Source organism: Pseudocolwellia antarctica, from assembly GCF_049933045.1.
GTDB lineage: Bacteria > Pseudomonadota > Gammaproteobacteria > Enterobacterales > Alteromonadaceae > Pseudocolwellia.
The window spans coordinates 1,845,483-1,903,153 of the sequence record NZ_CP187926.1 but is presented as its reverse complement, the minus strand read 5'-3'; the positions used below and the strand labels follow the sequence as shown (position 1 = coordinate 1,903,153).

The 57,671-nt window shown below is 36.6% G+C and carries 34 protein-coding genes (2 of these 34 cut by a window edge); 23 read left to right on the top strand and 11 right to left on the bottom strand.

Annotated features, from left to right (window positions below; translation table 11 throughout):
- The 4 genes from ACPUVN_RS08210 to ACPUVN_RS08195 all read right to left on the bottom strand — a co-directional run.
- Positions 1-66, bottom strand: the 5' end (the start) of a protein-coding gene (locus ACPUVN_RS08210; protein ID WP_426370422.1) for a hypothetical protein. The gene continues 153 nt to the left of window position 1, outside the view; only the first 66 of its 219 coding nucleotides appear in the window; the start codon lies at positions 64-66; its stop codon lies beyond the left edge, outside the window.
- Positions 67-124: 58 nt separating this feature from the next.
- Positions 125-1,705, bottom strand: a complete 1,581-nt coding sequence (locus ACPUVN_RS08205) for a sulfatase family protein (RefSeq protein WP_426370421.1) — start codon at positions 1,703-1,705, stop codon at positions 125-127.
- Positions 1,706-1,826: 121 nt separating this feature from the next.
- On the bottom strand, positions 1,827-3,593 hold the full coding sequence (locus tag ACPUVN_RS08200) for an Ig-like domain-containing protein (RefSeq protein ID WP_426370420.1): 1,767 nt from the start codon (positions 3,591-3,593) through the stop codon (positions 1,827-1,829).
- Positions 3,594-3,715: 122 nt separating this feature from the next.
- On the bottom strand, positions 3,716-7,285 hold the full coding sequence (locus ACPUVN_RS08195; RefSeq protein WP_426370419.1) for a TonB-dependent receptor: 3,570 nt from the start codon (positions 7,283-7,285) through the stop codon (positions 3,716-3,718).
- A gap of 415 nt (positions 7,286-7,700) precedes the next feature.
- Between ACPUVN_RS08195 and ACPUVN_RS08190 the strand changes: the two genes are divergently transcribed.
- Together ACPUVN_RS08190 and ACPUVN_RS08185 are read left to right on the top strand one after the other, a co-directional pair.
- A complete protein-coding gene (locus ACPUVN_RS08190; RefSeq protein WP_426370418.1) occupies positions 7,701-10,202 on the top strand; it encodes a glycoside hydrolase family 2 TIM barrel-domain containing protein in 2,502 nt (833 codons plus the stop codon).
- A 257-nt stretch (positions 10,203-10,459) separates the two neighbouring features.
- On the top strand, positions 10,460-11,806 hold the full coding sequence (locus ACPUVN_RS08185; protein WP_426370417.1) for an MFS transporter: 1,347 nt from the start codon (positions 10,460-10,462) through the stop codon (positions 11,804-11,806).
- 104 nt (positions 11,807-11,910) lie between these two features.
- Here ACPUVN_RS08185 and ACPUVN_RS08180 read toward each other — a convergent pair whose 3' ends face one another.
- Positions 11,911-12,912: a LacI family DNA-binding transcriptional regulator gene (locus ACPUVN_RS08180; protein ID WP_426370416.1), complete on the bottom strand. Its 1,002-nt coding sequence runs from the start codon at positions 12,910-12,912 to the stop codon at positions 11,911-11,913.
- Positions 12,913-13,015: 103 nt separating this feature from the next.
- Positions 13,016-13,918: a sialate O-acetylesterase gene (locus ACPUVN_RS08175; protein ID WP_426370415.1), complete on the bottom strand. Its 903-nt coding sequence runs from the start codon at positions 13,916-13,918 to the stop codon at positions 13,016-13,018.
- A gap of 385 nt (positions 13,919-14,303) precedes the next feature.
- On the opposite strand from ACPUVN_RS08175, the gene ACPUVN_RS08170 reads away from it, so the two are divergent.
- The 4 genes from ACPUVN_RS08170 (at position 14,304) to ACPUVN_RS08155 (ending at position 20,342) form a co-directional block, all read left to right on the top strand.
- Entirely contained in the window at positions 14,304-16,895 is a 2,592-nt protein-coding gene (locus ACPUVN_RS08170; protein WP_426370414.1) for a thrombospondin type 3 repeat-containing protein, read from the top strand.
- A 21-nt stretch (positions 16,896-16,916) separates the two neighbouring features.
- The gene (locus ACPUVN_RS08165) at positions 16,917-17,495 is read left to right on the top strand and encodes a hypothetical protein (protein WP_426370413.1); all 579 of its coding nucleotides are present in this window, start codon (positions 16,917-16,919) and stop codon (positions 17,493-17,495) included.
- A gap of 158 nt (positions 17,496-17,653) precedes the next feature.
- Positions 17,654-19,213, top strand: a complete 1,560-nt coding sequence (locus ACPUVN_RS08160; protein ID WP_426370412.1) for a thrombospondin type 3 repeat-containing protein — start codon at positions 17,654-17,656, stop codon at positions 19,211-19,213.
- Positions 19,214-19,325: 112 nt separating this feature from the next.
- Positions 19,326-20,342 carry an aldo/keto reductase gene (locus ACPUVN_RS08155; protein WP_426370411.1) on the top strand — a complete coding sequence of 339 codons (1,017 nt, stop codon included), beginning with the start codon at positions 19,326-19,328 and terminating at the stop codon, positions 20,340-20,342.
- A gap of 164 nt (positions 20,343-20,506) precedes the next feature.
- Here ACPUVN_RS08155 and ACPUVN_RS08150 read toward each other — a convergent pair whose 3' ends face one another.
- The 5 genes from ACPUVN_RS08150 to ACPUVN_RS08130 all read right to left on the bottom strand — a co-directional run bounded on the left by ACPUVN_RS08150 (position 20,507) and on the right by ACPUVN_RS08130 (position 31,811).
- Complete coding sequence (locus ACPUVN_RS08150) at positions 20,507-22,078, bottom strand: sulfatase family protein (RefSeq protein ID WP_426370410.1); 1,572 nt, start codon at positions 22,076-22,078, stop codon at positions 20,507-20,509.
- 12 nt (positions 22,079-22,090) lie between these two features.
- On the bottom strand, positions 22,091-26,221 hold the full coding sequence (locus ACPUVN_RS08145) for an Ig-like domain-containing protein (protein ID WP_426370409.1): 4,131 nt from the start codon (positions 26,219-26,221) through the stop codon (positions 22,091-22,093).
- A 24-nt stretch (positions 26,222-26,245) separates the two neighbouring features.
- Entirely contained in the window at positions 26,246-27,346 is a 1,101-nt protein-coding gene (locus ACPUVN_RS08140) for an alpha/beta hydrolase fold domain-containing protein (RefSeq protein ID WP_426357095.1), read from the bottom strand.
- Between the two features lie 23 nt (positions 27,347-27,369).
- The gene (locus tag ACPUVN_RS08135) at positions 27,370-28,866 is read right to left on the bottom strand and encodes a tryptophan halogenase family protein (RefSeq protein WP_426357096.1); all 1,497 of its coding nucleotides are present in this window, start codon (positions 28,864-28,866) and stop codon (positions 27,370-27,372) included.
- An 89-nt stretch (positions 28,867-28,955) separates the two neighbouring features.
- Entirely contained in the window at positions 28,956-31,811 is a 2,856-nt protein-coding gene (locus ACPUVN_RS08130) for a TonB-dependent receptor (RefSeq protein ID WP_081181144.1), read from the bottom strand.
- Positions 31,812-32,941: 1,130 nt separating this feature from the next.
- Here ACPUVN_RS08130 and ACPUVN_RS08125 point away from each other — a divergent pair.
- The 17 genes from ACPUVN_RS08125 to ACPUVN_RS08045 all read left to right on the top strand — a co-directional run.
- Positions 32,942-33,988: a UDP-glucose--hexose-1-phosphate uridylyltransferase gene (locus tag ACPUVN_RS08125; protein WP_426370408.1), complete on the top strand. Its 1,047-nt coding sequence runs from the start codon at positions 32,942-32,944 to the stop codon at positions 33,986-33,988.
- Positions 33,988-35,130 (top strand): galactokinase, encoded by a 1,143-nt coding sequence (gene galK, locus ACPUVN_RS08120; protein ID WP_426370407.1) that lies wholly within the window; start codon positions 33,988-33,990, stop codon positions 35,128-35,130. The genes ACPUVN_RS08125 and galK overlap by 1 nt, the downstream gene beginning before the upstream one ends.
- 55 nt (positions 35,131-35,185) lie before the next feature.
- Positions 35,186-36,760 (top strand): sodium/sugar symporter, encoded by a 1,575-nt coding sequence (locus ACPUVN_RS08115; RefSeq protein WP_081181147.1) that lies wholly within the window; start codon positions 35,186-35,188, stop codon positions 36,758-36,760.
- Positions 36,761-36,876: 116 nt separating this feature from the next.
- Positions 36,877-37,902, top strand: coding sequence for a UDP-glucose 4-epimerase GalE (gene galE / locus ACPUVN_RS08110; protein WP_426370406.1), 1,026 nt, complete (start codon positions 36,877-36,879; stop codon positions 37,900-37,902).
- 1 nt (position 37,903) lies between these two features.
- Positions 37,904-38,929: an aldose epimerase family protein gene (locus tag ACPUVN_RS08105; RefSeq protein WP_426370405.1), complete on the top strand. Its 1,026-nt coding sequence runs from the start codon at positions 37,904-37,906 to the stop codon at positions 38,927-38,929.
- A 216-nt stretch (positions 38,930-39,145) separates the two neighbouring features.
- Positions 39,146-40,957, top strand: a complete 1,812-nt coding sequence (locus ACPUVN_RS08100) for a right-handed parallel beta-helix repeat-containing protein (RefSeq protein WP_426370404.1) — start codon at positions 39,146-39,148, stop codon at positions 40,955-40,957.
- 34 nt (positions 40,958-40,991) lie between these two features.
- The gene (locus tag ACPUVN_RS08095) at positions 40,992-42,422 is read left to right on the top strand and encodes a sulfatase (protein ID WP_426370403.1); all 1,431 of its coding nucleotides are present in this window, start codon (positions 40,992-40,994) and stop codon (positions 42,420-42,422) included.
- A gap of 106 nt (positions 42,423-42,528) precedes the next feature.
- Entirely contained in the window at positions 42,529-44,454 is a 1,926-nt protein-coding gene (locus tag ACPUVN_RS08090; protein WP_426357102.1) for a sulfatase family protein, read from the top strand.
- Positions 44,455-44,628: 174 nt separating this feature from the next.
- A complete protein-coding gene (locus ACPUVN_RS08085) occupies positions 44,629-46,179 on the top strand; it encodes a sulfatase family protein (RefSeq protein WP_426357103.1) in 1,551 nt (516 codons plus the stop codon).
- Positions 46,180-46,282: 103 nt separating this feature from the next.
- Positions 46,283-47,467 carry an aldose epimerase family protein gene (locus ACPUVN_RS08080; RefSeq protein WP_426357104.1) on the top strand — a complete coding sequence of 395 codons (1,185 nt, stop codon included), beginning with the start codon at positions 46,283-46,285 and terminating at the stop codon, positions 47,465-47,467.
- Between the two features lie 61 nt (positions 47,468-47,528).
- The gene (locus ACPUVN_RS08075; RefSeq protein WP_426357105.1) at positions 47,529-49,001 is read left to right on the top strand and encodes a sulfatase family protein; all 1,473 of its coding nucleotides are present in this window, start codon (positions 47,529-47,531) and stop codon (positions 48,999-49,001) included.
- 92 nt (positions 49,002-49,093) lie between these two features.
- Complete coding sequence (locus ACPUVN_RS08070; RefSeq protein WP_426357106.1) at positions 49,094-50,920, top strand: right-handed parallel beta-helix repeat-containing protein; 1,827 nt, start codon at positions 49,094-49,096, stop codon at positions 50,918-50,920.
- Positions 50,921-50,991: 71 nt separating this feature from the next.
- Positions 50,992-53,553 carry a hypothetical protein gene (locus ACPUVN_RS08065; protein ID WP_426370402.1) on the top strand — a complete coding sequence of 854 codons (2,562 nt, stop codon included), beginning with the start codon at positions 50,992-50,994 and terminating at the stop codon, positions 53,551-53,553.
- An 88-nt stretch (positions 53,554-53,641) separates the two neighbouring features.
- Entirely contained in the window at positions 53,642-53,836 is a 195-nt protein-coding gene (locus ACPUVN_RS08060) for a hypothetical protein (RefSeq protein ID WP_426370401.1), read from the top strand.
- 380 nt (positions 53,837-54,216) lie between these two features.
- A complete protein-coding gene (locus ACPUVN_RS08055) occupies positions 54,217-55,602 on the top strand; it encodes a TolC family protein (RefSeq protein ID WP_426370400.1) in 1,386 nt (461 codons plus the stop codon).
- Positions 55,602-56,816, top strand: coding sequence for an efflux RND transporter periplasmic adaptor subunit (locus ACPUVN_RS08050; protein ID WP_426357109.1), 1,215 nt, complete (start codon positions 55,602-55,604; stop codon positions 56,814-56,816). Before ACPUVN_RS08055 ends, ACPUVN_RS08050 begins: the two co-directional genes overlap by 1 nt.
- A protein-coding gene (locus ACPUVN_RS08045) for an efflux RND transporter permease subunit (RefSeq protein ID WP_426357110.1) crosses the window boundary here: on the top strand, positions 56,806-57,671 show its 5' end (the start). 2,266 nt of this gene lie beyond the right edge of the window; only the first 866 of its 3,132 coding nucleotides appear in the window; it begins with the start codon at positions 56,806-56,808; the stop codon falls past the right edge of the window. Before ACPUVN_RS08050 ends, ACPUVN_RS08045 begins: the two co-directional genes overlap by 11 nt.

The following is a 57,671-nucleotide window of genomic DNA, read 5'->3' as shown; positions in this document are numbered from 1 at the left end:
TAAAGCGCTAGTCTTTACAAAACGCTTTAGTACATTACGCTGTAGTACATTTTTTTTAGTTTTCATTGTATATTCTTCCTTAAATCATCATAACCAAATTACTTGGTTATGATGGTTATGCTGCTTAAAGATCATTAACTCGGTTACTTTGGTTTTCAATATTTACCATCTTTTGTTCTAATCTGGCGACAATGTCAGGGTGTTTGTGAGCTATATTGCTTTGTTCACTAGGATCAATGTCTAAGTTGTATAGTTGAACACCTGTAGAGGTACCGCTGTTTATATTCTTTTTGGTTTTAATAAATTTAGGCACACGATTCGCTGGGCGAATGTATTTCCAGTTATTTTCTCTAATGGCTAAGGTAAAAGGGGTTTCTTCAATTAACACATCACGGGCTTCTTCGTTAGCGTTGAAAAAACCTTTAAGTTTTTTCTGACTATCAATAGCCTCATCGTTACCTAATTCAATATTGAGTAGTTGTGAAATAGAGGCATAAATATCAATTTGGCTAGTCAATGAATCACTTACGCCAGCTTTAACTTGCTTAGGATAATATAGAATTAAGGGCACGCGAGTACCGCCTTCAAAAGCACTATATTTTCCGCCATTGTATACACCATTCGCTTTATGGTCGCCAATGAGTTTGAGTGCATCATCATCATAACCGTCAGTTAACACCGCGCCGTTATCCGAGGTAAAAATAACCAGGGTGTTATCTAATAAATCGAGTGCTTTAAGGTGATTAACAACTTCACCTGTTATCCAGTCCATTTGCACAATGGCATCGCCACGTACACCCATTTTTGTTGCACCTTTAAATTTTTCATTGGGTACTCTTGGCACATGAATGTCGTGGAATGAGAAAAATAAGAAAAAAGGTTTTGTTTGGTTGTTGCTAATAAAGTTATTCGCTCTTTCTGTCAGCACTAATGGGAAATCTTCATCAACCCACTCAGCCGATTTACCGCCTTGCATCCAGCCTATTCTGCTAATACCGTTTATGATGCTTTTATCGTGTTGGCTATCGGCATTTTGGCGAAGTAGTTCTCTATTTTCGTAGCCGGTAGGGCGATTACCTATTTTTTCTTGGTAATTGACATAAAGGGGATCATCCTTCGATAAATTTAGTACCTGATGATTTTCTAAGTACACGGTCGGAACACGATCGCCTGTTGCGGGTAATAAAAAGCTGTAGTCAAAGCCTATTTCTAAAGGCCCAGGTAACACATCATTATTCCAATCAATATCTTTTTTTCCATCACCTAGCCCTAAATGCCATTTGCCAACAACCGCCGTTTGATAGCCATTATTTTTTAACATTTTGGGTAAAGTATCTTGTTCAGGAGAGATGACCATCGCAGCATCACCTTTTAATATTCTTACGTTTTTTCTAAAGGCATGTTCGCCTGTTAATAATGAGTATCTTGATGGTGTACACGTTGCTGACGATGAATGTGCATCAGTAAAACGAATACCGTTTGCAGCAAGCGCATCAACATTAGGGGTGTTTACCTGTGTAGCGCCATAGCTGCTTAAGTCACCCCAACCTAAATCATCAACATAAAAAATAACAATGTTAGGTTTAACCGTTGATTTTTGTTGATTATCTTGCACTACTTCTGCTGAACAAGCACAAAGAACGCTTAATGATATGGCTAGAATTGAGGATACTTTTACTTTGTTTAAGTTAGTTAAATTTGACATGAGAAATCATTCTTATTTAGCGAGATTTAAAAGAGAGTTCTAAAATAATGTGCTTTAAATAGAGAAGGATCTCAATGTGAGATCCTTCTAATTAATTTACATATTTTTTCGCATCACGGTATCAATTATTTAATTGGGCAATTGAAACATCATCAATATAAACATCAATAGGAGTGCTACCGTCAGTTGCGCTTGGTACAAAGATAATATCCCACTTAGCACGGTCATTTCCACCAAAAGCAGCTACAGCGAGAACATCTAATTCAATCAGTTGCCAATCAGCATTTGCCGCTATCTCGATAGCATCAACACCTTTTTGGTCTAATAGCGTATCAGTGAAGTCTCCACTTTCAGGTAAGAAGGTTTTTGTGGTATTTTTCATAATAGCATTTTCAATTTTGAATGAAGTTGCATTATTATTTTTAATCCAAAAAGAAACTTTAAAATCACCGCCTGCGGCTAACGATATATTGCCAATATTTCTTGCCGGGTTTTTATCGTATGCGACTAATACGGCATTAGTGCCTGTTGCAGCATCAGCTGTAAATTGTATTCCATCACTACCATGCTTACCGATACCTGCAATAACGTTGAATGCGCCTGTTCCATCAACAGTGCCATCAGCACCCGCACCGTTTCGTGCAAAACCATTAAGACTTTTAAACATATCTCTATTTTGCTGTGGAGCAGCCATTTTGAAGTTTTCATTCATCATTGGAGCATCTGCGCACATAGCATTTGTAAGCGTATTTATATCAACACCAACAGAGCTTGGCGGTGTAGAGCCATTTAATACTACTTCAGCCGCTTCTGAACTACCTACGTTTACAGGAGAGAAATAAGCCTTTGCCTGTTTGCTGGTATCATCCAAAGTATCTAAAACATAATCAACCACGCTAGATGCTTCTGTACTGTTGTAGCCGTAAACAAAATCTCCACTCAATGGTTGTGCATCATCTTGTTTAATTGGAGCGACAATAAAATTGTATGATGTACAGGTAGGCACTGAAACTGTCCCTGTAATATTAGCTCCATTAAGTGTATTTAGCATAATGCTAGCCACATTTTTAGGTGGGTTGGTTACTGTTATAGTTACCGTTGCAGTTAGGCTTGGCATTTCAACAGACGTTGCTGTTAATGTGGTTGAACCTAGTGCTAGACCGGTTAAAGTACCACTGTCATCAACACTTGCTATACCGTTATTATCTGGAACAGACCAAGTAAAGTCTGTGCTCAAATCTTGTCTTGCTGCATAGCTAGGTAAAATCGCAAGTGGCGCAACAATTGTGTCATCTAATGGCACATTAAAATCACTTAAGGTAATAGACTCAATAGGATCGGGTAGCGCATTTATTTCTAAGGTTAAAGTACGGCGATTTGGGTTTGCCTGCTTTTCCTCTTCTGTACAATTTAAAGGATGTTGAGCCATGTTTGCACAGACAAATTGAAAACCATTATTTATCCAATAGCTAAGCGTGTAAACAGCTGCTTCACCACTGCGAATATCTTCGTCAAATAAATAAGTATCAACAACTAATTTATTGTCATTTAAAAGAATAGGTGAATCGTTACTGCCAAAGCTTAAATTACGGTCTGCAGGGGTAACAGTCCATAATTCAGCAGTATCTTGAATAAATATTCCGGTAGAATCATCGGTGAGGGTAACGCCTCTAGAACTGACACCTTGTAATAATTCTACTATTAAATAACGGTTTTCATCATTTTCATTATCTGTTTCAGTTGTACTAATTGTAAATGAGCGGCTTTGCATTTCTACCGCTTCATTTGAATCAAGATTGTAATTTAAACCTTCGTCAGCTCCACAGCCAACAAGTGCTGTGCTAATAAAAGATGCTAATATAGCCTTTTTTAGTAAGTTGATTTTCATCTTACTTCTCCAATTTTTTTGCATTAACTGCTTATACAAAGCAGGTACTTAATATTATTACCCCTTATTTTTAGTGAGAAATATATTTTCCTCGCTAAATAATAAAGGGTATTGGCAAATGACTAAAAAGAACCACGGACTCCGAGTCTGAACTGACGTCCAGTTCTGTAGAGTTGTGTTGTTCTGCTTGTATCAACGTCGTCTGTCATTGCGTTACCTTCATCTAGCACTTCACCATTTATTACAAAGCCAGTGCTGGTTAAAAAGTTACGATTGGTGTCATCAGTTAAATTCAATGCTTGGAAAGTTAAAGAAATTGTATCATTTAACTTATAGCTAGAACTGAAATCTAAACGGCTTGTTGCATCTGACCATTCTGCCGCATTGCCATCGGCAATGTTTCTGTTAACCAGTTGAATTGAATTATAACGATGTGCTAAACGCATCATAAAGCCATCTTTTTCCCAAAAAAGGGTGGTGTTGGCAGAATGTCTAGGTGTGTAGGGTTGTGGTAACGGGCTAACAGTTTTACCGGTTGTTACTGAGGTTTCTTTGTCAGACTCAGAATCAGCAAAAGTATAATTAACGCTTAGACCTAAACCTGAAAGAGCGCCAGGGAGAAAGTCATAAACTTGGGTGTAATTAAACTCTATACCTTGAGTTAATGCGCCTTTACCATTTCTTTTAACATCTAATATTAGCGTGTGGCAATTCAAGGTCCAAGATTCAGAAAGGTTAGAGTGTGAGCTACGATCTGGCATACAAGTTGAACCATCAGCTAAATCTGTATAAGGTTTTTCTTCCCATAAAGGTAAGCCGGTAAATTCGTCAACTTTTTGTGTACCATCTTCACCAAGAATAGGTGTTGGTGTGATCAATACATCGTCTAAGTTCTCTACACCTTCTAAATTATAGTTTGTTCTTAAGTCTTTCCAAAGGTAGGTTTCAGCGATACTTTCAGTAAAGTTTTTCATGTCTTTGCGGAAATAAGCAAAAGAAAGCAACCCAGACTCATTGAAATACCATTCAAGTGATAAATCTAGGTTTTTTGATTCTAAAGGTTTAAGTGCTGTGTTGTTTATTTGTCCAGAACCGTTAACTTTAAAAATATCTTCATTAATACTTCCACTGGGTCTAGTATCGTCAAATCCAGGTCTAGCCATAGTTTTTGATGCAGAGAAGCGACCGATTAGATCATCACTAAGTGCAAAATTTAGATTCAAACTAGGCAAAAAAACATTATTACTTGCACTGTCTTGATTAATTACATTTCGCTGTGCAGCATCATTGCCAAGCGGCTGTCCATTTAAAGTATTGTTAATGTTAGTAGAGCGATCAGCCCATGCTTTGATAGCATTTGTGGCATTGTTAGGAAAGCGGCCATTTCTTCCGTTAGAATTTGCACTATTGTTATTGATACCAATTACATTACCTTGTGCATCATATACAACATCTAATATAAGATTACCAAATGCTTGTAACTCAGGAGGTAAAATACCATTAACTAAATCACTTTTATGGAAGTCATAAAGGAATAACGCTTCGTGACAGGTACCCGGAGCAGGTAAATTAGTTGGATATTCATTTTGATTGCCATTTGGGTAATCAAGTGGATTATCACCGCCATTTGTACTTAAAGTACAAGCGGGTAAATTTGTATTAGCAAGTTGCTGATTATAAATTAACCCACTAACATCATAAACATTAGCGTTTCCAGGGTAATTAATTTTGGTGTACGCTTCAGCCGCTGTTTTAGTTTTTACATAACGTAAGCCGACATTACCTGTGATGAAACCATCAAAATATTCAAAATTTAATTTTGTATATAATGCACTCACATCTTGTTCGATAACTCTTGAACCGGTTGGATCTTCTTTTGTACGAACGTCACGTCCATCACCACTTGCATAAGCTAAAGCTTTGAATGGGTCTACTACACCCCAACCATTTAGAAAGTCTTGACGATTGCTTACAATGCCGTCCATAAAATTATCTACTGGAAATGCACCACCAGCTAAAACATCAACCATGCGTAAACTTGAAAGGCCACCCGGAATACTAATTTCTTCGCCGTTATCGTCAAGTAAACTTGTTGCGTCTGTAATGGTCGTTCTTAATGAGCTAACATCTTTTACTCTATTGGTATATTTACCACCAAACTCTATTCTATTTACCCCTAAAAACTCAACATCCCAATCGAAATCTAAAAACATTGATTTATTGGTGTCAGAGTTTTTATCAAGATCTTGACTAACGTTTTGTACATTAAACAAGAAAGGGTCAAGTGGATTAGTGGTATTAGGTGCTAAAGCGTTACTCGCTTGAATTGAGCCCGGTTGGAAAAAAGAAAGCTGTTCGGCCACAATAAGATTACAAACACCAGATGTACAGTCAACACCTGATGGTTCTAAACTTGGAATATTAGGGGAGTTAGACACTAAAGGGGTATCTTCAGTATTCCCTTTTGGAATAAGCACTATATTCGCATTTTCTTTAGAACCACTAGTTGTTCGTGAGTAACCCATGGTTAAGTCAGCACTTAGTGTATCTGTTATTATTTGTTTTATGTTAAATGAAGCAAGTTTATTCTCAACTTCCTGCCCATCTAATTGACGATAAATACGGCCTTTTGAACGACGCATTAAACGTTTTTCTTGGGTATGTGTTTCTTGGTTTATTGTCCACCAATCTTCTTGAGGGTCAGTGTCTAAGTTTGGATCAGTCAAACCAAACTGCATGTTGTATCTGTGGTTATCTAGATCAATCTCTTGTTTAGAATAATTTAAGTCAATTTGTACTTCTGTTGTTTCCGTTGGTAAAAATTGGATACCAGCAGTAGCGGATAATCGATCACGTTTATTAGAGTTCAACTTATATTCAGCACTTGCTGGGGTTATAAATTCCGTTTCTGTGGTTATTAATTCACCAGTTCTAGAGTCGCGCGCTTTGTTAGCAGCAGCAGAATGAACTTCATCATCCCATTCCATTTTAAATTCATCTACGCGCGTACTTTGGGTTTCATCGGCGATAGTAAATATAATGCCTAAATTATCGTCCATAAATTTATCAGAGAAACTTGCTGAAATTTTACGATTAAACTCACCTGAGTAATCATTATAACGACCTTGTACTTCCACTGTTCGTTTAGGAGATTTGATAGATAAAGGTCTAACTGTTCTCAACACTATATTTGCGCCAAGTGAGCCTTCATCTTGGTCAGCAGAAGCTGTTTTTTGAACATCAATAGAAGATAAAATATCAGAAGAAAAAGAACTAAGGTCAACACTTTGGTCAGCAACTGCACCATCACCACTACCGCTTAAACCACTGGTTAATGCGATGCCATTCATTGATATTTGATTTAAAGCAGGGCCTGCACCACGTACTGATATTTTAGTGCCTTCTCCATCTTGCTCTTGAACCGTAACACCGGTAACACGCGATAGCGCATCGGCAATATTTTGATCTGTTGACTTACCTACATCTTCAGCATGAATGGAATCAACGACACCGTCAGAATAACGTTTTGCATTGATGGATTTTTTTAGACTGCTTTTGAACCCTGTTACTTCAATAACTTCAACTGCACTTTTTGGTTCTTTTTTCTCTTCATTCTCAGCAGCATTTGCGATAGGCAAAGCTAAAGATGCCAAGATTGAAATTGAAATGGCGTTCAACTTCATATATTTCATATCATATCTCCCCTCGTGAATTTTAAGTTCAAGCTTAATTCCACTTTACTTTTTATTGTTTAACTATAGCTGATTTATATATCCAACTTTTCAGATTAACCTTAAAGGTGGTTTAGCGCATTCCTTTGGTTGATAATCGCACAAAGTTAAAAAAATATCTAGTTTTATTTAAAATCATATTATTTAACATATAATTAAATTAAGTCACTGTAATTTAAGGTTTATGTTGTTATTTGTTGAGTTTTTCAATTTAAGCCCCAACTGTTAATATCCTTGTTAGCTGGTCTTTATTGGTGTTTTTTTTAGTATTTAAGAGGTTTTTCGGTTTCCCTATTTATTTGTTTGTGTCATTATTCACTCATAGTAAGGTTTTCCTCTATTGAGGATAAATATAATTAGGTAACAAAAGATGGGTATGAACTACAAGTTAAAAGAATATAAGTTTTACAAGGTGTATAGTGCTACGCTTTTATTGTTATTTTCATTTAATTGCCTTTCTGTGCAAGATGTAACGACTAAACAGAGCTTTAATGATGGTTGGAAGTTTGCCAAAGGCGCAATAGCTGACGCAGAAAAAGAAAGCTTTAAAGATAGCAACTGGCAAGGTATTAAATTACCGCATGACTTAGCAATATTTGGTCCTTTTGATCCAAAATATAATGCACGCACAGGTGGCTTACCTGTTTTTGGTACTTCGTGGTATCGAAAATCTTTTAATTTACCAAAATTTTCGAAAGATAAATTTGTCACAATTACATTCGATGGGGTAATGGATAACTCTGAAGTTTATATAAATGGTCATTTTGTCGGAAAGCGTCCTTTTGGGTATATTGGATTTGCCTATGACATAACCCCCTTTTTAAATCCAATTGGGGATAATAATTTAATCGCGGTAAAGGTAGCACCTGAAAATAATGCCGCTCGTTGGTACTCTGGGGCTGGTATTTATCGAAATACATGGATAGAAATTGACGATCAAGTTCATGTGGCAAAGTGGGGCACTTTTGTTTCAACTCCTGAGGTATCTAGAGATAAAGCAACGGTAAATTTAAAAACTAAAGTTGTAAATAAAGGGGGTGATACCCCCATTAGTTTAGTTCACACGGTTACAAGTGAATCTGGTGATGTAGTGGCAAAAATATCACAAAATTATAATTTCAAGGCAAATACAACAAAAGAAGTAGAACAAGAATTTATAATTTCTAATCCTATTTTATGGGATATTAACAACCCTCATAGATACCAAATTAGCACTGCCGTTATCAAAAATAATAAAACAGTGGATACATATTCAACTCCACTTGGTGTTAGGCATATCGAGTATAAACCTGATGATGGTTTTTGGTTAAATTGGCGACGAGTTCAAATTCAAGGGGTAAGCTTACATCATGATAATGGCCCTTTAGGTGCAGTTGTTAATAAGCGTGCAATTGAGAGAAAATTTGAAATCATGCAGGACATGGGCGCGAATTCTGTTCGTACAACACATAATCCTCCATCACCAGAGTTAGTTGAATTAGCCGATAAAATGGGCGTTTTATTGCAAGTTGAAGCGTTTGATATGTGGCAAATTCAAAAGCCAACTATAGATAATGGCTACCAAAAATACTTCGATGAATGGCATGAGCGTGATTTGCGCGATATGATCATTCAACATCGCAATAATCCCTCTGTGATCATGTGGAGCTCAGGTAATGAAGTGATGGAGCAAAGGGAGAGTGACGGTGCTGTAATCACAAAACATTTAACCGATATTATGCATGATGAAGACCCTACACGTTTAGTGACCAATGGTTTAAGTATGTACCCTGATTTTCTAGATAATAAGCTGGGTGACGAACTCGATATTGTTGGTTTAAATTACAAGGCTTATAAATATGCGGAAATTAAAAAGCAACATCCAGATTGGATTCTATTAGGTACTGAAACATCTTCTGTGGTGAGCACTCGAGGCGTTTATCACCTACCCATTGAAAAATACAAAAAACACGAATCAAAGTATGTTTCTAGTTATGATGTGATAACCCCACCTTGGGCTTATATCCCTGATATTGAATTTGAAAACTTAAAGAATAACCCTGCCGTTATGGGAGAGTATATCTGGACAGGATTTGATTATTTAGGTGAACCAACACCGTATGGCGGCAGAGACCATAGCAATAAAGGTTATTGGAATGGTGATTGGCCTGCTAGAAGCTCTTCTTTTGGTGCAGTGGATTTAGTTGGATTACCTAAAGATAGATTTTACTTATATCAAAGTGAGTGGACTAAAAAACCTATGGTTCATTTATTGCCTCATTGGAATTGGGAACATAAAATGGGTGAAGAAATTCCTGTTGTTGCTTATACCAATGCTGAATCTGTTGAGTTATTTGTTAATGGTAAATCTATGGGGAAAAAAGTTAAAGGTGTTGATACCGTAACGTTACCTGTTAAATTAAAGCATGATAAATCAGTGACACATTTTGAGTCTAAATATAGAGTGATGTGGAATGTGAAGTATCAACCAGGAGCCATTAAAGTTATTGCGTACAACGGTGATGAAGCTGTAGCTGAGAAAGAAATAAAAACGGCAGGTTTACCATATCAGATAGAATTAGTACCCGATCGTCATGAAATTAATGCAGATGGTGAAGATTTATCTTATGTTACTGTTTTAATCAAAGATAAAGACGGAAATTTATGCCCCAATGCTGACAATAAAGTAATCTTTACTGTTGAAGGCGCAGCGGTTATTGAAGGGGTAGGTAATGGTGATTCTGCAACGGTTGAGCCTTTTAAAGCAGACTATAGAAGAGCTTTTTATGGTAAAGCGATGCTTATTATTAAAAGTAAAGAAGCAGAGCAGGGTGTTATTAATATAAGAGCCTATTCAGATCGATTAGTCGCGGCCGAAATCAACTTAAAAAGTATTTAATTTTAAATAAAGACCCTGTAACAGGTTTCATGACAGGGTCTTATTAAACGTTGTAATAGTTGGTGCTTATCAAATATAACCTATAACTGATTTTGTATAACTGCCCGCTCGATAGATTGATGTGGAGCAGGTATAAACTAGTATCTATAAGTTTCTAAGCTTAAGTAATTTATTTTTATATAAATTTCTGCCATTCCTCGCTATATTTAATCTATATCTATTGCACACACACTCTTTTTTTATTTATGAATGAGCTTATGCCAGTCCAAGAAAAATCAGTAAAGCTTCAACAAAGAATCATTTTAGGCTTTGGCTTTTTAGCTATATTCTTTTCTCACCAAGGCTTGAGTATTTTTGCCACCCCTTATTATCAAATGACACTGGGTGTTGATCCCATGTGGCTTGCCCTCGGCATAAAGTTACCTGCTATTGTCGTTATATTTTTTGCACCCTATATTGGCAATCTTTCAGATAAATGTCGTTCTAGGTATGGACGAAGAAGACCATTTTTAATGGTGTTTCCTTGGCTTAGTTGTGTATGTTTTGGTTGTATTTGGATGGTCCCAACGTCTTGGAGTATCAATACACAAGTTAGCTATTTTTTAGTCATGGTTACGCTATTTTATTTCGCTAATTCGTTATGGGTGATCCCACTTAAGTGTTTAACCTATGAAGCGTCGACAAACAGTCAGGAAAGAACGTCGATACTAGCATTTGTAGCTTACTTCTTTAAATTTGGAGGTATTACCTATCAATGGTTATTTCCACTGGCACAACTCAGTATTTTTGGCGGGGTAGTAATTGGTATTAAGTATGTCGGCTGGGGAATAGCCCTTGTTTGTATTGGGTTGTTCGGCATGCTCCCTGGGCTTTTTATAAAAGAACGAAGCTATAAAAGCCAACAAAAGAATAAATCAATTCCAATAATGTCGAGTATAAAAGCGGTACTCGAAATACGTAATATGCGCATATTATTATTAATCATTATAACGCAGTTTATGCTTGGAAGTTTAGCGGCAAACATTGATTATTATGTGTTGGTTTATTACATGAACGATGGTGATATAGCTCAAGGTGCTATTTCAAAAGGCATATTATCTAGTAGTTATGCTGTAATGGGATTTGTTTCTGTAGCGGTGATAACCAAGTTATCTGCTAAATATGGCAAGCGACAAACACTCATTTGGGTTTATACATTAGGTGTTTTTGGCGGAATCATGAAATGGTTTATTTATCAGCCAGGCCAAGAATGGTTTTTAATTTTAGACGCATTGTTATGTGTTAGTGTCTGGCCTTCATTAGGGGTACTTGTTTCCTCTATGATCACTGACTTAATTGACTCAGATGAAAAAAAGCATGATTTAAGAAGAGAAGGTATATTTGTTTCTGTGCAAATGTGGACTTTACAAATCACTATAGCGATATCAGCTATTTTTTCAGGAGCAGCATTAAACTGGATTGGTTTTGATGCTGAATTAGCTAGTGCTCAAACAGATTCGAGTATTATGTGGATGAGAATATTATTAACTGGAGGGACTATTCTATCAGCCTTAATATGTTTAATTCTTGCTAAGCAATACGATTTAGATGAACGTAAAGTATAAATCGTTATTAGTTAGTTAGTTAGTTAGTTAGTTAGTTAGGTAAATTTGGTTTTACCTAACTACACAAGCAATCATTTCGACAATGATAACCAACAGAAGAGTAATTAAGATATATCTTTTACTGAATCTCTTTCAACTAATGTTGCCATAAATTGATGAGATTGATTGACCGGCTTTTTATCATTATGTGTTAATTGTATGGACAATTGAGTGGCGTATTGTCCCATGTCATAAATAGGGTAGTGCATTGTCGTCAGACCTGGTCTGCTTGTGGATGCAATTAGCACGTCATCAAAACCCATTACTGATACATCTTCAGGGACCTTAATACCCATATCTTGTAATTCATTCATCGCACCAACAGCCATCATGTCATTGTAGGCAATAAGCGCGGTAAATTCAGCTTTACTATCAATTAACTCTCTAGCCAATTTTTTCCCACCTTCTAATGATGGAATTCCTTCTTTAATGCAGTCAGCACTTATTTGTATGCCTTTACTAGCATAAAAATGTGTGATCCCAAAAAGTCGATCGAACGCATCAGAAATGCCTCTATCACTATTGATGATAGCAATTTTTCTATGTCCTTTATTATATAAAAACTCTGCGGCAGTGCGTCCAGCAGAAGAATTGTCTAACCATACACAACGTGAAGATACTTCACTGATATGACGGTTGATGACAACTAATCCTGGGGTGTCTTCAACAAGGGTTAAAATTTCTTTTTGCGGTAACATTTTATTGTGTAGAATTATATTCTCACAACCGAGTTCTTTTAAAGAGTCTATTGCATTGAACACGGTGTTTTTATCGTTAGAGTTACTCATTAGTACTCTATATTTTTCACTTAAGGCGGCATCTGAAACGCCTGTAGATAAACTCCCATAAAAAGGACTTGAAAAGTTAGGCGTAACTATGCCCATAAGTTCAGTCTTTTGACCCGCTAATGCACGGGCATTAATGTTAGGGCGATAGCCTACTTCATCAATTATTTTCTGAACTTGTTTACGACATTTATTGCCTACTTTTCCTTTACCATTAATCACTCGAGATACTGTCGTAGGTGATACATTAGCAATTTTCGCTATCTCTTTAATTGTGATCATATTAACCTTTGATATATTTAGATGTAGGAATTTATCTACTTAATTTGGATATATAACAAAATTAAGTAGATAAGTCGATATAAAGAATAAATTTAAGTAATTTTTAGTTATATTTCATTAACTTTGTAGCAAATTCTTTTCCTAACTTAATTTGGCCTTCAGTGTTGTAGTGAACATTGTCATGTTTAGGGTAATCTAACCAATTTGAATTTGTACTGGTATTGACTATATCAACGTTTACATCTTCATCAGCAATAACTTGCATGGCATTTCGTACAATTTCAGGTCCTTGCTTGAATTTACCGTAAGTTGAATTTATTTGGCCTATAACAAAAGGTTTAAAATTAAATTTATGTCGAAGTTCTTTAATTAGATCCGTTAGGTTTTGTTGATAACTTATGGCTGAAAACTCTTTCGATGCGTCATTCTCACCTTGTAGCCAAACCATACCGATAATTTTATAAGGCTGCTTTTGATTATCTAAAAGGGTAAGTTGTTTATTATTGTTTTCACTGAACATGGAAAATAAAGGTAAATTTTCTTTATAACCTTTCTCTGCTTTTATTGCGTTAGCTTGAGTCCAATATGGGTTCCAGGCACCATAAAGCGACGTGCCACCATAAGCCGTTTTTAGCAATAAAAAACGTTTATTAGGGTAGGCCTCTGCAAGTGTTAAACCTATCAGCATTTCTGGTCCAAATGTTTTATACGCACCGTACTTTTTCTTATGATAATCAGATGTTTTATAGGTTAATGGTCCAGCTTCTTCATCTCTTAGGGCATATTGAACTCTGCTCTCAATGGCGGTGATTCTGTTTTTAATACTTTGTGATAACTCATCATAGTTGCCAGCTCCTTCCATATTTGATTGCCCCGCTAATAAAACCACATTAATTTCTTGGCTGGTTTTATCTACTTCTACATTGGAAATATTAGTACAGGCAACAGTGGTAAAAAGTAACCCTAAACAGAAAAATATATAATTATTTTTTATATAACACACCATAAAAAAAGCCTTTTTAACATTTAAAACATAATTCAATTAAACAATATATCATTTTTAATATATGTTTTAAATACCCACTTAGGTTTATCGTTAAACTTAAGTGCTTTTGGTTTATCTGTTTATTACACTTATGTATAAATATTTATTCCTGAATTATATCAATGTCTTATGGTTTTTATTTTGTTTTGTTATATTTTTTAATTTATTTTGTTTCTGATGTATTTGATTTTATATTACTGAAAACACTAAAAAGGGAAAGCGGTTGACCTTGTGTTATAAATAACCAATAATGCAAATAGTAAGTTATACCAAGGGAACAAAATTTACAAAATTTAAAAAACCTAAATAAGCTTAAAAGCATAATTATTATAATGAAGGGTTCAATATGAAAAAAATAGCAATATTGGTGACAGCACTTGCAAGTATGACTTGCCAGGCCGAGAGGTTAGCAGACAACGAAAATCGATTTTATAATCCAGCATTAATTCCTATCAATGAATTACCTATTACCTTAACGGGAGACAACTCTGCTTTAGACAGTGATTTACTGAATCAACAAATTATGCAACTTTCCGCTGATGGTGGTGGCACTATAAAAATTAGTGACGGTCAATACTACTTAAAAGACATTCGATTGAAATCTAATGTGCACTTAGCATTTACATCTAATTCAACGTTATTACCTTTCTTGGACGAAAGTGCGACAGGTAAAAATATTATTATGTTTCATATGGGTAACCAGCAGCATGTAGAAAATGTAGCTGTTACCACAACGGCTGAAGACTCTGAAGATAGTAGTCAATGGTTGAGCGTGAATATACCTAAAGGCGATTATAACGGTGTTAAAGTTTTTGAGGTGAGTGATGCAAAAAACTTTAAAATATCAGGCATAAAAATTAACGATACTTATTCTAAATTTTCAGGCGTTGTATTGAATTTACCTGACAGTTTACAGATTGCTGATATACCAACCAATGGCATAGTTAAAAATGTCAGCATAGAGAATGCACATGTTGGTTATGGGTTGGTGCAAACGCAAACAGGTAGAACGGTGCTCTTTAAAAACTTAGCAGGTAAAGGCGGTGTAACGCTAAGGTTAGAAACAGGTGTTAGAGAAGTTAACCTAGTAAATATTGGCACGCTTAACGACATTGTAGGTCGTAATATTAAGATTGTTAATGGCGATACTGCCATGGTTACTTCGCCGCATAGAGTTGATCAAGGTATTATTGATGTTGAAGGTATTACGGCAATTAACTCTACTTATGCCGTGCGTGTTGCAAAAGGTTTTTTAGATAATAAACCGGGTACCGTTGACAATTTAGGTAGTTTTGATAGCCGCTCTTATATTGGCGGTATAACCGTTCAAGGTGGAGAGTTAGCGCAAGTTAAAGGTAAAGATTTACCCTTTTTTGCTTGTGAAGAAAGAAATGAAATTCGTACTAGCTGTCGTTATCCAGATTTTGAATCGTATTCAGGTCGTTCTATTGGTGTAATTAACGATATTGCCAATGTAGCCTCTGGTTGTATTGGCGGTGAAGATAATGGTTGTTATGAAATTAATTATGGTCCAATCACGCGGTTAAATGATGCATTTTTACACAGTGAAAATTTCACTTTAAATAGCATGAAAATAAGAGGCTGTAGCTTAGCCGACTTACCTGTGCCTGAGGTGTCGTGTCCAATTTTTGATGATCAAGATGGCGATGGATTTTCTGATGTTTTGGATAATTGTGTGTCGACCTTTAACCCGATGCAAAAAGATTCAGATAACAACGGTGTTGGCGATCTCTGCCAAGTTGATGCAACAGATACTGATGGCGATGGTGTATTAGATGTAGATGACGCTTTCCCAGAAAACCCTGATGAAACACTCGATACGGATAACGATGGTATTGGAAATAATGCAGATCCTGATGATGATAATGACGGTCGAAAAGATACGGTAGATGCCTTCCCACTTGACCCGACAGAAAAGTTTGATTCTGATGGTGATGGTATTGGTAATAAAGCTGACAAAGACGATGATAATGATGGTGTTCTCGATAAGGATGATGCTTTCTATTTAGATGCAACCGAATGGCTTGATACCGATGGTGATGGAATAGGTAATAATGCAGATGCCGATGATGATAATGACGGTGTTGAAGATGCCTTAGATGCTTTTCCGTTAGATCCGACTCGAAGTGAAATTGCAATTATTGATGCCGATGGTGATTTAGTTGCTGATGAATCTGATAATTGTCCTGCTATTGCAAATGCAGATCAACTTGATACTGATTCAGATGGTTTAGGTGATGTTTGTGATCCAGACGATGACAATGATGGTACTGACGATGCGCTTGATGCCTTTCCACGTGATGCCTCTGAAACTGTAGATACCGATCTTGATGGCATAGGAAATAATGCTGATCCTGATGATGATAACGATGGCCGTAAAGATACCTTAGATGCCTTCCCATTAGACCCTAATGAAAAATTTGACAATGACGGTGATGGTATTGGCAATAAAGCCGACAAAGACGATGATAATGACGGCGTATTAGATAAGGATGATGCCTTCTATTTAGATGCTTCTGAATGGCTTGATACCGATGGTGATGGTATAGGAAATAATGCTGATACTGATGATGATAATGACGGTGTATTAGATAAGGATGATACATTCTCTTTAGATGCCTCTGAATGGCTTGATACCGATGGTGATGGCATGGGCAATAATGCAGACACCGATGATGATAATGACGGTGTAGAAGATAACATGGACGATTTCCCATTTGATCCTGTTTACGGTGTTTTAGGTGATTTTGATGGCGATAACGACGTTGACCGTAAAGATATTTCATATTTTGTGCGCGCCATAAGAAACCCTGCGCTTGTTCGAATCGAGTTTGATTTTAACGGTGATGGCAGAGTACATCAAAGTGATGTTAGCCGATTACGCAGTTTGTGTACCCGAACTCGTTGTTCTGAATAGTCATTAACCAGGGATTTTATTATGAAAAATGTAATGTTAACTTTCTGTTTGCTTGTGAGTAGTTTTAATAGCGTTGCTGGGCTTATTGTTAGTTCAGACGCTGACAATTATGCCATTGGCGACACCATTAACATCAACCTGAGTTTAGAAAAAAATGAACCGATAAGTAATTTGCTCGATAAAAATTTCGATATGGCTACTTACTTTATGTTTTCAGACAACAAGGGCACTTTTGATTCAGCGTATTTATCTGGTCTATACACTACCGATGTAGATGCTGATCCAATTGTATCATTTGACAGTTTATTTAAGGAATGGACCTATAGCTTAAGCACTTATGGCAGCCAAGCTCCTTTTTCACTGACCGATATGGTGCTTGATTTGGGGACATTAAGTTTTGTTGCTACTGAAATAGGAAGGTTCGATTTTAATGTTTCTTATTTCTTTATCAGTGATTCACCAGGTTACTTTGACCAGGCTTTTGACATCCAACACTCAGTACAAATTGTTGCGAATGAAGTTCCAGAGCCTGCGAGTATTGCTTTGTTTGCTTTTGCGTTTTCTGCTTTATATAGGAAACCTAAAAAGCACTCGTTTTAGCATTAATTGAATAATTCAAACGATAATAACCAACCTAGCGCTTTAATAAGTGCTAGGTTTTATTTTTTTCTACAGGCTCAATTTTATTTACTTTATTAGAATATAAAAAACCTCTAATAAGGCTAAAAGCTCAAAGTAACAATAAGAAAGGGTACAATATGAAAACTATTGCGATATTGGCAACAGCGTTGGTAAGCATGACGTGCCAAGCGGAACGATTAACAGACAACGAAGAGCGTTTTTATACCGATCTGATCCCGACCTATGAGTTATCTGTAGAGTTAAGTGGAGACAATTCATTTCTTGATAGTGAGTTACTCAATCAACAAATCATTCAACTGTCGGCCGATGGTGGTGGTACTTTACAAATAGGTGACGGTCAATATTACTTAAAAGACATTCGCTTGAAATCTAATGTGCACTTAGCATTTACATCCAATTCAACGCTATTACCTTTCTTGGACGAAAGTGCGACTGGTAAAAATATTATTATGTTCCATATGGGTAACCAGCAGCATGTAGAAAATGTAGCTGTTACCACTACTGCTGAAGACTCTGAAGATAGTAGTCAATGGTTGAGCGTTAATATACCCAAAGGCGATTATAACGGTGTTAAAGTTTTTGAGGTGAGTGATGCAAAAAACTTTAAAATATCAGGCATAAAAATTAACGATACTTATTCTAAATTTTCAGGCGTTGTATTGAATTTACCTGACAGTTTACAGATTGCTGATATACCAACCAATGGCATAGTTAAAAATGTCAGCATAGAGAATGCACATGTTGGTTATGGGTTGGTGCAAACGCAAACAGGTAGAACGGTGCTCTTTAAAAACTTAGCAGGTAAGGGCGGTGTAACGCTAAGATTAGAAACAGGTGTTAGAGAAGTTAACCTAGTAAATATTGGCACGCTTAACGACATTGTAGGTCGTAATATTAAGATTGTTAATGGCGATACTGCCATGGTTACTTCGCCGCATAGAGTTGATCAAGGTATTATTGATGTTGAAGGTATTACGGCAATTAACTCTACTTATGCCGTGCGTGTTGCAAAAGGTTTTTTAGATAATAAACCGGGTACCGTTGACAATTTAGGTAGTTTTGATAGCCGCTCTTATATTGGCGGTATAACCGTTCAAGGTGGAGAGTTAGCGCAAGTTAAAGGTAAAGATTTACCCTTTTTTGCTTGTGAAGAAAGAAATGAAATTCGTACTAGCTGTCGTTATCCAGATTTTGAATCGTATTCAGGTCGTTCTATTGGTGTAATTAACGATATTGCCAATGTAGCCTCTGGTTGTATTGGCGGTGAAGATAATGGTTGTTATGAAATTAATTATGGTCCAATCACGCGGTTAAATGATGCATTTTTACACAGTGAAAATTTCACTTTAAATAGCATGAAAATAAGAGGCTGTAGCTTAGCCGACTTACCTGTGCCTGAGGTGTCGTGTCCAATTTTTGATGATCAAGATGGCGATGGATTTTCTGATGTTTTGGATAATTGTGTATCGACCTTTAACCCGATGCAAAAAGATTCAGATAACAATGGTGTTGGCGATCTCTGCCAAGTTGATGCAACAGACACTGGCGGCAATATTGAAGTTTTAGCAGGAGAGGTTATTGAAGTGGTTAAAGACGATGAATCGTCGGCAGGAACAATGTCAGTATTATTCACAGGATTATTATTGTTATCATTGTTTCGTCGGCTAAACGGCTAAAACTATCTTAGATTGATTAATATACAGAATTTTAAAATAGCGATAGAGCTATATTTATATTGAACTTATACTCATATTTTCCTACAAATGTTAAATGCCTTAGGAGGCAGCTGTGATCACTCATCAACCTAACTCAATTTATGCAGCTAACATAGATAGATACAAAAACATGCCTTATCTACGCTGTGGAAACAGTGGTATAAAACTACCAAGGTTATCTTTGGGATTGTGGCAAAATTTCGGCTCCTGCAACGCTTATGAAAATGCCCGTGGCATGATACAAACCGCTTTCGATTCAGGGATTAATCATTTTGATTTAGCGAATAATTATGGTCCACCTTATGGCGCAGCTGAGTCAACATTTGGGCAGGTATTTAAACAAGATTTAAGCCCTTACAGAGATGAGTTATTTATCTCAAGTAAAGCTGGGTATGATATGTGGCCAGGTCCTTTTGGCGATGGCGGGTCACGTAAGTATTTAGTGTCAAGTTGCGATCAAAGCTTAAAACGCACAGGACTTGATTACTTCGATGTTTTCTATCACCACAGAATGGATATTGAAACGCCACTTGAAGAGACGATGCAAGCCCTAGACTATATTGTCCGTTCAGGTCGAGCGCTTTATGTAGGTATTTCTAATTACCAACCAGCGCAAACAAAAAAAGCCATAGAGATATTAAATAGTCTAAGTACGCCATTATTAATTCATCAGCCAAGATATAATATGTTCGATCGTTGGATTGAAAATGGATTAACTGATGTATTAAAAGAAAATGGCATTGGCTCTATTGTTTTCTCTCCGCTTGCTCAAGGGTTATTAACCAATAAGTACCTTAATGACATTCCAAAAAATTCAAGAGCTCACAGTAAAGACATCATCCACTTAAGTGAAGAGCATATTACTGCAGAAAAAATGACTAAGGTACGGGCGCTGAATGAACTGGCTATACTGCGTGGGCAAAGTTTAGCTCAAATGGCAATCGCATGGACGTTAAATAATGACACAGTAACGACGTGTTTAATCGGCGCAAGTTCGAAAGAACAAATTATTGATTCCGTAAAAGCAATGAGTAAATTAGATTTTACCATGGATGAGTTAACAGCTATTGAGGGCATTATAAAAGAATAGAATATGAGCGCAATTATGTCCTTTGGGACCCTTTAACAAAATCTGTTACAGGGTCACTATTGGTCTTTATATATTATATTTCAAGGTGGTTATTGTGTGTTTATATTTTTACAAAGTAGAACTTTTCATGCGGTGTAACGAATTACATGCCTTAGGATATTAATTTACCGCTCTGTTTTGTTTAATATTTGTTGTATTATTTTTTTCATTTTTATTGAGCGTTTAGGATCTTGTTTCGCAAGGTTCATCGTTTCTTCAACATCAGTCTCTAAATTAAATAATTGCACTTCAGCTAAATAGCCACGTTCAACATTATTACCGTTAACCGGCCTCATTTTTCTTTTAGATTTTTTGCCTTTCTTCGCTCTTTTACTGATTTGAATGTACTTCCAATTGTTTTCCCTTAACGATAAAGCACCGGGGGACTCTTCAATTAATAGCCTACGTGCAGATTTACTTGCATCAAAAAAAGCAGCTAAATGGTTTTCACTGTCAATTGCTTCATCTTTTGCTAGGTCTACTTTAACTAACTTTGCTAATGAAGCATAAATATCAATTTGGCTCATCAAGGCATCACTTACACCCGGTTTAACTGCATTAGGGTAATGAATGATTGTAGGAACGCGGGTGCCGGCTTCATAAGCACTGTACTTTGAGCCTCTGTATATGCCGTTCGGCTTATGATCGCCCAGTAATCTAATAGAATCATCATAATAACCATCATGTACAACAGCACCGTTATCACTGGTAAAGATAACCAAGGTGTTATCTAAAATACCGACTGATTTTAGTTTATTGACAATTTGACCTGTGATCCAATCCATTTGAACAATGGCATCGCCTCTTGGTCCCATATCCGTTTTTCCCTGAAACATTTTATTAGGTAATCGAGGAACATGAATGTCATGAAAAGAAAAAAATAAGAAGAAAGGGGACTTTTTATTTTTTTCTATAAATTGATTGGCTTTATTGGTAAAAACTGAATAAAAATCTTCATCTTTCCATTCAGCGCTTTTACCACCTTTCATCCATCCCATGCGGCTAACACCATTAATAATCGACTTATTATGTATAGTATCGGAAGTTTGTTGTTTTAAAAGTGCAGGGTGATTTTCGCCTGTAGGACGTTCGCCTATCTTTTTTATATAACTAACAGATAGAGGGTCTTCTTTAGATAAATTAAGCACATGATGATTTTCTAAATACACAGTAGGCGTTCGGTCACCTGTGGCAGGTAACAAAAAGCTGTAATCAAATCCTATTTCTAAAGGACCTGGTGATACCTTATTATTCCAATCAACGTTGCCATCACCCAGTCCTAAATGCCACTTGCCAATAACCGCATTGGTATAGCCAGCTTTACTTAGCATTTTAGGCAGTGTTGGTTTCTCTACCGAGATTATTAACGGTGCATCTCCCTTTAATATTTGCGCTTTATTTCTAATCGCATGCTCACCGGTTAATAATGAATACCGTGAAGGTGTGCATGTTGAAGATGAACTATGAGCATCAGTAAAGCGTATGCCATTTTTTGCAAGCTCATCAATATTAGGTGTATTCACGCTTGTTGCGCCATACGAACTAATATCACCATAACCTAAATCGTCTACATAAAAGATTACAATATTAGGTTTAGTTTGTACCGAAATATCATCTTTAGCTAAAGCGAAATTAGTACTTAACGCTATCGTTGCAATAAGTACATTTATACACATGCTTTTTATTGGTATATTCATTAATGGGTCCATCTACAGATTTTCGATGAGTTTACTTTCTGTTTTATAAAGTCTTTTATTTATTTGATTTAAGTGCTCTTGCTCTTTTTTAGATAGTTTATTTCCTTGATCTAAAACCGTGTTATAACGTTTGTACTTGTTAAGTGATACGTTATCTAAATCTATATTTGGAAATAATATATTGATGTTAATGTTTATTTTATAAGACTCTTCATTACTAGTATTTTTGGCTAAAATAGTTAAAGGGTAACTTCTTTTTGTTTTCAATACTCTGTTCGATATATTACGTAAATAGACTTCTTTAAAGTGAAAAACTATATCTCCCGTTTGCGCATCAATTGAAAACAGCTTGCTATATACCGACGATATAATGCTATAACTTAACTGCTTGGCATCTGCTGCATCTATATCAGGAATAAAGCCTTTACCAACGTTTTGCTTCTTTTTACTATATTGGTAGACATAATCAAGAGACTGTTTGAAAGTGGGTAGATTAGTTTTATCTTCGCTGTCTAACTGCTGTAAAAAAGCAAGTAATTCGTTTTTCTCAACCTTATTAAGCTGATTGAATATATTGTGTGCCTTTGCTGGTTCACCTTTACCTGCTTGAAATACATCATTTAAGGTTTTAGCTGAACCATCATGTAAATAGGGGGCGCTTTGCCATAGGCTGATTAAACTAGGCGTATCGAAACCATCTAAACCTTCCCCTAATCGATTACCTGAAGATTGGCTTTTTGTGCCTATATCATGCCTAACACCACTCATGCTGTCAGTATACGTTGAGCCCACATGACAAGTATTACATTGCAAATTAATAAAGTGTTTTTTCCCTTCTATGGCTTCTGACGTATAAGTACCATTAGGTTTTTTATAGGGACTTCTTGGGTATTTATCTAACGATGAAACGTATTTTGCAAGATTATCTAGCTCAATATTAATGCCGGCTTTACTTGGAAATAAATGCATATTGCTAGGTTTTACCGCATCAAATAAAAAACCGGTACCGCCATTTAGGTTAACTATTTGATCGTTAAAATCTTGTACTTCATCAAAGTTACCTGTCCAATGTAATAAACCGTGTTTCATACCTGATTTACCCCGTAAATCTATGGTGTTTCTTAACCCTTCACCCAAGTTAGATAAATCCCAGATGCGTCCATCATGGCTACCATCACTGTGGCAACTAGCGCAGCTCATATAACCTTCGCGGGATAAATGACTTTGTGTTGAATTATGAAAAATACGCTTACCTTGCAAAATATCGCTAGAAAGCAATTCATGATTAACGGTTTTCCATTGATTTTCAAATTGTAAATGGCCGTTAGCTTTGCTATTAAATACTGAAATGGATCGAGACAATTGGTTATGAGCAAATAGCTTAGAACCATCTTTACTTGGTATTAACGAAATGGTGCCTTCACCATAACTATTAAATGTAGATTGTTTATTAGGTTGATACGCATCAATCGCGGTTATTGTTTGGCTGCCCATGGTGGCAATATAAAGGATATTACCTAGCTTGTTATAGGTGGCAGCAGAAGCAAAATCACTGTTATCAAAATCTATTTGGTAGGCTTTAATTTCTTCTTTTTTATCAAGGCTAAATGCTGAAGCAATGCTTCTAACGGTATGATCAAAGGTTAAGGCATTACCATCACGATTAAGTCCTCTAAATAAATTGTCTTTTTTACCTGGAAGCCAAAATGTATTTTGCTCAGGATTTACTGCAACAGGCCCTAAATAATTAGGGTAACCACGGCCATTAGATAAACCGTCTTGGACCATAATAAGAGACAAGCGTTGTTGATATTCAATGTTCCATTTATCCGTATTTACCCATTGAATAAAAGCACCTTGTTGGTTGCTTGCAATAAACTGTGGAGCGATCAATAGGTTTTTATGCGGGAGAAATGCTAGGTTTCTTAACGGGCCTTTTAATTTGATTTCTCGTGTTAATTTTAATGATCGACTATCAATTTCTTGAATCTTATCTGCTCCACTTAACGCAACATACACACGTTTTTTTACTTTATTAAAGGTAATGCCGTGAGGCGTGGATGCATAATCTAGTGGCAGTGTTTTAACTAATTCACCTGTTTTTTTGTTGTGAATGCTTAAGCTGTCGTCATCCTTATTACTTATCCATAATTGGTCATCTATTTGTATTAAAGCAACGGGATTCTTTCCTGTTGATTGCTCATATACAACCTTACCAGACTCAGTACTGATGGCGGTCAGGGTATTATTATCGGGATTAACGACATAAAGTTGCGCTATGTGTTCGTCTATTACCATGGTTGAACTTGAAAGAGGGCGCTCATTTGGAACGGGGTTATAAATAACTTGTATCGCTGAATTTTTAATTGTTTTCTTAGTCTTTTTATTTTTAACGATGAGCGTAACGTTATAATTATTGGCTTTATCGAATGTTGTTTGAATAGATGCAGAGCCACTAAACTCTGTATTTGGTGTGTTATTACCAAAGTTCCATGCATAGCTGAAATCTGCTGCGCTATTCATGCTTTTGACTGAAGCGGTAAACGTGACGTTATCACCCACTTTTTTAGGCTCATCAACGATTAATTCACTACTAAATTCATTTAACTGATCACCAGTAGAAAAGTAAGTAACAATTTCTTCACCTTGGTAAGCGTTGCCAACAGTATCTTTTAAGTTTGAAGTAATGATAACTTCATACGATGTATTGGTTTTTAAAGGTGCCTTAGGAACGATGTGCACTATGCCCATGCCATGGCTAAAGTTACTTGGTACGACTTTCTTGGTGGCTTTTTCAATCAGGTAAGTTGCGCCAAATTCTAAACTGCCATTATCAATAAAATCTGAGAATGAAATACCAATTTTTGAAAGCAAAGAAACGTTGTTTTCACCTTTCTTCGGTAAAATGTAGTTAACTTTAGGGGCTCTAGTATCAGGAGTTATACTTGCAGCAGCAATACTTAATTTACTACTGACATTATGGTCTGAGGTAATAACGGTTAGGTTGCCTAGCGATGAAATAAAGGCATAATCGTCAGCAGGTGGGTATTGTGGCTCTGCTCTGGTTTCTAAAGTCGCTTTATCCTGATTAACTGACCATTTCGTTAAACCAGGGTAATGGCCAATATATAAATCATCATCTTTCACATAAATGTATTCAGGCTTGAATAATTGATCGGTAGTGGCAAGTTCAATTGTTTTAATGTTTTCAACATCAGAAAAATCATAGGTGATGATTTCAGATGTTTTCGCGGTACCTCTATCACCCGAAAATGCACCATTGTAAAAACGAGAACCATAAAGTATGCCTTGATATCCTACTTTAATAGTATGTCGGTTAATCAGGAATGGGGTACTGGGATCACTTATATCAAGCAACACCATATCACCTGTTGTGCTTGCAATTGCCGTAGGTGATAAAATTAATAAGTCGCCTATCGCATGAGCAGATCGTAATACTTGATTGTATAATTTATCTTTGGTTAAGTGTTTAAGTAATCTCGGTTTTTCTAAGTTAGTTGTATCTATAATATACAAACCAGTAGAACCTGTAGGGGCAAAAGCATATTTCCCGCCTACCCAAACAGGTGAAAAACTAAAGCCGTCATAAACGGTAGATTTTTCAACCCCTGGAAAATAAAAACGAGATATAACTTTAGGTAACGTTTTAGGGTCGTCATCAAATAAAGGCCCTAAATCTAAAATTATAAAGCCGTTGCGGTTTTTACCTCTATCAGTCAAATATAAATAATCTTTATGAAAATATAGTGTATGTACTTCTCCTAAATCACCTAAATAATGTTTGTCTGACTCATTGTTGTGGTAAATATTAGGGTAGTCTCGTGAGTCGAAAACGGTTTTAGGGTTGGTAGGATCATCAACATTGTAAGCCGCTAAAGCGCCTTCACCAATACCACCACCAAAGTCAAAGCTTAACGGGGTTATTAAAAGCCCTTTATGATAAGCAACAGCACTGATGGCTTTTTCGGGATCGATCCACGAAAGAATATCCCCTGCTTTAGCGTTTAGGATCGGCTTATTAAAAGGGGCATGTACTTTATAGTCTTCTGCATATGAGTTAAGTGATATAACGTTAAATACACTACAGAGTAAAACAGCGAGAAATAGGGGCATATTCTTCATAAATATATAACTGCTTATTTTTTATTAATTGTTTATTAATTTTTTTGTCAAAAATTGATGAAGTATTTTGTGTTCTTCATCCCCTCTGAAAAAGTCGTGCTTTGAACCTTCTACGATATGAAATTCACTGGATACTTGGTTATCTGTTAAGCTTTGATGCAAAATTTTGCTTTGATCCAGAGGGACAATGGGATCTTTATTTGCGTGCATAATTAAAAAGGGTGGGTCATTGGGCGTTACATAATTAATAGCACTACCTTGGCGATATAGTTGCCCATGTGTTTCAGGTGTACCGCCGAAGAGTTTAGGCACCGGAAATCTCAATAAATTCGTCCCAATAGGCAGCGAGTTTTTTCGTCGTTCAAACATTTTTAACATGTCACTAGGGCCATACCAAATAACTGCAGCTTGAACTTTACTAGAAGCATTAGTTACGCCTAAGCTTCCTTCTAAGCTAGCATCATCACCCGTTGTAGCGGCTAAAGCAGCTAGATGCCCACCCGCTGAAGCTCCCCAAATACCTATTCTATTGGGATCAATGCCATAGGTTTTAGCATTGTGTCTTAAAAAGCGTATAGCCGCTTTTACATCGTGCAATTGTGCTGGGTAGGTGTCGTGACGACTCAATCTATAATTGATTGAGGCTAAAATAAAACCTTGTTCAAGTAACGCTATTTGTTTACCTAAAAGCAGTTTAGTGCCTCTTTTCCAACCACCGCCGTGAATCCAAATAACTAAGGGCATAGGTTTAGTTTGTAGATTGTCGGGAATATACAAATCGAGTTTTTGTCGCCTATGTCCGTTTTCAACATAAGCTATGTTCAGGTGTGCTTGTTCATTTTTTATATTTTTACGTTCTTTAATTATTCTATTTTGATAACTAAAGTAGGCTTTAAATTCTTTACTCGAAAGTTTGTTATCAAGATTTATATCCACATGTTCGAATATATCCCTATTCTGGGCTTTGAATTCAAACACCTCTAACAGTTTGTTTTTATTCGTATCGAGTAGATCAAATGTGTTTATTAATTCGTTCGGCGTATAGTTAATGTGATCAGCCATGGCATGCCATGAATAAGATAAAGCGAATAATAATAAATAGTTGATTTTTATTTTTTTAAACATGAAATGGCCTGCTTTATTAGCGATTAGAATTTTATTTTTTTAATATAAGCCATGTGTTCAAGGGCTTTAGCCGCACTTTGATCAAGTGCTATTTGTGAACTTACTAGCGCTTGTTGAATTTTTGAATAATCAGACGCATCGATAAGCGGGTCATATTCGTTAGGGCGTACACCCATTCCTTCCAATACAGAATACCAACTATCTGTGGCAAACAAATCATCAGTATCATGAAATAATTGACCTTGCGAACGAAATAAGTCGAGTTTTGTTTCGAGGGAATCAGGTATTGCTAAGTTTTGCCACATTTGCCAAAAAGGGGAATCAGTACGCTTGCTTTCACTGTAATGCAATACAATGAAGTCGCGAATACATTCATATTCATGATCCATTTTACGATTAAATTCATCTATCGGTGCTTGATGCAATTTTTTACTGGGTATTGTTTGCACAAAGTTAAGCATGGCTTTCATTATCAAGTAAATGCTGGTGGACTCTAATGGCTCTAAAAAACCTGATGACAAGCCAACCGCTAGACAGTTTTTATGCCACATTTTGTGTCGTTTACCCGTTGTAAATGAAATAATTCTGGGCTCTGTTATAAAATCACCAACATTTTTTGCAAGTAGATCTTGAGCTTGTTGATCACTGCAATATTGGTCGCAATATACATAGCCATTACCTGTGCGATTTTGTAATGGTATCTGCCATCTCCATCCGTGTTCATGTGCAAATGAAGAGGTAAAAGAGGGCAGAGGGCGCATCACTTTAGATTGTGCAGCCACTGCTTTATTTACTGGTAAATAATGTTGCCAATTTTCGTAGCCAATTCTTAAGGCTTTGCCTAATAAAAGCGATTGTTGGCCACTGCAGTCGATAAAAAAGTCGCCGTCGACTAGCGCTCCATTTTCTAGCGTTAATTGGCTGATATTACCCTGTGTATCTAACACAACATTTTGGACATGGCCCTTGATATGCTCAACGCTGTTATTTTGACAGTATTGAGATAAAAACTCAGCCACTAAGGTTGCATCAAAATGTAATGCATACGTGGATGCTGATAAATTAGTGGGATTTTGTGGATCAGGTATGAAAAATCGGTTTTGTTTGGCTAATGCAATAGCAGGAGAAAAATCAGTAAATTCAGACGTCCCCCCATTTAACTTGTTTTTCAGCCAATGTTGATAAAAGGGTTTACCCTCTATTTTATTGCCAACATGACCAAATGGATGCCAGTAATGACTGCCTAATTTATGCCAATCACAAAACTTAATACCGAGTTTAAATGTTGCATTGGTTTTTAATATAAATTCAGCTAGAGGAATTTTTAAGTATTCCAGCATGTCTACAATAGAAGGAATGGTAGCTTCGCCAACACCAATGGTTGGTACATGAGGTGACTCTATTAAACGGATTTTGCAAGGCAGATTCAATAAGGCCCTGGATAAAATAGCCGCTGATATCCAACCAGCGGTTCCTCCTCCGACAATCACAAAGGTTTTTATTTGCTGTTCGTTAGACATTACCATCCTCTTATACTTTTCAAAAAAACAAGCTCTATACTAACACCTAGAGCTTGTTTGATTATTTAACATTATTTCAATTTTAAAACCTAAAACTTTGCAGAGACACCAATTTGGTATCGACGACCAGAATAAGCTAAATTAACCACACGCTCTCTTACATCAGCATAACGTAAGTTACTTTCATCGGTTAAGTTAATCACTTCAGCATTTATAGTGAAGTTTTCATTGATGTCATATGATGTACTAAAGTCAAATTGACCATAGTCTTCAACATGTTGAGGAATGCCATTACTGCCTAAAATAGGACCTTGACGAAATTCTAAGAAACTTTCACGCCAGTTGTAAGCAATACGTGCTTGAAAGGCATCTTTATCGTAAAAGGCGATAATATTATAAGCATTTTCAGACAAGCCTTCTAAGCCATTACCTGGTGCGACGACACCGTCTTGCGTAAATGTATCAGCATTGTCATCGCTACTGTCAGTGAAGGTATAGTTTGCTTGAATACCGAAACCACTAAGGAAGCCAGGTAAGTAATCAAAGTAATGCAAACCTGCAATTTCAATTCCGTTTACCGTACCACCGTCACGATTATTTTTTTCAGTAATTGTTTCTACTAGCGGTACTTGTATAACATTATCGTTAGCATCGAGCTTATCAATGATAAATTGATCATTTCTTTGAACAGTATTAGTAGAGATGTATGTTGCAATATCTTTACGGAAGAACGCGAGACTATATGCGTCACCATTTTCTGCGTAGTACTCTAGCGACAGGTCAAACTGAGTTGCTTCATACGGTTCAAGCGTTGGGTTACCACCCGTTTGGAATGCATCAGTTGCGCGTTCGTAGTTATATGAACGATTTACACCGATATCTTCTATAGCTGGGCGTGTCATAACTTTAGCTGCCCCTGCTTTGAGGAAATAACCATTGTTAAAATCAAGGCTGACATTAGCGCTAGGCAAGAAATTTGAATAGTCATTTTCTTTGGTTAAAAACGCAGGTTCAGTATAGGTTGCATCAATTAAACCTCCTTCAGAGCCACCTAAAACTGAAACTACTTCCAACAGTTCAATAGCATTACCAACTGAAGAGACTTTAGTTTTTACTTGTCGGAAGCCAACATTGCCACTCCAGTTAAATAATGAATGCTCACCTTCCATATTTAGTTGCACATATAGTGCCGCAATATCTTCGGTGTTTGAAACAGTTTCATTTGGTCGAACTGACGTTTCATTCCAATTAGACTCTTTACGAATTTGGCCAATAGCATCTGTAAAAGCATTTAAATCGTTAATTAAGACAAAGTCACGAGGAAAGTTACCTGCTACATCGCTTAAAAAACCATTGTTACTGTTTATAGCAAATATACTGTCATCTAAGTCGGCACTTGAGTTACAAGTACGTACTTGCTCAGCTTCAGGCAAGGCAAGGTTCACACAACTGTCTGCAATACGATATGCCGTTTGTGACTTTTTACGCTCGCTGATTGCTATACCTGCATCAATAGAAGTAAAAATACCCTTATCTAACTGGTAATTAACATCAAATTTAATTGACTTGATTTCATCTTCTCTTTCCATTTGTGCAACGTCATTCCAATGCGCTCGAACTGCTGCGGGATCAGACCAGTCTAGGGTTGATTCCACATTAATTACATCACCTCCACGACTGTCGTAACGAATATAATCTTCATCTAAAATAAGACCAAATTCTTGATTAGCTTGGTAGCCTGGATCGCCCGGAAGTACACTTTGGTCTACACTTGCGTTAACGATATGTGGAATATAGGCACCGCGATTCTCTGTTGCTTCAGCTTTCGAGTAAGATAAATCGAGCTCAAATGTCCACTCGTCATGGAAAAGCTTACTATTAAAGCCTGTTGCTATTTGTTCAGATTCTTGACCTTCAACTTGAAAGCGGCCATCAATAGGACTTGCTGCTTTTGTTGCTGCTAAGGCTGTACCGTACTGAGATACAATAACATCAGTGAAACCATCACGTTGAGTAGGTACTTGGATCCCATTACCAAACGCTTCACGATCTAGCTTTGAATACAAAACGTCAAATGTATGAGTGAGATCATCGTTTTGAGCCCACTGTATGGTTGAGTTAGCACTCGTGCGTTTTCTAGACTCGGTATCCATTGAGTACCATGCGCGACCTGGAAACCAAATACTGCCACTAGTAACGGCATTGCCTGCTTCATCAGTAATAGGACCTGGAGCAAAAACGGTGTCGGCGGCATCAAAAAAAGCCCAACGGTTAGCGCCTGCGCTGTCTATACGGTTGGTAACATCTAATTGAGAAAGACCAAATAACACACCAACAGTATCATCTACAAAAGTATTACTCACAATTGCTGATATTTTAGGATCAACTTCTTCAGCTAGGTCATTATATTTTGCGTTAATAGACCCCGCGGCTTGAAAGCCAGCTTTATCTAAAGGTCGAGCTGTTCTGATATTTACATAGGCACCTAAACTACCTTCAGCAATATTCGCTCTCGACGCTTTAACTACATCAGCACCCGAAATGAGTTCAGAAGGTAAAGATTGGAAGTCAAACTCCCGGCCTCTGTCAGTTGTCGCAACAACACGATTATTAAGGTGAACTGAGTTAAATTTAGGGCCAAATCCACGTACGGTAACTTTTGCACCTTCACCGTTGGTACGAGAAATCATTACACCTGTGATGCGTTGTAATGATTCTGCAACGTTTTGATCGGGAAATTTACCGATATCTTCAGCAACAATACTATCTTGTATAGATGACGCGTTTTTCTTTAAATCCATTGATTCAATCAAACTGCTACGGATACCAGAAACTTCAATCACTTCAATTGATTTATTTTCCTGAGCAAAACCATACTGAGTAAATAGCGCGCTGGATATTGCTAACGCAAGAGGTAATACCTTAGTATTAATTGATTTTTTCATTATTTCCTTCCCTTAGTAAGTCCATGTAAATATTTTTTTAACAGTATTTACACTGCTAAATATTATATTTTTATTATGTATTACTAACTTTTAATAGGTATCACCCCTATTGAAAGTTAGCAACCTATTAGGGGTTATGCGCAACCATTTTGCAATGATTTTGTTGTATTATAATATTTTATTTATCAATTCATTTAAGTGTAATTTTAATATATCCAGTTAAATGACAATTGTATCAATAACTTGTAGTGTTTTCGATGGTGGGTCTGTGGTTTTGTTGCTCTCTTTTATTGGGTTTTACGCTATCCTAAGTCGGAGGTTTCAATGGGTGACTCTGTCCCAGAGTAAACTTATCACTCATAAGTTTCGACCAATCTCTGCTGTTTATCATGCATTACGTTTTTTTGTTTAAAACACGCAAGGTTGATCTGTTTTAATGGCATGTAACACTTCAAAATAGAAATGTATTTTAATTAATGGAGGTGTGGACTTAGCACACTCTACTAGAAACCAATTGAGTTTAAAGCGACCACTATAAATATGTCTTATTATTCTGCTTTACCAGAACATTCTATATCTTAGTTTGATATAGAACAGACAATAAATTTATCAACAGGTATGTATTAATATCTAAATTTCAGGTTGAATTTTAGTTGTGAACTAGATGCATAGTCACCTTTGTTTCTAATCAAGAGTTACCATTTATAAAAAGATGCACCTTGTACATCGTTCGCTCAGGTATCTGTAAACTCGCATTTTATCAACGTAAAATCAGAAAAAAGGTACGATACACTACGTGAAAAGGTGTTGCGTTACACGTTAGAGTTTTAAAGTTCTGGATTACAGCTTTATTGCCTATGTTTAAACGTAATATATAAGTTATATCGCTTGCCTCTAAATTTTAATTTACATGGTTAACTTTATTTAATTGACATTTAAATCAATGGTATAACTTTTATTTTTGTGTTTTCCTTTAACCTTATGGATATTTAGTTACTATTTATTCATCACTTTTTATAGCTAATTGTTGCTTTTAATATTAAATCGAGTATCTTTACCTGTAGGTGTTGCGCGTTCCCGTCTTGCAATAAAACACGAAAAACATAAACAGATTAAATGGGATTAATAGAATGAAGAATGAAGATTTTGATCCAACAGAACACCCTCATAGAAGATACAACCCCTTAATAAATGAATGGGTACTCGTATCTCCACACAGGGCTAAACGGCCATGGCAGGGTCAAGTTGAAACATTGGATGAAGATGAAAAGCCGACTTATGATGAAAGTTGTTTTTTATGTGCTGGTAATACGCGCATTAATGGCGAAGTTAATGATCATTATGAAAAGACCTTTGTATTCACTAATGATTTTGCTGCATTAAAACAAGATACGCCAACAGTTGTTAACGATGACCCTTTATTTAAGATGGCGACAGAGCAGGGTGAAAGCCGTGTAATTTGTTTCTCTCCTGATCACAGTAAAACTTTACCACAACTTAGCGTTGGTGAAATTAAAGCCGTTGTTGATACGTGGCAAGTACAATGTCATGAACTTGGGCAAACCTATCAGTGGGTACAAGTTTTTGAAAACAAAGGTAGTGTAATGGGGTGTTCAAATCCTCATCCACATGGACAAATTTGGTCACAACAGCAATTACCTACCTTGGTTGAAAAAAAGCAAAACGCTCAACTGGCTTATCAGCAACTTCATGGCGGTAATTTATTACAAGATTATGTAAAAAAAGAAATCGATAATGAAGAGCGCATTGTTGTCAGTAATGACGATTGGATAGTGGTTGTGCCTTATTGGGCCGCATGGCCATTTGAAACCCTACTTTTACCAAAATTTAATGTTGCTAGAATGACTGAGTTAACGGATGCTCAAAAAGTGTCGCTGGCGGATATTCTTAAACAATTAACCATTAAATATGACAATTTATTTAATTGCTCTTTCCCGTATTCAATGGGCTGGCATGGCGCACCTTACGATGGTGAAACGCATCAAGAGTGGACCTTACATGCGAGCTTTTTCCCACCATTACTGCGTTCATCTACCGTCCGTAAATTTATGGTAGGTTACGAAATGATGGCTGAAGCACAACGTGATTTAACCGCAGAACAAGCCGCCGAAAGATTAAAAGGCTTATCCAATGTTCATTACAAGGACAGCATATAATGAGCCAACAAGATTTGATTGAACGATTGTTTGAAGAACAGTTTTCAATAGCACCACATTTACTTTGTCATGCGCCGGGTCGAGTAAATGTAATTGGTGATCATACTGATTATAACGATGGTTTTGTTTTTCCTGCCGCCATTAACTACGGCACTGACATTGCTGCATCTAAACGCGATGATATGTCAGTCAATGTTTATGCTCATGACTGCGACCAAGAATCAACTTCATTTAAGCTCGATCAATTAAAATTTGATGAAGAAAAAATGTGGAGTAATTATGTTCAAGGTACCTTACAGGCATTAATGACGGTTTATCCTGATATCAAAGGAGCAAATATTGCAGTTACAGGCAATGTACCCCAAGGTGCAGGCTTAAGCTCTTCTGCAAGTTTTGAAATAGCAATTCTTAAAACATTTGCACAGCTTTATGAATTAGATTTAGATGGTATTACCGCGGCTAAATTAGGTCAAAAAGCTGAAAATAATTTTGTCGGCTGTAATTGCGGCATTATGGACCAATTAATTTCTGCCATGGGTCAAAAAGGCCATGCAATGCTACTTGATTGTAAAAATTTGTCGTTTGAAGATGCACCGATCCCTAGTAATTTGTCACTGTTTATAGTTAATTCTAATGTTAAACGAGGTTTGGTTGATAGTGCATACAACTTACGCAGAGAACAATGTGAGCAAGTAGCCAAACATTTTGGTAAGTCAGCACTTCGAGAAGTAACGCTAGAGCAACTTGAAGCTGATAAATCGATTATAGACCTTGAACTGTATAAACGTGCGCGACATGTTATCACTGAAAATACGCGTACTGTTTCAGCCTTAGCAGCGTTACAAAATAACGATATAGAATCCCTCAGCGCGCTAATGAAAGCGTCTCATGCTTCATTGAGAGATGATTTTGAAGTAACGACTAAAGAAATGGATGGCTTAGTTGAGATTATCGACAATGTTATTGGTCTTAATGGTGGTGTAAGAATGACCGGTGGCGGTTTTGGTGGTTGTATTGTTGCTTTAGTACCCGAGGAAATGGTGACTAAACTGACTGAAGTTGTGAATAAAGATTATCCAGAAAAGTTTGGGTTGGCAGCAACAATTTATAACTGTAAAGCGAGTCAGGGTGCTTTTAGATAAGTTATCAAAATAGAAATTATAAAAATTATAATTAAAAATAAGAGGTGGGGGAATTATGGATTTTGCAAACAAATTAGGCACGATAGACAGCACAATTTTTATTGTTTACGTTATAGGGCTGTTATGTGTTGCATTGTGGATTTCTCGCAGTGAGAAAGCAGAAGGAGCGAGCACAGAAGATTACTTTTTAGCAGGTAAATCATTACCGTGGTGGGCTATTGGCGCTTCTTTAATTGCCGCAAATATTTCTGCGGAACAGATAATAGGCATGTCGGGCTCTGGTTATGCTATAGGTATCGCTATTGCTTCTTATGAGTGGATGGCAGCGATTACCTTGATCATAGTTGGCAAATATATGCTCCCTATTTTCTTAGATAATAAAATTTTCACCATGCCACAATATTTAGAGCAGCGCTTTGATAGTAAAGTAAAAACGACCTTATCAATTTTTTGGCTAGCGGTTTATACCTTTGTTAACTTAACCGCCGTTTTATGGTTAGGTGGCTTAGCCATTGAAACCGTTGCGGGTGTTGATTGGATGTTCGGCATGATTTTCTTAGCCGTTTTCTCTGTTGCTTACTCGTTATACGGTGGTTTAAAAGCCGTTGCCTATACTGATATATTTCAAGTTGTGTTATTAGTATTTGGCGGACTATTCTTAAGTTACTTAGCACTTGATGCAGTGTCAGATGGACAAGGTGTTTTAGCTGGTTTCGGAATTCTTACCGATCAAATGCCTGAGCATTTTGACATGATTTTAAGTCCTGAAAATGAGCATTACATGAGCTTGCCGGGTATTTCGGTATTAATCGGCGGTATGTTAGTGATGAACTTCAGTTATTGGGGCTTCAATCAATATATTATTCAACGTGCTTTAGCGGCTAAAGATATAAAAGAAGCGCAAAAAGGTATCGCTTTTGCGGCCTACCTTAAATTATTGATGCCTGTTATTGTCGTCCTGCCTGGTATTGCTGCCGTTGTTTTATATCCTTCATTAACAACGCCAGACCAAGCTTATCCGTCAATGATGGCATTAATGCCAGTCGGTATTAAAGGGTTGGTATTTGCGGCCTTAGTTGCTGCTATCGTTTCTTCTCTTGCCTCAATGACCAATAGTATTTCAACTATTTTTACTATGGATTTATACACGCGTTTTAAGCCAAACAAAAGTCAACGCCATTACGTGCATGTGGGACGTATTGCTGCGTTAATTTCTTTGTGTATCGCTTTGGTTGTAGCTGAACCATTGCTGGGTAAATTTGATCAAGCATTCCAATACATACAAGAGTTTACCGGCTTCTTTACACCAGGCATTGTGGTGATATTTGTGATGGGTATGTTCTGGAAACGCGCTACGTCAATGGGTGCTCTTGCGGCTGCATTTGGCTCAGCTGTTTTTTCTTTTGCCTTAATGCAACTTTGGCCTGAGTTACCGTTTATGGACCGAGTTGGCTTAGTTTTCTTGCTTTGTTTGGGCCTTTGTTACCTTGTGTCAATTATGGGTAAGCCAAATACACAAGATAGCAGCGTTAGTTTAGATACCGTGAGTTTTACTACGGCTAAATCTTTTAATGTGGCTAGCCTTGGCGTGATATTTATCCTTGTCGCTTTATACGCAACTTGGTGGTAATAGTATTAACTCAACAGAGATAAACCTACTTATTTATCTCTGTTTAAGTTTAATGAAGTAATCAAATAAAGGTCAACTGGGTATCCATTGACCTTTGTTTAGTTAAAGGAATAAAGATGCAAGTATTAGTAACAGGTGGCGCAGGTTATATTGGCTCTCATAGCGTTTTAACTTTATTGGAAAATGACTATGAGGTTATTGTCTATGATAACTTATGTAATTCGAGTGCTGAGTCGATTGAGCGTGTAAAACGTTTAACAGGTAAATCAGTTGACTTTATTGAAGGCGATATTCGCGATAAAGACAAACTAAGGGAAGTTTTTGAGCACCATAAAATCAGTGTTGTTATTCATTTTGCCGCGTTAAAAGCGGTGGGTGAATCAACGACAATGCCTTTAAGTTATTTTCAAAGTAATGTACATGGTACGGTTTGCGTATTAGAAGTGATGAAAGAGTTTGGCGTAAATAACTTTATTTTTAGCTCTTCTGCCACTGTATATGGCGAAGAAAACGACGTTCCTTATGATGAGAATATGAAACTGGGCACGCCTTCTAGTCCTTATGGTGCTAATAAGGTAATGGTTGAGCGAATTTTACAAGATTTAGCTATTTCTGATGCTCAATTTAGAGCAGTTTCGTTGCGCTACTTTAATCCAATTGGTGCTCACGAAAGTGGTGAAATAGGGGAGGACCCAAGTGGTATTCCTAATAATTTACTTCCTTACGTAGCTCAAGTCGCGGTAGGAAAAAGAGCTAAACTCAATATTTTTGGCGGCGATTATCCTACGCAAGATGGTAGTTGTGAACGTGACTATTTACATGTGATGGATTTAGCGGAAGGTCACCTAGCTGCACTTGAATGGCTAAATAAAAATGAGTCATTTAGAGGTGTTGAAGCATTTAATTTAGGTACGGGTAATGGTGTTTCTGTTTTTGCTATTGTAAAAGCCTTTGAAAGCGCAACATCGAAAGCTATTCCTTTTGATGTTGCACCTCGACGATCAGGCGATTTACCTGCTTTTTGGGCTAATGCAAATAAAGCGAATACCCAATTGAATTGGCAAGCTACAAGAAGCTTAACGCAAATGATGAAAGATACGTGGCATTGGCAATCAAACAATCCAAATGGGTATGCAAAATAAAATGAACACCAAAAAACTATTAACGCCACAAGAAGAGCAGGCTTTAAAGCCATACCAGCTAAGCGATGGAAAAGGGCTAACAATAAAAGTGCTTGCGTTTGGTGGTATCATTTCGAGCATCACCTTAAAAGAACAAGAGTTATCGTTAGGTTATGATGACTTATCATTATATTTAGACGACCCCTTTTATTTAGGTGCCTCTGTCGGGCGTTATGCCAATAGAATTAATCAAGGTGTTTTTTCTTTAAATAATCATGAATACACAGTAACAAAAACGCCTGGAGAGCATTGTCTTCATGGAGGAGAACAAGGGTTTAACAAGTGCATTTGGCAGGTGATTTATCATCATAAAGATGAGATAAAACTATATTTACATACGCCTGATGGTGATGGCGGTTTTCCTGGTAATGTAGATGTTTGGCAAACTATTACTGTAGCGGATAATCAAATAAAAATTTCATTTGAGGCATCGTCTGATAAAGATACTGTGCTCAATTTAACGAATCATTGCTATTTCAATTTAAATGATGACAAGAGCTTAATTGACAATCATTATTTACAGCTATTCTCACAACATTATCTCCCGACTGATAAGGAAGGTATCCCGACAGGGGATATTAAACCGACCTTTGGAAGTTGTTTAAATTTCAACGAGCCTACACAATTAAAAGCGGTTTTATCTGATCAACATGAGCAAATTCTACTAGCAAATGGCATCGATCACTGTTTCACTTTAGATAATGATGAATCTACTCATAATCTAAATGGCAAGGTTGGAATTAATAATCGTTTAGCAGCAAAATTAACATCACCACAAAGTAATATTACTTTGTCTTTGTTTACCTCACTTCCCGGTGTACAGGTTTACACTGGCAATTACTTGGCAACACCCTTTAAGAAAAACCAAGGCGTTTGCTTAGAAGCGCAGTTTTGGCCAGATGCTCCTAATAATGATAGTTTTCCTTCGACAGTTTTATTGGCTAATGAAAAATTCAATCAAGAAATTATCTATGCTTTTAATAATTAGCGATAACTTTTTTAATATACACGTCTAAACAATAGGTTACCTCTGAAAATTATGCTTGGGTAATGAATAAATTTTATAATCTAGGATAAGTATTAATGTAAATATATGTAAGTTTTGTTTACATAAATTTATATTTACAATAAGGTTTAACGCAACACCTTGTTTGTGCCATAATGATTATGTGTTCAATTTTAAAATAAGAACGAGTAATAAAAAATGAATTTAATAAAAAGACATAAAAACACCATTATCTTAGCTGCCTTTCTTGGTACTTTAAGTACGTCGGCTGCTGCTGAACAGATTATAAAATTACAACCCTCGTCTGCAGATATGACACCGGTATTACGTGCAGCATTAGAATCTGTTACAGATGATGAGATTAAAATTATTTTAGAAAAGGGGACTTATAAGTTTCTACCTGATTATGCCGTATCAAGATATAGCACTGTAACTAATCATGGTAATGGGATGAAAAATGTTATTTTCCCTTTAGACAATTTTAAATCAGTTGAAATTGAAGGCAATGGCGCTGATCTTATTTTCCACGGCCAAGTTGCTCCATTTCAGTTATACAACAATAAAAAAATTAGTATCAAAGATTTAACCATTGATTGGGATATTCCTTTTACTTTTTTATCTGAAGTTGTTGCTGTTAATGAAAAAGAAAACTGGAGAGATGTTAAACCAGCAAGTGGCAGCCACCATTGGAAATTGGTAAAAGACCAAATACAATTTCCATTAGTAGACGGTTTTTCTTTCAATGAACTAGGTAGCTCAATGGTGTGGGATAAAGCGCATAAACGTGTTTATCACAATACATCTGGCTTTAAAAGTAGACCGACTAAAGTTGAGAAACGTCCAAATGGTGTTTTAAGGATTTATGAAGAATTAAAAAATATGCCACCGGTTGGTAGCTTAATTAGTTCAAAAGGTGATAGAGATAAACACAGATATGCACCTGCTTTTCAAGTTAAGGATTCATCAAATGTTACGATTAACAATGTAAAAGTTCATCATGCTTTAGGTATGGGCTTTTTATTTGAACGTACGACCGATATCAATTTACTTAACTCTGGCGTTCATTTATCTGATGGTAGTGACCGAGTAATATCGACAATTGCAGATGCTTCTCATTTTGCCAACTGTAAAGGGCATGTATTAATTGACAATGCACGATTTGAAAACATGTTAGACGATGGTGTTAACCTTCGTGGTACTTACGTTAAAGTTGATAAAATTATTGACGAAAATACCCTTATATTAGAATTAGTTCATTATGAACAGCTGGGTTATGAATTTGCGGCTAAAAATGATGCTGTATGGTTTATTAAACAACCTAGTCCTGCACGCCAAGAAACAGGCATCGTTAAAAATGTACGTGTTCTTAACGAAAAATATACCGAATTAACTTTCAACGATAATATACCTGCAGATTTGAAAGCGGGTGATATTTTAGAAAATAAAACCTGGTATCCAACATTTACTATTCGTAATTCAACCATTATGGATCATAGAGCCAGAAACATTGTAGTCAAAACACCTTTGAAAACGGTTATTGAAAACAACTATTTATCTTCAATGATGGCGAGTATTCTATTTCGCGGCGAGACCTTTAATTGGTTTGAAGCAGGCGCTGTTGGTGACATATTAATTCAAAATAATACTTTTGAATACAATTCCTATTCTGGTGTTGAGCAAGCGGTGATGTATATCACACCAAAATTAGGAAAGACTTTTGATCAAACCGCGAGTTATGACAAAAACATTCGTTTTATCAATAATAAAATCTCTTCACATGGCGGTCGTATAGTTTGGGCTGACCGTGTAGACGGTTTATTGATCGAAGGTAATGAAATCACGCGTGATATTGATAAGCCTTCTCTTTACCCAGACGCACCTGTTTTTGATTTAGTAAATAGTAAAAATGTAATAATCAAAAATAATAGTTACAAAGGTGAATATAAACAAGTAATTAAAGCTGATAAACAATCTAAAAAATCGTTAATTAATGATCATTCTATTAAGTAATAGTCATTAATCGGTGAGGGTGAGGAATATAACCATGATTAAATTAGCAACAAGTTTAAGTGTAACATTATCTTTAATAGCCACTATAGGTTGTGCAGACGTTAGTAAAAATAAAACGGCAAGCACGGTAGTAAACGCAGCAGAAAAAACAGTAAATGAGCCAAATAAAAAGCCCAATATTGTGTTGTTTTTTGTTGATGATATGGGCTGGGCATCTCGTACAAGTAAAAATAGTCATTACGAAACACCTAATATAGAAAAGCTGGCAGGCGATGGTGTCGATTTTAATAGTATGTATATACCAACACCTACCTGTAGTCCAAGTCGGGCAACGTTAGTGACAGGGCAGCATCCAGCCAGAATAAAAATGGTAAGGCATATACCGCATAAACCGCAATATGGCTTTGATGAATATGGTCGTACTGAACAACGCTTTCATTATTGGGAAAAAGATCCCGCAAAGGTGCCTAGTGTTAATTGGCTAGATACTGAATATACGACTTATGCAGAAGCCTTAAAAGAGCAAGGTTATTATAATATGTTTGTCGGTAAATGGCATTTAGGTCATGAAGGGTATTTACCAACAGATCAAGGTTTTGATCAGCAACGCGGTACAACAAATTGGGGTCACCCTAAAAGTTATTATGCACCATTTTTTAAAAATAGTGATGTTTATAAAGACGTTAAAGAAGGCTACTTAACTGATAAATTAACTGATGATGCCGTTGAGTTTATTGAAGAGTTTGATCAAGATAAGCCTTTTATGTTGTCTATGTGGTATTACGGTATACACAGTCCTTTGCAGGGCAGAAAGGATTTATATGAACATTATAAACAAAAAGGTCTTTCTGATAAGGAAGCACATCATGCCGCTTTAGTGGGGGGTGTTGATGAATCTATTGGTCGAATTAGACAAGCACTTTCAGATAAAAATATTGATAAGAACACCATTGTTATCTTTTTATCTGATCAAGGGGGCTTGTTAGACAATGCACCTTTACAGGGTGGGAAAAAAATCGATACCTTATTTGAAGGCGGCGCTAGAGTACCTTTCATTGTAAGTTGGCCTGGCGTAACACAAGCTGGAAAAACCAATGATAGCGTTGTTCAATCAACTGACTTGTTTCCGACCTTAATCGAAATTAGCGGCGGTAATGTTGAAAAATACCAAAACCTTGATGGTATTTCTCTTGTTGAGACAATCAAGAATAACTCAAAACTAACACGTACTGAACCTATCTATGGTTATCGTGCATATGAAGATTTATATGCATCTGTGCGTGAAGGCGATTGGAAGTTACTTGCCTATCGAAGTGGTAAATTAAAGCTTTTTAATATTGAAAATGATATGTCAGAGAAAGTTGATTTAGCCACTGAAAATCCAATCATTGTCACAAAACTTAAAGCTAAGCTTGTGAATTGGGAAAAAGAAATGGAAGTTGAGCAGTATTCTGGTGTGCAATAACTAAAGTTAACTGTCGTTTGTTATCGACTTAATTAAAGGTTAAGTCGATGTAAACATTATTTTTTATTAACCGTAAAGGTTGATTGATAAAGCTATGAGTGTTTGTATGTTTAAAAAATTAAGTATGATATTGATTTTATGTTCAGCAGGAACAAATCTTGTCAGTGCAGCTAATACCGATAAGGTTGATGTTGCTAACGTTGAGAAAAAGCCAAACTTTTTATGGCTAATATCGGAAGATAATTCCAAGCACTTTTTAAAGCTTTATAATAAGCAAGGTGCAGCAATGCCTAATGTTGAAAAGTTAGCCCAGCATGGACTTATTTTCGATAACGCTTTATCTAATGCCCCGGTTTGTTCAACAGCAAGAACCACCTTAGCAACAGGCGCTTATGGGCCTAGAATAGGTACGCAATTTCATCGTCCAGCACAAAAGGTAAACTTACCCCAAGGGCTAACGGTATTTAGCACTCAGTTAAAAAATGCGGGCTATTACACAACGAATAATTCAAAGCTTGATTATAATTTTATTGAAGATAGTAAAGAGTGGGATGAGTCTTCAAAAAAAGCACAATGGCAGAATCGCAAACCTAATCAACCATTTTTCCATATGCAAACATGGAAGGATACGCATGAACATAAATTACATTTTCCGTTAACAGACCTAGAGACTGTTGTAACAAAACACGATCCAAATTCAGTTGAATTATTTCCAATTTACCCTAATACCGAATTATTTCGCTACACTCAAGCCCGCTACTTAGATGCGCATCAAATTGTTGATAAGAAAATTGGTGAGGTTATGGCTAAACTTGAGCAGGAAGGCGAGCTTGAAAATACCTTTGTTTTCTATTTTGGTGACCACGGCGGTGTAATGCCAGCAAGTAAAGGATATATATATGAACGTGGCCTTTCAGTACCGTTAGTCGTACGCATTCCAAAAAACTTTCAGCATTTGGTTGCTCAAGATATGCAAAATGTCAGTAATAAGCGTGTTTCGGGTATCGTCAATTTTATCGATTTTGGACCAACCTTACTAAAACTTGCGGGTTTAAATAAAGCAACGCAGCATGATGGTAGTGCCTTTATAGGCAAAAATATTAGTTTAGCGAGTGTTAACAAAAGAGACACCAGTTTTAGTTATGAAGACCGTATGGATGAAAAATATGACTTTGTTCGCGCTATTCGTGTAGGTAAGTTTAAATACGTTCGTCGTTATTTACCGCATTATCCTGATGCACTCTTTAGTGAATATCGCTACAAACAAGCAGCGGCAGTAGAATGGAAAGACTTATATCGCCAAGGTAAACTTAATGCTAACCAGTCAGCATTCTATGAACCTAAAAGTGCTGAACAGTTATTTAATATTGAAACTGATCCCCATGAGATGAACAACCTTGCCAATGAACCTGCTTATAAAAATACACTTGTATCTTTACGTACAAAATTGAACGTGCAATTAAAATCAATGCCAGATTTAAGTTTTTACCCTGAGTCTTTCTTAGCAAAAGAAGCCTTTAATGATACGGAAACTTTTGGTCATGATAACAAATCTCAGATCAGCGAATTGATTGATATTGCAAATATGCAGTATCAGCCGGTAAGTGAGTCAAAAAAAGAATTAACTACCTTACTTAATTCAAAGAATGAATGGAAACGCTATTGGGCATTAATGGTTTTAACATCTTATGGTGAGCAGGCCGCAATGTTTATACCCGATATTAAAGCATTATATAAATCTGAATTAAACCTGCTTAACAAAGCTAAAGCAATTGAGTTTCTTACACTATTTAATGAAATTGACACCGTTAAAGCTTTGACTGCAGTTATCAATCATAGCCAATCCGATATTGAAACTTTAGAGATATTAAATAGTGCTAATTATTTACACGACATGTTTTCTCTACAGTTTAATCCGCCAGAGAACACTACAGCAGATGCGGCAAAACAAAACCCTTGGATGAAACGATGGTTATCATCTCGTTGGAATCATTTACAAAGCGATAGTTTTCTTACGCCTTACTCAAAATAGTTGGTTTTATGTTGTCGATAAACTTAATAGGCAATTTTAGTTAAATATAAAAATACATAGTTATCATTGTATTATTTATAACTTTTATATTTGAATTGCCTTTTATAGATTTTTATGTGATATTTAGGTTTAGCGTTAAACCTTATTTTTTGATTGTACTTTGGAGTGTTAAAGGTGAGAAAAAACAAATTATATTTGTCGGGAATATGTTTTTCATTATTAGGGCTGTTAGCTTGTAGTGAACAAGTAACAACTGAGCCGACTAAAGAAGCAACAGCAAATATTCAAAAGCCGAATGTTGTGATTTTTTATGTTGATGATCTGGGCTATGGTGATTTATCAAGTTATGGGGCTACCAGTGTTTCAACACCTAATATTGATGCCTTAGCACAAGATGGTATTCGCTTTACTGATGCACATAGTTCTGCATCTACCTGCACGCCTTCACGTTTTTCATTGTTAACTGGAAGATATGCTTTTCGCAATAAAGCCGCTATTTTGCCGGGTGATGCACCATTAATTATTGATCATACAAAACCCACGCTCCCAAAAGTGTTTAAAGAGGCTGGGTATAAAACGGCCGTGGTGGGTAAATGGCATTTAGGGTTAGGTGATGGCTTCGTTGATTGGAATAAAGCAGTTAAGCCAGGTCCAATAGAGTTAGGTTTCGACTATAGCTTTCTACTACCAGCAACAGGGGACCGTGTACCTACCGTTTACTTAGAAAACCACCATGTAGTGGGATTAGATCCTAATGACCCAATTAAAGTAAGTTATGCAGAAGATATTAGTGATCGACCGTTAGGCACAGAAGCACCTGAGTTATTGAAAATGGGTGCTGATCTACAACATAGCGCGACCATTGTTAATGGAATTAGTCGAATAGGCTGGATGTCAGGTGGTAAAGCCGCTGAATGGGTTGATGAAGACTTCCCGTTTGTTTTTACTGATAAAGCGAAAACCTTTATGCAAGAAAGCAAAGATGAACCCTTTATGCTTTTCTTTCCGTTTTCAGATATTCACGTACCTAGAGCGCCGAACAAAATGTTTGTTGGCAAAACTAGTATGGGTCGCCGTGGTGATGCCATTGTACAAATGGACTGGATGACAGGGCAGATTGTTGATGAGTTAAAAAAACTTGGCTTATATGAAAACACGCTCATTATTTTTTCAAGTGATAACGGCCCAGTGCTCGATGATGGCTATGATGATGCTGCAGTAGAAATGCTAGGTGATCATGATCCTTCAGGAGCTTTTAGAGGCGGAAAATACAGTGCCTATGAAGCAGGTACACGTGTACCTATGATTGTTACTTACCCAAATGGAATAAAAGTTAATGGCGATAGTGATGCGTTAGTCAGTCAAATTGATTTCTATCGCTCATTAGCTACCTTAGTTGGTGTTGACGTTCCTTCAACCGAAGCCATTGATAGCCAGGATATTTTACCTGCACTATTAAATGTTGATGGCGAAGGCCGAAGTGTTATGTTGGAAGAGTCATTTACTTTGTCACTTCGTGAAAAAAACTGGAAATATATTGCACCATTCTCTGGTGAAACACCGGACTGGTTGTCTAATAAGACCGTAGAAAATGGTTTATCTAGCGAAGCGCAATTGTTTGACTTATCTAAGGATTTAAAAGAACAGCATAATGTTATTGCCCAGTATCCTGACATAGCAACACGCTTAGCAGCCACGCTGACCAACATTATTAATAAAGAATAATTTATTTGATAGCTATTAGTCTAATCACTAACACGATGAGGGCTAAGGCTATAACAGCAATTAGCACTAGCTCTCTCAATTAAAAATTATAGGAGTGTTTAATTTGAAATTACATAAAATTTGCAGTATCAAATTAATCACTTTTATTTTTTTATTGCTGAGCTTTTTTGTCTTTAGTTATGAAGCGAAAGCAAATGTCAGTATTGATAGTGAAGAGTATGGTGAACTGAGCAATGGTAATAAAGTTGATTTGTATACATTAAAGGCCGGTAGTATCACCGTTAAAGTGATTAACTATGGCGGGATCATCACCGAGATTTTGGTTCCAGATAAGCAAGGTAAATTAGCGGATGTTGTGCTTGGTTTTGATAATTTAGCTGATTATGAAACTAAAAATCGTTATTTTGGTGCCATTGTTGGTCGTTTTGCTAATCGTCTTCGCGATGGAAATATCAGTATTTCGGGTATAAAACATCAGCTTTCTCTTAATCGACCGCCTCATCAAATACATGGAGGCAATAAAGGCTTTGATAAAGTCTTGTGGAATGCAAAAACTCAACAAAATGATGATAGTGCTAGCTTAACATTAAGTTATTTAAGTCCTGATGGAGAAGAAGGCTACCCAGGGAATTTACTTGTTCATGTTCGTTATACGGTTAATCAACAAAATGAATTAGTCATAAATTATAAAGCCAATACAGATAAAAAAACGGTTATAAATTTAACACAACACAGTTATTTTAATTTAGCTGCTAAAAAGAATAACAATGTACTAAAACATGATTTAATCGTACATGCCGATTCATATTTACCACTGGCGAACGATGGATTTCCTACAGGGGAAATTAAATCTGTTGCTAATACACCGTTTGACTTTAGAAAAGCTAAAACCATTGCAAAAGATATTAATAAAAATCATACGCAATTAGAAATTGCGCAGGGTTATGACCATTATTGGTTAATAGATAAAAGCATGATTAAAATAAGGAATCATGAATATCATGCAATAAAATCTTCACTTAATTTAGTCGCCGAATTGTCAGAAAAACAATCTGGCCGGTCGTTGCAAGTGTGGTCAACAGAAGATGGTTTACAGATATATAGCGCAAATTATTTGAATGAAAATGTTATAGGGAAATATCAACAGGCTTACTCACCACAATATGGTATTTGTTTGGAAACAGGTCAGTTACCTAATTCGCCAGCCGAAGTTGAATTTCCAACCTATGTGTTAACGCCAAATAGTACTTATACATCTACCACAGTTTATAAATTTTTAAGCCAATAAACCGTAACAACTTTGGGTTGGCTTTTTTAATTGAAAGTTGAAATTAAATAAGGTTAAAAAAATGAATTTTCACCATAAAGCAGTAATTTTATTAAGTACGCTGATATGTTGTTCTAGTGTCAGTGCTTTGGCTGCCAACCAAGACCAAATAAAAATAGCCCCTGACAAAGCGCCTAATATCGTTTTCTTTATTGCTGATGATCATGGCCGCGAAGCGCTAGGGGCATACGGTAACAATACCATCAGAACACCTAATTTAGATCAGCTAGCTTCTGAAGGTTTGCTGTTTGAAAATGCCTATGCAACAACAGCAAGTTGTAGTGCTAGTCGTTCTGTTATTTTAACGGGCTTGCACAACCATGCTAACGGCCAGTATGGACATGACCATGGTATTCATCATTTTAGAACCTTTGATAAAATTAAAAGTTTGCCTGTTCGACTTGCTAAAGCAGGATATCGCACAGCTCGCGTGGGTAAATATCATGTAGGACCTGAAAAAGTTTATCATTTTGATGAAGTCTTAGAAGATTTCAAAGTATATAAGCCTGATGGTTCAAGAAATACGGTTGGCATGGCCTTAGCTTCACAAAGTTTTATTGCCAAAAAAGACAGTAAACCTTTTTTCTTATACTTAGCGACTAATGACCCGCATAGAAGCGGAAAAACCAATACGTTGGGCGATAATGTATTTGGTAATAAAAAAGATCTTGGTGATGGAATGGCTAGGCTAAATTATGAGCCAAGCAAAGTTACCGTGCCGGATTACTTAAATGATACTCCAGCGACAAGACGCGAACTTGCAGAGCAATACGAGTCAATTTCACGTGTAGATCATACGATGGGTGTGCTTGTGCAGTCGCTAAAAGATGCAGGCGTTTATGACAACACCATAATTTTCTATTTTTCAGACAATGGCTCAGCCATGCCTGGCGCTAAAACAACCATTTATGAGCCAGGTGTTAAATTGCCATTAATTGTTAAATTACCTAAAGCTTATGCGCAACGTGCAGGCGAAAAAGTTACTGAGTTTATTTCTTGGACTGACTTAACCCCAACAGCCCTAGACTTTGCCAATGCTGATTATGATAAAGCTGATTTTAATGGCCGCACATTTAAGCCGGTATTAACAAACACGAATACGAACCTTGATGACTGGAACACCATTTATGGCTCACACAGTTTTCATGAAATTACCATGTATTACCCAATGCGAATGATCAGAAGCGGTAAATACAAATTGGTTTGGAATATCGCTAGTGGTTTAGATTACCCTTTTGCTAATGACTTATTCAAATCAAGTACATGGCAAAGTACGTTAAAGGCAAATATAAATGTTTTAGGTAGTAAAACTATCGACAATTTTATTCATCGTCCTGCTTTTGAATTATTTGATTTATCAGCTGACCCCAGTGAAAGTAAAAATTTAGCAGATGATCCTGACTACTTAGCGGTTAAAGAAAGTTTAATGGCCAAATTAATGCAATTTCAAAAAGAAACGAAAGACCCTTGGGTAGTAAAGTGGTTACACGAATAAGCCTGTAGTCGTATTAAATGTACTAAATAATCTTTAATGATAAGAGCTAACAAGAGCTAACAAGAGCTACCAAGAGATAAGAGAAATACCTGATGAAAAAACTGTTGTTTTCAGTATTGAGTTTAACTTTTTTAATAAATGGCGCAAATGCCAAAGACTACAATGTAGCTGATTATGGCATTGTGCCCGGAGAAGACGCGAGTTATAAGCTCAATTTATTGATTAATAAAATTGGTGATGAAACCAATGCAACTATCATTTTTCCTAAAGGCCAGTATAACTTTTATCCAGAAAATGCCACTGAAAAATACCGTTATGTTGCTAACCATGACAACGGTTTAAAACGAATGGCTTTTCCACTGTATAACGCTAAAAATGTTACCGTGGACGGAGGTGGATCTACATTCATGTTTCACGGCCGTATTGTGCCTTTCACATTAGAAAGTGTTGAAGGCGCAACATTAAAGAACTTTAGTATTGATTTTATTCGTTCATATCATGCTGAACTATCGATTGTTGAACGCAATGAGAAAGATAAAAGTTTTATTGTTGAAATCGACCCGCAGTTATATCCCTATAAAATTGAGGCTGGTCAAATTTTATTTGAACGATTTGGTCAATGGGATCCAATCGGCTCAAATATTGTCTTTGACCCTAAAACACGCTCGCCTATTTTTAACACTAACCGTTACTCAATAAGCGGCTTAACAACCCTAGTGACTAAATTAAATGAACAACGTTTAAAGTTTGAAAATATTGGCAAAGGATCACCACCTCCTATTGGCAGCGTTTTAGTCGTATATGGGGTGCATCCTACGAGTCGTCTAGTTCCTGGTATTCATATTACTAACTCAAGTGATATTCATATTGAAAATGTTACGGTACTTGACGCTGGGGGTATGGCACTTATTGTTGAGCGCACAAATAACATTGATTTAAATAACTTTAACGTTACGTCAGCAGAAGGGCGCTATGTCGCCACGCGTGCTGATGCAACACACTTTGTTGGTTGTAAAGGACTTATTAAAGTAGAAAACAGTATATTAGAGCACATGCTAGACGACGGCATTAACGTACATGGTGCTTATGTGAACGTCGATAGTTACTTAGGCAATAAAGAATTTATTGCCTCTATTAGTCACTTTCAACAAATGGGGCTAGTTTTTGGTGAAGCGGGCGATGAAATTGCTATTTTATCACGTGAAACAGTCTTACCATTTTTTAAAACCTCAATTAAAAGCGTTCGCGAGATAAATGAAAAACGCTTTGTTGTTACCTTAAATGATGTCCCTAAAAACATGCCTAGCGGTCCATTATCATTTGAAAACCTCACGTGGAATCCTGATGTTGTTATTCGTAATAATAAATTTAGAGAAAACCGCGCTCGCGGTGCGTTAATCACCACGAAAGGAAAAGTGCTAATTGAAAATAATTATTTTAATTCACAAATGCACGGAATTTTAATCGAAGGCGATAACAAAAAATGGTATGAATCAGGCGCGGTTCAAGACGTTACTATTAGAAATAATACTTTTGATAATATTGGGTTTTCTGGCAAAGACGCCTATCCGTTATTTGCAGCACCTATGCTAACGCCACAACAACGAATTGGCGAAGGGCAATATCATAAAAACATAACGTTTACCGGCAATACCATACACAGCTTTAATGGTTTAATGGTGCATGCACTTTCAGTTGATGGTTTAACGGTAGCCGATAACACCATTGTTTTTAGTGATACTTATCCTTCAATTGATAAATACCCAAGTATCGATTTACATTACTCAAAAAATAGTAAATTAACGGATAATACCGCTAAAGGATTTAAACGTCCGCTCATCGTATTAGTATCAAGTGACAGTGAAAATGTTATTGAAAAAAATAATACCGGCTTCAGTGATATCAATGTCAGTCACTGAGTAAAGCAGAAAAATAAATAAATCAGAACAAATAAATATTTGAGTATAAGACTCAATGTAGGATGTTAAAAATGAAAACTATAATCAATAAAATGTCATTCCTTGTATTAAGTACATTGGTAACAAGTGCCTGCACTGTTGCTAGTCCAAGTAGATTAACACCTGATGTAACTTCAGCGTTGTACAGTATTGAAACCCCATACACCATCAGTAAAGTGAGATCAGCCAACCAAAAGTCAGGTTCATACATCGTAGGCTCTAGTTACGAAGGGACTTTATTAGCGGTAGATTATGACGGTAAAGTTTTATGGAAAAATAAATTATCTGGTTACATGAATCATGACGTTTGGACACAAGATATTAACGGTGACGGTAATGACGAAATATTAACCGCCAATGCTGATGGTCATGTGTATTGTTTATCAGACAAAGGTCAATTGAAATGGTCATTTAAAGTTAACGATGCACCTATGTACTCAGTTACCACCATAAAAAAAGATAATACCTCTTATGTGGTTGCCGGTGGTTTTGATAATAATTTTTATTATTTAGACACTCAGGGTAAATTAATAAAGACCATTGCTTCGTCAACTTATTCTATTGAACAAGCGCGTCCAAACAAAGCGACCAAAGATAACCCCAAAGCACGTTCTCAACCAGCTAAACGTCATTCAATCAACTTTTTAAGATCCCTTAAACAGGCCGATGGTAGTGAGATTTTAGCGGTGCAAGGTGTTGTTAACTCAATGCAAGGCACTGGCGCAATCTATTTATTTAACCCACTTGACGATAAGCCATTTGTTTCTAATTCATTAAAAGCAACGCGTTCACCTATTGGTGATTTACGTGTAGTGGATGTTAATGACGACGGAAATCAAGAGATACTTTTAGGCAGCACTAAAATGCAAAGCCAAGGCATCGCCTTATATGATCCTAAAACAAAGTCTCAAACAGTTATTTCATTAAAGAAACTATCACCTATATTTGCTAAATTTGGCTATCGTGTCGCACAAACTGAACTTGTTGAGTATCAAGGTGAAAAAAGTATATTTATTCTTTATGGCAATAGTTTAACTATTATTCCTGCCACCATGAAAAAAACTAAAAGTAGTGTGGTAACAGGCAAGTATTCGTTTAACGATATGTGGAAAGACCCCGCAACCAATAAAATTATTTTAGCGAGTAGTCAAAGTGGTGGTAGCAGCATTCATGTTTTAGATCTAGCGAAGCAAGGCTGGGACAAACAATTTGAAAACTTAAACCCTCCTGGAAAAATTACCGCTATTTTAAATAATATTGACAAGGTAAACCAGCAGTTAACGCATTACCAAGAAACAAAATACAACCATAAACCATTACCTGTATATTTAATGTCAGATGTAAATAAGACATCAAAACAAGTGGTTAAAAAAATTACCAAAGAATACGATAGTCCGATATTCCTTGATTCAGGTAATCTGGGTACTGAAGAGTGGGACCGTTCGATTATACCGACTAAGGTTTATCAAAAAAAACGTGACCGAAGAAAAAAATATGATTTATCACAAAATGAAATATTAGAAAAAGCCAAAAAACTCTACCGTGGTGATGTTGGCGCCGCCTATTGGGGTGGCCATGGTAACGATCCATACTACCGGAGTTTAGACACCCATATTAAAACCTTAAAAGTGGCTGATGGGAAAAAATCAGTTTTAATTTTTCCTGAAGTGGCTCACTACGATAAAGACTTTGAAATAATGCTAGAGGACTTTATGTTCCCTTTGGCAGAAGCGGCTCAGAAACTTAACGGCAACTTGTTTTTAAGAAACAAACATACGTTCTGGCAATCAATGATTTATAAAAAAGGCTGGTCAAGATTACTTTCAGGTGAATTTGCCGATGTTTTTGTACCAGCAATGGAAGAAACTACCGATAAATCAATGGAATTAAGCGTTGCCGCTAGAACCGGTTTATGGGCGAGTGGGTCGGTTAATAATTGGGGCGCGCGTTTAGCTCGTGATAACACCAGTTATGATCGACTAAGACAGCATTCACATCAAATGCTGCCTAACCATGCTTTACGTCAATACATATACAGCGTAGCGAACGGCGCCACCTATATTAATAACTTCCCGGTTGACCAAGCACATATGAAAACCTTCTGGGATTTAATTGGCAAAGGCGCACTGTATGTACCTAAACCTCATGAAATATTGAGTTACTCACCGGTAAATATTGGTATGTTACCGCCAGATGATCATTACCTGGATGAAGGCAGTAATGTTAAAACAACGTCATTATTCGATCAAAAGGTTGAAGATGAAAACCCAATGGTATTCAGCCGACTTAATGGCTCATGGCCAGGGGCTCCTGTTACCGAATGGGATTTCTCACGCTATGCTGCAGGTGTTAAAGAAAGACGTTTAGGTTTCTTACCTGAATATCCGAATGGCTTAGTGTTAATCACGCCGCCACAACAGGGCGTTTTTGCTGATGACAAAGCTGCTCGAGGTGCTTTAGTTGATCACCTGCACCCGATTTATAAAAACATTATGCAAGAGTATTTAACTGACGGTAGAGAGTATATTTCTGCCGATGGTAAACAACGTTTTCCAGCAAAAGAATTTTATAAAACGGTAGAAAAAAAGTATTAAGGAAAAATCAAAGTTATTACCCATTACAGTTAAGGGCAATGTAGCTTGGGTTGTCGCGCAAACCTCATCGACAAACTTACGTTTAACTTTGGTTGATGGTGGCTACATTAATCCACAATCAGCATTAGCTGAGGTAACTTTTAATACAATATCACCTAAAGCCATTAAAGATATTTTGGCTGGCGATGAATTTACAGCAACAAATGGCAAGTTGAATGTTCAGCTACCCACAGGTGGATTTAGGTTTCTCGATATCACTTTAGATAAACCATTAACAGATTAACCTAATGATTAATAACTTAATTATACGCTTATCTTGTAGTTTGTTATGAGAGCGCTTGGGTCTTGCAGTGCAATTCCCAAGAAAAAGTTATAAGTAACAATAACGGTGCATTATCAGCAATCAGAAAGTTTATTCTCTAACATAATCACTTCTAAATAAGCAGAATTGATTAACCTAAAATTACAGGTGTTTTATGGGGTTATGTGTAATAAACGCTCAGTTTACCAGGGTCAATCGTGACTTCTTATGAAAGATTTTTATGAATGAGCGATTGAGGTAGCAATAACAAAAAACCAACAATTGAATGGAATCATTGGATTTTAATACGGAATGTCTTGAATAACATGAGTAAAATATCCGCAACTATAGAAATTAGGTATATGTATTTTAAAATTTTATTTATTATCCTCATGTTATCGTCTTGCACACTAACAAATGATGTAGTGATTGAAGACATTGACTACTCAACCTCTTTTATCAACGAAGGACAGCAGAAACTTGATATCAATTGGTGGAATAGTTTTAATAACGACGAACTGTCTCAATTGGTTTCCCAAGGACTTAAAGATAACCTCTCTCTCAAAGCTCAAGATCTGCGATTAAAAAATAGTGCCATTAATGCCAATATTGCAGAAGCTGATCTTTATCCAACGTTAAACTTTAATGCCAGCGCATCTTCTAGTTTTGATGATTTAAGCGGTGCCAGTAACACGTCTGTTGGGCTGAGCTCAAGTTGGGAGCTTGATGTTTGGGGGGGCATAGCGGCGGTTGAAAATAAAGCAGTTTGGGATTATAAATCGCAAGAGGCTATATATCGTGCACGTGCAAATCTTGTTGCTGGTAATATCACTAATGCTTGGCTTGGCTTAGTTTCAGAGCAACAGAAAAAAATTGTCTTAGCGAATCAATTTCAACGGACACATGATGCGTTATCGATTATTTCTCGGCGTTTTGCCATGGGTAAAAATTCTGTTACTAATATTTGGCAGCAACAAAATTTGTTAAAAAGCATTGAAGTGCAGCAGGAGAAAAACATTGCTGAGCTTTATATTAATAAGCAAACATTAGCGCTTTGGTTAGGCATAACAACAGATAAATTAATCGAGATAGACCTCAGTATTTTACCTCATTTACCTTCACTACCTGCAATGGGCATCCCGATGGAGGTGCTAAAGTTTCGTCCTGATATTGAACAAGCATTTGCTAAAATTCAAGCGGCTAATGAACATTTAGCGGTCGCCATTATTGATCAATACCCTCGCATTACGCTCAGAGCTAATTATTCAACCTCAAACACCTCGATAAAAGAGGTACTGGATGATTGGTCAGGAAATTTAATAGCTGCACTTACTTTGCCACTTTTTGATGCGGGGATAAAAAAGTCAATTGTTAAGCAACGAAAATTAATTTTAGAAGCACTTATATTTGACTACCAACAGGTATGGCTAGAGGCCGCTGCTGCGGTTAACCAAGTCCTTGTAAACGAAGCTCAATTATCTAAAGTAGCTATAAACTTATCATCCCAGTTAGATTTGGCTAAACGGACTGAAAAACTGACCACCATTAAATATTTAAATGGTAAAACGAATTACTTAAACCTGCTTAAAGCGCAAGAGAGTATTTTGTTACTGGAAAGACAAATTATCGACGCAAATAAAAAGGTCATGGTAAATCGGGTTTTATTATACAGAGAGTTAAGTCATGGCGATTTCTCACCTGAAATACTGACCAAAGATAATCATATTAATATAGGAAAACAGTCTTAATGGGCTTTTTAGTAGTTAAAAACAAATTATTGCCGATATGTATTCTCTTACTCGGTGGTGTAGTGGGTTACTTTATTTTAAATGCGGATGCTCAAACCTCAGCTAACTTTAAAAAAAATAAAGCTAAGGGCCTACGTACTGTGCAAACCAGTGAGTTAGTTAAGGGGTCGGTTGTGCCTTTTTGGCAAGCATCGGGCTTTGTTATTCCTGCAGAATCAGTAAACGTCTATGGGCGTGTATCAGGAAATATTGAAGCCATTAACCCGTTAGCTATACCCGGTGGCCAACTTAAAAAAGGCCAGTGGTTAGCTAAACTTGAAGCGATAGATTTTGAATTAGCGCTGCAGTCGCAACAAGCTCAATTAGCCCAAGCCCAAGCGAGCTTTAAACTTGAAGAAGCGGATCAAATAATAGCAAAAGAAGAGTTGTCGTTACTCAATCATCATAAAAACTTGGGTGTGGATGAATCTTTAGTGTTGCGAGAGCCACAATTAACCGTGGCTAAAGCAAAAGTATCAGTCGCAATGAATAATGTTGCAACAGCCGAGTTAAACTTAAAAAGGACAACGGTTTTAATGCCTTTTGACGGTAGTATTATGAGCAAATCTGTAGGCCTTGCGAGTAAAGTATCGAACAATACGTTGCTATTTTCAGTGGTTAATACCGACACTTATTGGATAGAAGTTAAAATACCCCATAAATTTTTACCTTTGCTTGATCAAGGACAACCCGCTGAAATATCTCAAGCTCGCCTTTGGGGCGAAGGGAAAACACGCCAAGCACGCTTTATTTCAATTTTACCTGAGTTAGACAGCAAAGACAGGCAAGTTAAAGTGTTACTTGCCATCGACTCTCCTAAAATTTCAGGCAACAATAGCCCTCAAGTATTTATTAATGACTTTTTAAATGTAAAGCTTAAAGGTAAGCCAATTAAAAATGCTTGGGTGATTGAGCACCCTTGGCTACAACCCGACAATACTATTTGGGTGGTAGATATAAACAGTACATTACAAAAAAGAGCGGTTGAGGTGTTGTTCAAAGGACGTGAGGTTATTTATATTAAATCGACCTTTGAAATAGGTGATAAAGCGTTAACAGAAAAACCTGGGATTGCCGCTATCGGTTTACAAGTCAAAACAAGAGAAAACAGAGGAAATAGAGTAAAAAAAGTAGCACTAGAGACAAAAGTAAAGGGCCTAACTGATGAGCGTTAATCCCATAACGTGGATGATCCAGCATAAGGTAGCACCACATTTATTGATGCTGACCTTAATCTTTGGTGGCTTGGTCATGTCGTTTATGATCCGCAAAGAATACATGCCAGAAACCTCTCGTGACACGGTTTCTGTCAGGATATCTTATCCAGGTGCAGCGCCCAGTGAAATGGAAATAGGGATAGCAGCACCGGTAGAATCTGCTCTGCAAAATATTGATGGTATTAGTCGAGTCGATACCTTTATTGGTACCGGGTGGATCAGAGTTACGGCAGAATTAGAGGCGGGTTCACATCCTCAGAAAATTTATCAAGATGCACAGCAAGCGGTAAACCGTATATCTTCTTTTCCAGCCAGTATAGAAAGGCCCAGTGTTAAGTTAGATACGCGTATTGCTGATGTGATGGAGCTTATTGTTCATGCTGATTTAGATCGTTTTGCCCTGAAACGTCTTACTGAACAAATCCGTGATCGTATTTTACAATCGCCCTACATTTCACAAGTTAAGCTTAGAGGTATTCCAAGTGAAGAAATTCATGTAGAAGTCGCTCAAACAGATTTACAAGCCTATAACTTAACCTTAAATCAAATTGCGACCATACTAAAAAAGAATGTTGTAGAGCAGTCTGCGGGTAAAATAAAAGGCGATAATGGTGATATTCTTGTCTCTGTTGATCAACGTGAGTTTTGGGCAGAAGATTTAGCCAAAGTGCCGCTTATTTCAGATAAATCTGGCGATCAAGTTACACTGGGTGAAATAGCGAATGTGACTGAAGGTTTTGCCGATATTCGTGATTTAGTGACCTATAATGGGCAATTATCGGTACAGTTAAATATTTATCGCATGGGTGAGCA

Bases quoted from the DNA above. Each gene is read 5' to 3' on its own strand.
- ACPUVN_RS08205 (WP_426370421.1), bottom strand. From the start codon at position 1,705: ATGTCAAATTTAACTAACTTAAACAAAGTAAAAGTATCCTCAATTCTA.
- ACPUVN_RS08200 (WP_426370420.1), bottom strand. From the start codon at position 3,593: ATGAAAATCAACTTACTAAAAAAGGCTATATTAGCATCTTTTATTAGC.
- ACPUVN_RS08195 (WP_426370419.1), bottom strand. From the start codon at position 7,285: ATGAAATATATGAAGTTGAACGCCATTTCAATTTCAATCTTGGCATCT.
- ACPUVN_RS08190 (WP_426370418.1), top strand. From the start codon at position 7,701: ATGAACTACAAGTTAAAAGAATATAAGTTTTACAAGGTGTATAGTGCT.
- ACPUVN_RS08185 (WP_426370417.1), top strand. From the start codon at position 10,460: ATGCCAGTCCAAGAAAAATCAGTAAAGCTTCAACAAAGAATCATTTTA.
- ACPUVN_RS08180 (WP_426370416.1), bottom strand. From the start codon at position 12,912: ATGATCACAATTAAAGAGATAGCGAAAATTGCTAATGTATCACCTACG.
- ACPUVN_RS08175 (WP_426370415.1), bottom strand. From the start codon at position 13,918: ATGGTGTGTTATATAAAAAATAATTATATATTTTTCTGTTTAGGGTTA.
- ACPUVN_RS08170 (WP_426370414.1), top strand. From the start codon at position 14,304: ATGAAAAAAATAGCAATATTGGTGACAGCACTTGCAAGTATGACTTGC.
- ACPUVN_RS08165 (WP_426370413.1), top strand. From the start codon at position 16,917: ATGAAAAATGTAATGTTAACTTTCTGTTTGCTTGTGAGTAGTTTTAAT.
- ACPUVN_RS08160 (WP_426370412.1), top strand. From the start codon at position 17,654: ATGAAAACTATTGCGATATTGGCAACAGCGTTGGTAAGCATGACGTGC.
- ACPUVN_RS08150 (WP_426370410.1), bottom strand. From the start codon at position 22,078: ATGAATATACCAATAAAAAGCATGTGTATAAATGTACTTATTGCAACG.
- ACPUVN_RS08145 (WP_426370409.1), bottom strand. From the start codon at position 26,221: ATGAAGAATATGCCCCTATTTCTCGCTGTTTTACTCTGTAGTGTATTT.
- ACPUVN_RS08140 (WP_426357095.1), bottom strand. From the start codon at position 27,346: ATGTTTAAAAAAATAAAAATCAACTATTTATTATTATTCGCTTTATCT.
- ACPUVN_RS08135 (WP_426357096.1), bottom strand. From the start codon at position 28,866: ATGTCTAACGAACAGCAAATAAAAACCTTTGTGATTGTCGGAGGAGGA.
- ACPUVN_RS08130 (WP_081181144.1), bottom strand. From the start codon at position 31,811: ATGAAAAAATCAATTAATACTAAGGTATTACCTCTTGCGTTAGCAATA.
- ACPUVN_RS08125 (WP_426370408.1), top strand. From the start codon at position 32,942: ATGAAGAATGAAGATTTTGATCCAACAGAACACCCTCATAGAAGATAC.
- galK (WP_426370407.1), top strand. From the start codon at position 33,988: ATGAGCCAACAAGATTTGATTGAACGATTGTTTGAAGAACAGTTTTCA.
- ACPUVN_RS08115 (WP_081181147.1), top strand. From the start codon at position 35,186: ATGGATTTTGCAAACAAATTAGGCACGATAGACAGCACAATTTTTATT.
- galE (WP_426370406.1), top strand. From the start codon at position 36,877: ATGCAAGTATTAGTAACAGGTGGCGCAGGTTATATTGGCTCTCATAGC.
- ACPUVN_RS08105 (WP_426370405.1), top strand. From the start codon at position 37,904: ATGAACACCAAAAAACTATTAACGCCACAAGAAGAGCAGGCTTTAAAG.
- ACPUVN_RS08100 (WP_426370404.1), top strand. From the start codon at position 39,146: ATGAATTTAATAAAAAGACATAAAAACACCATTATCTTAGCTGCCTTT.
- ACPUVN_RS08095 (WP_426370403.1), top strand. From the start codon at position 40,992: ATGATTAAATTAGCAACAAGTTTAAGTGTAACATTATCTTTAATAGCC.
- ACPUVN_RS08090 (WP_426357102.1), top strand. From the start codon at position 42,529: ATGTTTAAAAAATTAAGTATGATATTGATTTTATGTTCAGCAGGAACA.
- ACPUVN_RS08075 (WP_426357105.1), top strand. From the start codon at position 47,529: ATGAATTTTCACCATAAAGCAGTAATTTTATTAAGTACGCTGATATGT.
- ACPUVN_RS08070 (WP_426357106.1), top strand. From the start codon at position 49,094: ATGAAAAAACTGTTGTTTTCAGTATTGAGTTTAACTTTTTTAATAAAT.
- ACPUVN_RS08065 (WP_426370402.1), top strand. From the start codon at position 50,992: ATGAAAACTATAATCAATAAAATGTCATTCCTTGTATTAAGTACATTG.
- ACPUVN_RS08055 (WP_426370400.1), top strand. From the start codon at position 54,217: ATGTATTTTAAAATTTTATTTATTATCCTCATGTTATCGTCTTGCACA.
- ACPUVN_RS08050 (WP_426357109.1), top strand. From the start codon at position 55,602: ATGGGCTTTTTAGTAGTTAAAAACAAATTATTGCCGATATGTATTCTC.